We start from the raw sequence: 57,671 nt of genomic DNA, 5'->3' as shown, positions 1-57,671 counted from the left end.
CTCCTTGCCTATCGGCGAGCGATGGCGATCCTTGACCGGACTGAAGGCGCCAATCTCGTAGCCTTGCATGCGGCAGCTTATGAAGAGATCAGGGTCAAGACCAGCCTTCCTTCCCGCATGGTGACGCTGGCTCTGCGCGACCATAGCCAGCGCGATCCGCAAGAGCCGGTGCGGGACATTCCGCTCGACAGCAAGCTCTTTTCGGTCAAGGGGCCGGACACGGTAAGCATCGCCACCCTCTCGGGCCGCGTCGTGGTGCCCTATACCGTCCGTGGCTATCACGACGGCTGGAATGACTTTTCAGAAGCGCGCCTCGTGTTCGAGGGCGAAACCATCAGCATCCATGCCGGAATAAAAACCGGCTTTCAACCGAACAAGGAGGCTTCGATGAACAATGAAGGTATTCTTGGGCGACTCGGGCGTGTCATCGCCGGCGTCATGAACAACGCTGTCGATGCGGCGGAGGCGTCCAATCCGGTTGCGGTAGCGCAGCAGGCAGTGCGGGAAATCGCTCAGATCGCCGATGAGGCCCGATCCGCGCTTGGCGTGGCGGTCGCAGCCGGCCATCGCCTGAAAGCAAAGGCCGCCGATCTCGACGAAGAAATTCGTGACCTCGACGACAAGATCAGGATCGGACTTGAAAACGGCCGCGAGGATTTGGCCCGTGCGGCAACCGGGCTGCAGATTGATCTGGAAGCGCAGCGGGAAGCGCTGAACAAGGCGATTCTCGAGAACGCTGCCGAAATTGCCGAGGCGGAAACCACATTGCGCAGCATCGCCTCCGCAAAGGCGGATGCGCAAAAGCGGCTTGAGGACGCCAAGCGCGCCGAACGCATCGCACCGGCAACCGATACGACCCCATCCCAGCGCAACGACCGCCGTCTGGCTGACGCGCTCGACGCCATCGAAAGAGTAACCGGCACCCCCACCAAGCCCAATAACGGAGCGGCGGAGGTTGAAGAACTCGGCCGGATGCAGCGCCAGAGCGCCATCGAAGCACGGCTCAAGGCATTTCGTGAGGGGCAGCGCTGATGGAGAGCATTGTCCAGCCAGGCACTGCTCCCTTCTGGATCGCCTTGCTGACGGTCTTCGGCCTCGGCATCGTCGAACTCGTCTCGGTTCTTCTTGGTGTATCGGCTTCGGGACTGCTTGACGACAACTTCAGTTACCACGCACCCGGCGATACCGAGGCGGGGTTACTCGGCAGCTGGATGTCCTGGCTTAATGCGGGCGGCGTGCCGCTTCTTGTTCTGGCAGTCATCCTGCTCTCGGCTTTTTCCGTCGCCGGGTTCTTCATTCAGGGGATCGCGTCCGCAACGCCGCTCGGGCCATTGCCGCCCTATCTGGCCATGACCGGCGCCATTGCCGCCGCCCTGCCGGCCACGCGGTCACTCAGCCGCGCCGTTGCGAAGGTCATTCCACGCGATGAGACAAACGCGCTCGAGCAGACCGATTTTCTGGGACTTGTGGGCACTGTCACCATCGGGCCTCTCGATCAGGGCAAGCCCGGCACCGTGCGGGTCAAGGACCGGCACGAGAATATTCACTTCCTGCGCGCACAGGCAGCATCCGGTCACACGATCGATACGGGTGCGCAGGTATTGATCGTCGACGGTGCGGATGGGCTTTTTCAGGCCATTCCCGCGCCGCCGGATCTGGAAATTCACCATAGCGGGCATCATAGGGGCTAACTCACCATGGATTTCTTTTCTCTGGGCCTGATTGCGGGGGCCATCGTCACGGCCATCGTCGTCATCGGCATCATCATGACATCGCTCTACACGCGGTCGACACGCGACAAAGCCTATGTAAGGACCGGCCTCGGCGGTAAGAAAGTCGTTCTCGATGGCGGCGCCATCATCCTGCCGATCTTCCATTCCTATTCCTGGGTCTCTCTCAGCACATTGCGACTGGAAGTGAAAAGATCCGAACATGAATCCCTGATCACCAAGGATCGCATGCGGGCCGACATCACCGCCGAATTTTACGTGCGGGTTAAACCCGATGCAGAAAACATCGCACTTGCCGCACAGACACTCGGCGACCGGACAAATGATGCCGATGCGCTGAAGTCACTGGTCGAAGCGAAATTTGTCGACGGTTTGCGCTCGGTTGCTGCCACCATGTCGCTGCGCGATCTTCAGGAGCAGCGTGCCGAATTCGTCAAGTCCGTGCAGGCGGCTGTCGCGCACGATCTGCAGTCCAACGGTCTGGAACTGGAATCGGTCTCGCTGACACGCCTCGATCAAACCGACATCAAGCACTTCAACCCCAACAACTCGTTCGACGCGGAAGGCCTGACGGCACTCACCCGGATCACCGAAGAGCGTAAACGCGAACGCAACCAGATCGTCCGCGACAACGAAGTCGAAATTGCCACGAAGGACCGCGAAGCGGTGCTGCGGCGCTTGACCATCGAACGCGAACAGCGCGATGCGGAGCTGACGCAGGAGCGCGATATCGCCAACAAGACGGCGGAAACGCGGGCGGAAGCGGCGAGGGCCGAGCAGGCGGCCCGCCTCAACGAGGAAACGGCAAAGCTCGATACGGAGCGCGGCATCGCCGAACGGGACGCCCAAGCCCGCCAGGCGCGTGAAACTGCCCGCATCGAAGCCGAGCGCGGTATTGCCGAACGCGAGGCGGAAGCGCGCAAAATCACCGAAACGGCGCGAATCGAAGCCGCTATCGCCGTGGCGCAGAAGGTGGAGCAGGAACAGGCTGCCCGCGCCAAGGCGGACGAAGCCAAGGCTTCCGCCATCACTGCGGAAGAACAGGTGGCAACAGCCCGCGAAGTGGAAATCGCCGAACGCGCCAAGCGCATCGCCGTGATCGACGCCCGCAAGGCGGCAGAGCAGGAAGCGACGGCCATCACGGTAAAGGCAGAAGCCGAACGGCAAGCCGCCGAAAACCTGGCTGCTGCCACCAAGATCGGTGCCGAAGCCGAGGCACAGGCCGCGAAAATCCGTGCCGAAGGCGTCATCGCGCTCGGCGATGCAGAGGCGCAGGCGGAACGCGCAAAGAACGATGCACGCAATGCCCTATCGGGCGACATCATCGCATTCGAACTCGCCCGTGCTAGGATCGCCATCATTCCCGAAGCACTTTCCGAGGCGATGAAGCCCATCGAGAAAATCTCCGATATCCGCATCTTCAGCGCGGGTAATCTGGCGGGCGCCCTCGGTGGCGGCGGCGACGCCAAAAACGGCAATGGCCTCGGCGATCTTTCGAGCCAGCTTCTCAGCTTCACTGCGCAAAAGCCGGTTCTTGACGAAATCCTTGCACAGGCCGGCTTCAAGGGTACGGACCCGACACAGGCTCTGTTGGCTGCATCAATCGCGAACGCCACGGATCAGCCGACGCAGGGAAAACAGCAACCTAAAGAGACGTAAAAGTCCTATTCTCTCCGACAACACGCGCGGTCAGCCTGAAAGCGGCCGCGCTTTTCATTTGCTCCGCAGCATGCGGCACCACAAGCACCGATGGCTCCGATCAGGCCTCTGCGTGAAAACGCACCGGCATACGCCTAGGCAGACTGAAGCAGGCTGCTCTCCAGCGTCTTAAACGACGTGACATCCTGACGGGCCAGCGAAACAACCCACGCGCCCTGCAGCCCGATCACCAGTCTTTCGGCATCGGTCTGCGGATCGTGACTGCCCAGGCGCCTTGCCTGAGCTGCGATCCTTGCGGTCCAGTCATTGAGCACATCCGCACCGATCTGGCGCAAATCGGGCTTTTCATCGCCGGCCTGAATGATGCTGAGCACCGGGCAACCCATGATACGGCCATTTTCCTGCGAGAGGCGGGCTATCGCACTGGATAACGTCACCGAGCCCGAAGCGAAGCTCTCCGCGTCCTCGAAACTCGCGTCGATCAGCTCTGCCACCTTCCGGCCCGCCCATCGCGTCGCCTCGGCGGCAAGCTGCTCCTTGCCGCCGGGAAAATGATAATAGAGAGAGCCTTTCGGCAGGCCTGTCTCCGCAAGAATTTCAGCCAGCCCCACACCCGCATAACCACGCCGCCGAAACAGCGCGGAGGTGGCCCGTATCAGAGCGTGGCGGTTCTTGCTTTCATCCATTCGCCTGTTTTAGGCGCCGTAGACCGTTTGGTCCAGAGATGTTATTAGACCAAACGGTCTAGGAGGAGGAAGGGATGGATGACTGATATTGCAGAGAGCCGGGAGATCGACATTGTTTCGGAAGGGCACAGGCTCGCCGGCCGGTTCTTTCCGCCCAGGGGGCCAGCCCGCGCGCATCTTGTCCTTCATGGCGCAACGGGTGTTCCGGCGCGCTATTATCGCGCCTTCGCCATATGGGCGGCCGGTCAGGGCATCGGTGTCCTGACTTATGATTATCGCGATTTTGGCGCATCCCGACAGCGCCCCGTCCGCGAAAGCCGGGCCACGATGGCCGACTGGGGAATTGCCGACCAGACGGCAGCCGAGGCCGCACTTTGCCAGATAGCACCGCAAGGCCCCCTCTGGCTGCTCGGCCATTCCCTCGGCGGGCTGACATTTCCTTTTCGACGCCATGACGAGCGGCTCGAGCGTGTCATCACCATCGGCTCGGGCTTTGCCCATGTCAGCGACCATCCATGGACCTATCGGCCCACGGTCATCGCCTTCTGGTATCTGCTCGGGCCTGTCAGCACGACACTCGCGGGTTACCTTCCCGGCCGAAGGCTGCTGCTGGGTGCGGATCTGCCCGCTGGAATCTACTGGCAATGGCGGCGCTGGTGCACGAGCCGGGATTTCTTCCGGCGCGATATCGGCAAATCACTGCCAGAACCGGATTTTTCCGCGACCCGCTTCGATCTGCGCATGATGACGATGGCAGACGATGTGGTGGTGCCGCCCGCCGCCGTCTGGCGTTATGCCGACGTTTTCCCGCAGGGAAGCGTCAACTGCAGAACCTTGCGCCCGGAAGAATTCGGCCTCACCTCGCTGCGCCATATCGAGGTCATGTCAGAGCGTGCAGCACCGGCATGGCCGGCGATATTGGGGCTGGAAGAGCCGGCATAAACCGGGCGCGGCTCCGCCTCGACCGCAAATTTCCCTCTCTGCTTGTCGACAATTCCGGACGGAAAAATTAGCATCACGCGAAACGCCGCAGCGGAGCAATCATGTCACTTCCCCAGAAAATCGGTTTTATCGGAACAGGAGCCATCACCGATGCAATGGTAAGGGGCCTGCTCGCCAGGCCTGCCGCCGTGCCGCATGTCATGGTGTCCCAGCGCAGTGCCGATATCTCGGCGAGACTTGCCGCCGATTTCCCGCAGGTGATCGTCTCCAGCGACAATCAGGCAATCGTCGATGGCTGCGATACCGTCATGCTGGCTATCCGGCCGCAGATCGCTGAAGAAGTCATCCGGCCGCTCCGGTTCCGGGACGGGCAGAAGATCGTCAGCGTCGTTGCCGCAACCGGCCGCGAGGCGCTTCTGGACTGGATCGGCGCGGATGTGCGTCTCAGCCAGGCGATCCCGCTGCCCTTCGTCGCCCGGCGCAAGGGCGTCACCGCCATTTATCCTGCCGATACGGATACGGCTGCTATCTTCAACGTGCTCGGCAATGCGGTGGAATGCGAAACCAAGGCGGAATACGATCTTCTGGCCGCCGCAAGCGCTTTGATGGCCACCTATTTCGGCATCATGCAAACGACGACGGAATGGCTTGCCGAAAACGGTCTGCCGGAAGAAAAGGGGCGCGCCTATCTCGCGCCCCTCTTTGCCGGCCTTTCCGAGGTAGCCCTGCTCGCCGGCAGCAGGACGGATTTCATCGATCTCAGCCGTGAATTCGCCACCAAGGGCGGGCTCAACGAGCAGGTGCTGCTGGATTTCGACGGCAAGGGCGGGTCAGGGGCGCTGAAAGATGCACTGAGCCGTGTGCTGGCGCGGATCACGCAATAATCGGACGATCGCATGGCAACAAACGAAAAAGGGGCCTTTTCGGCCCCTTTCCGTTTTACGCCTTTCCCGGACGGTTGATTGTGAGGAAGTGCCGCACCACCGGCTTTTCCAGCCCGGAATGATAAGCCAGCACCTTGCCCTGCAAATCCGCATCCGCGTGGGAAACCCGCTTGTGCTGGCGCAGATGCTCCGCCCAGGATTCCACCATGAACCATTCGACGATCTTCTGCGGATCGGCGGAGTCCTCCGTCACGCCCCAGCCATAGGCGCCATCGCGGCGACGTTCCTGGGAAAGCTCGTCCAGTGCATGCAGGAAAGCGGAGCGGTGATGCTTTTCGACATTATATTCGATGAGGATCAGAACCGGGCCGCGATCATGGGCCACCGGCTCGGCAACGAGCGGTTCGGGCCAATGGTTGGACGGCACCATATCCGCATCGCCGGCCGGCAGTTTCAGGCGGTGCATGACGAGACCGGCAATGAAAAGGCCGGCCGCACCGATGAGCAGCGTGCCCGGCACGCCCGCCGCTTCACCCACCGCGCCCCAGCCGATGCTGCCCGCTGTCATCGCGCCGTTGAAGACGGTGAGATAGACGGCGAGACCGCGGCCGCGCACCCAGTTCGGCAAGATCGCCTGAGCCGCGCCATTCAGCGTCGTCAACGCCGTGATCCAGGCACCGCCGAGAAACAGCAGGATGACGATGGCAAGCCACTTTGGCGGCGCGAAGGACAGCCCGGCCATGACGAGCGCGGTGGTGAGAGCCGCACCCAGCAGCAGGGCATCGGCATCGAAACGGTCGCGCAGCTTCGGCATGAGCAGCGCACCGCCGATGGCGCCGGCCCCGACAGCACCGAGCAGGATACCGTAGAAGCTCGCATCTCCGCCGAGCAATTGCCGGGCGACCAGAGGCAACAGCGCCCAGACGGCACTGGCGAATGCAAAGAAGATCGCAGCCCGCAACAGGACGACATGCAGCGGCCGGCTGGCGCGGGTGTAACGAAGGCCCGCCCGGAATGCGCCGAAGAAACCTTCCGCCAAAGCATCATTGGCGTTCTTTGCCCGCGGCCACCATAAAAGGGCGGCGATGACCACGAAATAGCTTGCAACATCGGCGCCATAGGTAAAGGCCGCCCCGAAGGCCGCAAGCAGGATGCCGCCGGCGGCCGGGCCGATAGAACGGGCGATGTTGATGCCGAGCGAGTTCAGCGCCACGGCGCTCTTGATATCCTCACGCTTCACCAGTTCCGGCACGATGGCCTGCCAGGTCGGCCCCATCAGCGCAGCGCCGATGCCGCCGAGGAAAGTAAGCCCGATCAGCGCGCTGACGGACAACAGGCCGGTATGGGAAAGAACCATGAGGGTGACGCTGACGGAGGCCAGCAGAAGCTGCACGGCGATCAGGAACTTGCGGCGGTCGAGAATATCGGTCAGCACGCCGGCCGGGATCGCCAGAAGAAAGATCGGCAGGGTTCCGGCCGCCTGAACCATGGCGACGGCCGCCGGCGAGGCCGAAAGATCGGTCATCAGCCATGAACTGGCGACATCGCGCATGAAACTGCCGGTATTGCCAAGCACCGTCGCCGCCCAGAGGACCGCGAAAACCGGTTGCGCAAGGGGAGCAAAGCTGCTCGCGGAGGATTTTGCGGCACTCATTTGCCTGTTCCTTTCGTGAGATCGATTGCGGCGACGATGATGAAAGCACCGGCAAGGCCAAGATGCTCGAAGAAGGCGTTGGTGGCCATCATGCGGTCCATGCCGGGCGCCATTTCCCAGAAGCGCAGAGCGATGAAGGTGGCCAGAAGCGTGAAGCCTGCAAGTGCCAGCGCACCGGCCCAGCGCAGGAAGCCCGACACCACCAGAGCGGAGGCGGTAAGCTCGAACAGGATGACGACAACAGCGAATGCGACCGCCGGCTGAAGGCCAAAATGGTTCATCTCGGCAATCGCGCCAGGGAAGTCGAAGATCTTGGTCAGCGGCCCCTGAATATAGGCCGAGCAGAGCGCCAGAAGCGCCAGGGTTTTTGTGGCGGGTGCGGCAACGATATCCGCGAGAAGCCCGCGAAGGCGAAGGGTTGAAGATGGCTCGGTCATTTTTTGCTCCTGCGATCTGGCCGGTCGGTTCGAGCGGCGCTGCATTCATCTGATGGAGCGATATTGGCGCAAAGGATTATCGCCAACAATTGCATCAATAGTTTCGATATAATTGCGTAATTTGCAATATACCTATTCCCGGGCCCACCGGGCAGCGGCGATCCGCTGCCCGGTGGATTTTCTGCTGGCCGGGCTCAGACTGCCCAGCAGGAGCAGCCCAGCGCTCCGAAGAAGCCCTTCAGATCGGCAATCGGCAATTTCGACGTCCATGCGCCGGCATGGTCGTGGCCGTGCACACCGCAATCATTGGCGCAGCCGCAGGAGGAGATCGCAGCCCGTCTGAGCGAATTCTTTCCAGCGCCCTGCGGCTCACCCCAGGCGGCATAACCGCCGAAGGTGCGCACAGGCGACCAGCCGGGCATCGCCGGCGGAATATTGCTTTCATCCAGTGCCTTGAAGTCACCGGCGCCATAGACGACCTTGCCGCCCACCATCGTCAGTTCCGAGGTAAGGAAGGAGATTTCATCCTCCGCGCAGGAGAAATAATCCTTGTCCGGCACCACGAGATCGGCGAACTGGCCTTTTTCGATGCGGCCCTTCTTGCCTTCCTCATTCGAGAACCAGGTGACTTTTTCGGTCCACATGCGCAGCGCCGTCTCGCGGTCGAGGCAATTGGCGCGCGGATAAAGCTGCATGCCGCCGACCGTCTTGCCTGTCACCATCCAGAACAGCGACACCCACGGATTATAGGAGGCGACGCGCGTCGCATCCGTTCCGGCCGAAACGTTCACACCCTTTTCCAGCATCCGCGCAATCGGCGGTGTGGCTTCCGCCACGCCCTGGCCGTAACGCTCGACGAAATACTCGCCCTGATAGGCCATGCGGTGCTGGGTGGCGATGCCGCCGCCAAGGGCGGCAATGCGGTCGATGGAGCGGTCGGAGATGGTTTCGGCATGGTCGAAGAACCAGTTCAAGCCTTCCAGCGGAATGTCCCGGTTGACCTTTTCGAAGACATCCAGCGCCCGCGAAATCGTCTCATCATAGGTGGCGTGCAGACGCCAGGGCCAGCGGTTTTCCGCCAGAATCCGGACGACATCTTCGAGCTCGCCTTCCATTTCCGGCGGCATGTCCGGTCGCGGCTGGCGGAAATCTTCGAAATCGGCGGCGGAAAAGACCAGCATTTCGCCTGCGCCATTGTGCCGGAAATAGTCGTTGCCCTGCTTGTATTTGACCGATGACGTCCAGTTGAGGAAATCCTCCTTCTCCTGTTTCGGCTTCTGCGTGAAGAGGTTGTAGGCCAGCCGAACCGTCATCTGATTCTCATCCGACAGCTTCTGGATCACCTCGTAATCGTCAGGATAATTCTGGAAGCCGCCGCCCGCATCGATCACGCCGGTCACGCCCAGCCGGTTCAGCTCACGCATGAAATGGCGGGTGGAATTGACCTGATAATCGAGCGGCAGCTTCGGCCCCTTGGCAAGCGTCGAATAAAGGATGCCGGCATTCGGCTTGGCGAGCAGCAGGCCGGTCGGATTGCCGTTCGCATCGCGGGTGATTTCGCCGCCGGGCGGGTTCGGCGTATCCTTGGTGTAGCCGACGGCGCGCAGCGCCGCGCCGTTCAGCAGCGCCCGGTCGTAAAGATGCAGCAGGAAGACCGGCGTATCCGGCGCCACCGCATTGATCTCCTCGATGGTCGGCAGGCGCTTTTCGACGAATTGATGCTCGGTGAAGCCGCCAACGACCCGCACCCATTGCGGGGCGGGCGTGATCGCCACCTGACGCTTCAGCATGTCCATGGCGTCTGCCAGCGAGCGCACGCCGTCCCAGCGCAGTTCCATGTTGAAGTTCAGGCCGCCGCGCACGACGTGGGTGTGGTTGTCGATCAGGCCAGGCAGAACCCGCTTGCCCTTGAGGTCGATGATCTTCGTGTCCGGCCCTGCAAGGGCCACGACCTCGGCGTCGCTTCCCACCTCCAGGAACAGGCCGTCCTTGATGGCGACTGCCGTTGCGTTCGGATTGCCGCGATCGAGCGTCGTGACGCGGCCGTTGTGAAGGATCGTATCTGGATGCATGGAAGAACCTCCGGTCTTGATGGGATCAGCGGCCTTAGCCGGTGAAAACAGATTCGGAAAGGCAAGGCTCGAGGCCGCGCCAAGAAAGGTGCGTCGTGTGGGCATCAGCTTCTCTCCCGCTCGGTCGGCTGTTTAACTTCGGCGAGACCCGTGGTTTCAGCGCCACCCTTCGGCATATGACCGAACATGTGCGGCTTGATCTGGTTGATCCACGAAACGACGGCCGGTTCCTTGCCGGCAATCGTCTTCGCGAAAGGAATGATCTGCTCTCCAACCAGGATGCCGAGCAGGCCGACGAGAGCGATGACGGGCGGTGCGGGAGAACGCACATTGAGCAGGCTGTAGACAATACCGACCAGCAGGCCGGTGCCGAGGGACAGAAGATAGACTTTCATGGGAACCTCCTCGATGGGTGAAAGCCGCACCGGGCTGGATGGCGATCCTGCCGGTGCGGCGCGGTTGAAAGCTTATTTCTTGGCCGGGTTGGGGCCGATGCGCTTGCCATGCCTGACGCGCTCTTCGCCGCCATGGACGTGGGTGACGGCATAGTCGATGCCCATGCCGTAGGCGCCGGAATGTTCCTTCACCAGCGAGGTGACGGCGTCATAGGTTTCCTTGCGCGCCCAGTCGCGCTGCCATTCGAGCAGCACCTGCTGCCAGGTGACGGGAATGATGCCGGCCTGCACCATGCGGTCCATGGCATATTTGTGCGCATCGACGGAGGTACCGCCGGAGGCGTCCGCCACCATGTAGATCTCGTAATCTGCGACATCGTGGAGCGCGGAGAGCGCAAAGGTGGTGTTGCACACTTCCGTCCACAGGCCGGAGACGACGATCTTCTTGCGGCCGGCCGCCGCATTCTTCGCCAGCGCATCGCGGACATTCTGGTCATCCCAGGAATTCATAGAGGTGCGCTCGAGAATGTCGTTTTCCGGGAAGACCGCGAGCAGTTCCGGAAAGGTGTTGCCGGAGAAGCTTTCCGTTTCGACCGTGGTGATGGTCGTCGGGATATTGAAGATCTTTGCCGCCTTGGCGAGGCCGACGACATTGTTCTTAAGGGTCTGGCGGTCGATCGACTGCACACCGAAAGCCATCTGCGGCTGCTGGTCGATGAAGATGAGCTGGCTGTTAGCGGGGGTAAGGACTTCGAGCTTGGACATTTTCAGTTCTCCGTTCAGGTGGTGGTTGCCGATCTGCGGCGGTGGAAATTGAGAAGGCTTCGCCGGCCGGCCGCCCGGCAGGGGCAGCCGTCTTGAAAAGCGAGGATCTATCTTGGTCAGTGGATGCGGATCAGGGACCCGCTTTATGCCGCAAGCGGAGCGAGATTCGCCTCGATCTGATTGCGGAAAGGCTCGTAGCGGTTCGGCAGCTTGAGCGCTTCGCCGAGATGCGCGGTATCCTCGTCGCGGTCGAAACCGGGTTCATTGGTGGCGATCTCGAACAGGATGCCGCCCGGCGTGCGGAAATAGATCGCCCAGAAATAATCGCGGTCGATGACGGGGGTGACCTGATAACCCGTATCCATCAGCGCCTTGCGCACTTCCAGCTGCTTTTCGCGGTTTTCGACAGCGAAGGCGATATGGTGGACCGAGCCTGCTCCCGACCGGGCAAAGGGTGTCTTGGGCAGGGCCGCAAGATCGATCGTATCTGCCCCGTTGCCGCCGGGGATGACGAAGCGCGTCACGTTGCCTTCAACGTCGGTCCGCTCATAACCCATGAAACGCAACAGTTCTTCGGTTGCGGCAGTGTCATGCAAATTGAACCGTGCGCCGGTGAAACCGCGTATGGCGTTGTCTTCGGAAATTCCCTCGGCCAGCCAGGCGGCACGGGCGTCATCGCCTGTTTCGATCAGAGCAAGACCATCGCCATCGGGACCGGTGAAGCGCAGGCGATTGGCGCCGAAGACCGTGTCGGCCTGAATGCCGGCGGCGCCTTTGGCAAGGAGACGCTCTTTCCAGAAACCCAGCGAACCCTTCGGGATGGAAAACTGCGTCTCGCCCACTTCGCCGACGCCGGGACGGCCGGCCATCATGTTGGCGAAGGGAAAATAGGTCATGACCGTGCCGGGCGTTCCCTTTTCGTCACCGTAATAAAGGTGATAGACGCTGGGTTCGTCGAAGTTGACGGTCTTCTTCACCCGGCGCAGGCCGAGCGTATCGGTGAAGAAGCTGTTGTTCTGCCGCGCATCCGACGCCATGGAGGTGACGTGGTGCAGGCCCTTGATATCCTTGATCATCGTCGGCGCCTTTCGTTGTTGGTGTGCCCGTTTCGATGGACAAAGATGTAACCCGCTTGATTGCATCGCGGAATTGCAATATTTCTCTCGAGTGAATTGCGATTTTTGAAATAATAAAGATGAACGACCATAAAGCTCTCAAAACCTTTCTGATGGCGGCCGAAAAGCGCAACTTCGCGCAGGTGGCCCGCGAACTGGGCATGACCGCAGCTGCCGTCACCCGGGCCATTGCCGCACTTGAATGCGATCTCGGTGTGCAATTATTTGTCCGCACCACCCGACAGGTGTCGTTGACGACGGACGGAGCCATCTTTGCCGCGCAGATCCAGCCGGCGGTCGAGGCGCTGGAGAATGCCCGGCGCGATGTCCGCAACGCCCACAAGGCAGATGAAGGGCGTCTGAGGATCAGCGCGCCGACATGGCTCGGCAAGACGGTGCTGCCGCCGATCCTGTCGGGTTTCCGGGAACTCTATCCGAAAATGTGCTTCGAGATCTCGCTGTCGGATGGCCTCGTCAATATCGTGGATGACGATTACGATCTGGCGATCCGTATCTCGTCGGCCCCATCGGACAAATTCACCATCTGGCGCAAGATCAGGGCCGTGCCGAGAATATTGGTGGCGGCCCCGGGCAGCCGGTTTACGCAGATGGAACATCCCGGCGAACTGACCCCTGACGATTGCCTTGCCTATAGCGGCGAAAGCCGGAGGGAGAACTGGGTCCTGTCGGATGGGGGATCGAGCATCGCCATCTCGGCGGGACGCGCCTTCAGCGCCAATAATGGCGAGGTTCTGGCCGATATGGCGGCGGGGGGTGCAGGTGTGGCCATGTTGCCGGGATTCCACATCGCTGAACACATCCGCAGCGGCCGGCTCGTTCATGTCCTGCCCGGCTGGGCGCCGCAGGAACTCTGGTTGACGCTCTATTATCCGCCCTATCAGAAACTGCCGCCCCGCATTGCGACCTTCTCGAAATTCTTCGAAGAGCAGCTACCGGCGCATATGGTAATGCTGGACTAGATCCTACAAACCGCAACGCCGCCGACGCGCACAAGCGCGCCGGCATGCTGCGTGATGTAAATGTAGCGGCAGCAAGAGCTGGCAATGGCCCGGCCTGCCGTGACATTTTTATGGTCGGCTTCTACGCCAGATGCTGGTTGAAGAAGGCGGCGATCCGGTCGAACGGGATCTTGTCGGCGCGGTCATACAGGTCCGTATGGTTGGCATCGGGAATGATCACGAGTTCTTTCGGTTCGGCAGCCGCCGCGAAAGCGGTCTCGCTGAAATAGCGGGAATGCGCTTTCCCCCCATGGACGAACATCACCGGGCGCGGCGATATTTCGGCGATATAGGTCAGGATCGGCATATTCATGAACGACAGGGGTGTCGTCTGCGTCCAGGCATTGCCGGAGTTGACGGCACGCGCATGGTAACCGCGCGGCGTCCGGTAATAGTCGTGATAGTCAATCAGGAACTGCGCTTCGCCACCCTTGAGATCGTTATAAGGCGGTTGGTAGGCGGGGCTTCCCTTTTCCGCATCCTGCCAGCGCTGCCGGCTCATCTGCTCCAGCGCCTGCGTGCGCTGTTCGAGGGTAACGCTGTCGTTGTAACCTTTGGACATCACCCGCGTCATGTCATACATGGTACTGGCCACGACTGCCTTCACGCGCTTGTCCACCGCGACCGCATTCAGCGCCATGCCGCCCCAGCCGCAGATGCCGATGACACCGATGCGTTCGCGATCCACATAGGATTGCAGCCCGATATAGTCGACCGCGGCACTGAAGTCCTCGGTGTTGATATCCGGGGAGGCGACGTTTCGGGGCTCACCGCCGCTTTCTCCGGTATAGGACGGATCGAACGCCAGCGCGGCAAATCCGCGCTCCGCCATGGTCTGTGCATAAAGGCCGGACGACTGTTCCTTCACGGCGCCAAAGGGGCCGCTGATGACAAGAGCGGCCAAAGGCGCAGTTCCGCGGTTCTTTGGCAGATAGAGGTCACCTGCGAGAGTGATGCCGTAGCGGTTCCTGAACGAGACCTTCTGGTGGTCGACGTTGTCACTCTTCGGGAAGACCTTGTCCCACGTGGAGGTTTGGGCGAAGGCCTGTGTCGTACCCGCCATCGGCGCCATGCCCATTGCGGCGACGGCGAGGCCGGTTGCCTTCATCAGGTTGCGCCTGCCGGTATTGCAGGTTTCATCAGTTTCGATTGGCTTGCTCATGCTGGGAACTCCTGTGGTTCGGTTCATTGGACGCGTTCGATACGCAGCGGAAATTCCCCGGGGATATGGAGCGCTTCATAACCTTCATCGAAGCGTCCCAGCCGGATGAGGCCGGGATGCCTGTAGTCGGCATAGAACATCGCGAGATTGCCCCAGGGCATGTAATAACAAAGGTCGTAAGGCCGCTCGTTGTTGAACGGACCATGGCCTTCGACTGTCAGCTTTCGAGGGAGATAGGCGATCTTCTCGTTGGAGCCGAAGTCGGCGATCTTGAGATCGAGCGGCAGCATGGATGCAAAATCGCGCGCCGACGGATTGTCGTAGAGCGTCGCCATCATCGTGTTTTCTCCGAAAGTCAGCTTGATCTTCAAGTCGCTCCGCTCCTGATTGTTACGGCTGCTTTTGCTGAAAGCCCGCCGGGGCAAGATGATCGCGGCGGCCAGCGCCAGCAGGGCGCGTCTGGAGGAACAGGTGAGGCGAACATTCATGATGGCCTCCGCGCCAGCCACCAGGCGGCAAAAGAGGCAAGCGAGGAACCGCAGAGCAGCAATGCGCTCAAGGTGAAGGCGGACCACCAGCCGAAACTGTCGAATAAAATGCCGCCAACAGAGGCCCCCGCCGTGATCGCCAGTTGAATGACCGCAACCTGCAGCCCGCCGCCGGCCTCTGCATCGTCGGGCAGAATGCGGCTCAGCCAGGTGCCCCAGCCAACCGGCGCGGCGGTTCCAAGAAAACCCCAGCCGACAAGCGCGGCGACAACAGGAAGTTTCGTATCACCAAAGACGACCATGAAGAGCGCGATACCGGCCATCATCAACGGAATGATCACAAGAATGCTGAAAAGACGGCGCTGCAGCAGCCGGCCGATGACCCATGTGCCAACCGCTCCGGCCAATCCCATGATCAGTAGAAGCAGTGACAGCACCGTGATTTCGACGCGCGTGACCTGTTCCAGAAAGGGCCGCAGATAGGTGAAAAGTGCGAACTGACCCATGAATAACAGCAGGATCGCGATCATGCCCGCTGCCACGGCTGGGCGTCCAAGCAGCCTGAAAACCTTCGAGGAGGCACGGTCGCGCTGAGGCGGGAGTTCCGGCAGGACGATCCATTGCCACAGGAGCGCAAGCAGGCCGATCGGCACAACCAGAAAGAAGGCGCCGCGCCAGCCGATATAGGCGCCCAGCAGGCTGCCGAGCGGGGCGGAAACCGTTGCCGCAACCGCATTGCCGGCATTCAGCAGGGCAAGCGCCTTCGGCACCTGGGCATGGGAGACAAGACGCATGACGATGGCGGTGGACATCGACCAGAAGCCGCCGATAGAAATGCCGAGCAAGGCGCGGCCAAGCATCAGAACCGGGAAAGACGGTGCAAGGGTGACCACTATGCCGGACAGCATCAGCAGCGCCGTCAGGCCGAGCACGACAACGCGCCGGTCGAACCGCCGGGTCAGGCCGGCAATGAACAGGCTGGTGATGACCGCAAAGATGCCGGAGACGGAGATCGCCTGCCCCGTATTGCCTTCCGAAACCCCGAGATCGGCGGCGATCGGCGTCAGCAGGCTGACGGGCATGAATTCCGAAGCGATCAATACGAAAGCGCAGAGCGTCATGCAAAGCACGGCGCTCCATGCCGCGCGTCTGCCGCCCATCTCTTCGTCATAGGTAAGAGCCATTCGCACTAAAATCCCGGTTTCTTTCGATGGCGGGAAGATATTGCCGGACGACTTTACGGACAATCCGTGCTAATCCGCATGGACTTATCGAAATTCAATATTAATCAGGGGATTCTGATGCAGCGAGAGGACATGAAGGATCTCCTCTGGTTCATGGAGGTTGCCAAGGAGCGGAGCTTCACAAAGGCTGCGGCGACGCTTGGAACATCGCAATCGACATTAAGCTACACCATCAAGCAGCTGGAAGCCCGGCTGGGCGTGCGCCTGCTGACGCGGACGACCCGCAGCGTGGCCACGACGGAAGCCGGCGAGCGCCTGTTTCTGTCCATCGCTCCGCGATTTCAGGGCATCGAGGCGGACCTGGCGGACCTCGTCGCCTTTCGCGAAAAACCCTCAGGCACCGTGCGCCTGACGCTGTCCGATCACGCCCTGCAAACGACCGTCTGGCCAAAGCTGAGCCGCGTGCTCACCAACTATCCTGATATCCATGTCGAACTCTATAGCGACAACGGCATGCGCAATATTGTCGAGGAACGTTTCGATGCCGGCGTGCGACTGGGCGAGAGCGTCGACAGGGACATGATTGCCGTCAGGATCGGTCCGGACTGGCGTCTCCGGGCCGTGGCTTCGCCGGACTACTTCGCCAGACACGGCATCCCTGCCATACCCCAGGATCTGGTCGGCCATGTCTGCATCAATACGCGTCAGGCCACCTGGGGCGGATTTTACAGCTGGGAGTTTGAAAAGGACGGGCGAGAACTGCGGGTCAGAGTTGACGGGCAACTCAGCTTCAATTCCTCGATCTCCCAGATCGACGCGGCGATGAAAGGCTACGGGATTGCATATGTTCCGGAAGACCTTGTCGAGGCGCACATAACCGAAGGGAAATTGCAGGCGGTTCTGGACAATTGGAGCGCGCCCTTCACCGGTTATCACCTCTATTACCCCAGCAGGCGTCAGATGTCTCCGGCGATGAAGGTGATCATCGACGCCCTGCGCCATCATGCCTGATAAAGGGGATTGAAGTCTGACGAGGACAACCGCGTCAGACCAAAACAGCCCGTCATTCGTGGCGGGTCAGCGCGCTTTGGACACCCATTTTCTGGAATCCCCCCAATCGGCACATCGCTAATTCGTCGCGTGACCCGTGCCTGTCCGTCCAAAGCATTGCCGTGGCCCGGAAACCGGAAATAACAGCTTCCGCTTCAAAAAAACCAACTACACGGCACCCGAAATAAAGGCGACAAAGCAAAGCATTGTTCGATTCTGGCAGCCGTTACATAGACGGATCAGCTGCCGCCAAGAATCTCGGGACAGTTTTAGACGAAAATAACGGTCAAACCCTTGCGCTCTCGCCCCTCCAAACGGATACTACTTATCCGGGAGCAGCCATGTCTGATTGCCTGCAGTGGAAGATGATCGAATCGATAGTTAGCTTTGTAATTTTATACTCCATAAGACTCTAAGATACGCAAACATCAAGAATAAAATGCACCGCCTCCAAATATTAACTAGGCTTTAAATGTTGGCCTGATATGACACGCACGTCGCGAAAATCTTAAGCGACGGAAATTATTAAGCGGCATTCGCACAAGCTAGCGTGGAAAATCCGGGCCCCCTTCTCCGGCTCGAATTGCATGATGCGTTTCCAGCGCAGGTTCACATGAGCCATGTTCTCCACAATTTCGCTTTATTTGCGGATGTCGGACCGCTGTCATCACGGGCAGTGTCTGGCAGCAGATAGGCGTGACCAGTCGCCATCCGGTAAAGGACACGTTCATGACGTCTATTCTCTCCTCACTGTCTGCTGTGCAGATTTCCAAGCTTTCCACCTCCACGATCGCCAGCCTAACCTCGGAAGACGTGAATGCGCTGGACAGCACCAAGATCAAGGCCCTCTCATCGTCTCAGATCGCTTCTTTGAGCACAGATAACCTTGCTCTTTTCAGCTCTGAAGATCTCCGGGCCATTTCGGTAAGCGCCTTCAAGGGCTTGACTCTGACCCAGATCGCAAAGCTGAGCTCGGCTCAGATCAGCGGCCTGTCGGCGTCTCAGGTTACGGCGCTTTATACCAGCCAGATCGACGCCCTCTCGACCGACCAGATCAAGGCTCTCAACTCGGCTCAGGTCGCCGGTCTCAGCTCCGCACAGGTTGCAACCCTGAACAGCAGCGAACTGGCGCTGTTCTCGACCGACGAAATCAAGGCGATCAGCGCCAACGCCATCGCCGGCCTGTCCGCAGCCGCGCTTGCTGCTCTCAGCACCGAAAACGCCGCCGCCCTGACAAAGTCTCAGATCGCCGCCCTGTCTTCGACGCAGCTTAACGCCCTGTCTTCCGACAGCCTTGCCACCTTCTCCGCCGACGAGATCAAGGCCATCAGCACCAAGCTCCTCGCCGGCCTCGATGTCACCAAGCTGAGCACCGGTAACGTCGCCGCCCTGAGCAGAACGCAGATTTCGGCGCTTTCCTCGGCACAGTTCGCAGCCCTGTCGACGGACCAGATCAAGGCCCTCAACTCCGATCAGGTCGCCGGCCTCAGCTCCGCGCAGGTCGCAACCCTCAGCAGCAGCGAGCTGGCTCTGTTCTCGACCGACGAAATCAAGGCCATCAGCGCCAATGCTGTCGCAGGCCTTTCCCTGGCTGGTCTCGGCACTGAAAACGCCGCTGCACTGACCAAGACGCAGATCGCCGGCCTGTCTTCGACACAGCTGAACGCCCTGTCCTCCGAGAGCCTTGCCACTTTCTCGACCGACGAGATCAAGGCCATCAGCACCAAGGCGCTTGCCGGCCTCGACGTCACCAAGCTGAGCACCGGAAACATTGCCGCCCTGAGCAGAGCGCAGGCGGCAGCGCTGTCCTCGGCACAGTTCGCAGCCCTGTCGACGGACCAGATCAAGGCCCTCAACTCCGATCAGGTCGCCGGCCTCAGCTCCGCTCAGGTTGCGACCCTCAGCAGCAGCGAGCTGGCGCTGTTCTCGACCGACGAAATCAAGGCCATCAGCGCTAACGGCATTGCCGGCCTTTCCGCCGCTGCACTCGCTGCTCTCAGCACCGAAAACGCTGCGGCGCTGACAAAAACGCAGATCGCCGGTCTGTCTTCGACGCAGCTCAACGCCCTGACTTCCGATAGCCTTGCCACCTTCTCGACCGACGAGATCAAGGCCATCAGCGCCAGAGCCCTTGCCGGCCTCGACGCCAGCAAGCTGAGCACCGGCAACGTCGCCGCCCTGAGCAGAACACAGGCAGCGGCACTGTCCTCGGCACAGTTCGCAGCCCTGTCGACCGACCAGATCAAGGCCCTCAACTCCGATCAGGTCGCCGGCCTCAGCTCCGCGCAGGTCGCAACCCTCAGCAGCAGCGAACTGGCTCTGTTCTCGACCGATGAAATCAAGGCGATCAGCGCTAACGCCGTTGCCGGCCTTTCCGCGGCAGCGCTCGCTGCTCTCAGCACCGACAATGCCGCTGCACTGACCAAGACGCAGATTGCCGGCCTGTCTTCGGCACAGCTCAACGCCCTGACTTCCGATAGCCTTGCCACCTTCTCGACCGATGAAATCAAGGCGATCAGCACCAAGGCCCTTGCCGGCCTCGATGTCACCAAGCTGAGCACCGGCAACGTCGCCGCCCTGAGCAAAACGCAGATCACGGCACTGTCCTCGGCACAGTTCGCAGCACTGTCGACCGACCAGATCAAGGCCCTCGGCTCGGAGCAGGTCTCCGGTCTCAGCTCCGCTCAGGTCGCGACCCTGAGCAGCGCCGAACTGGCTCTGTTCTCGACCGACGAAATCAAGGCCATCAGCGCCAATGCTGTCGCCGGCCTTTCCCTGGCTGGTCTCGGCACTGAAAATGCTGCCGCGCTGACCAAGACGCAGATCGCCGGCCTGTCTTCGACGCAGCTTAACGCTCTGTCTTCCGACAGCCTTGCCACCTTCTCGACCGACGAGATCAAGGCCATCAGCACCAAGGCGCTTGCCGGCCTCGACGTCACCAAGCTGAGCACCGGCAACGTCGCCGCCCTCAGCAAAGCACAGGCGGCAGCGCTCTCCTCTGCACAGTTCGCAGCCCTGTCGACCGATCAGATCAAGGCCCTCGGTTCGGAGCAGGTCTCCGGTCTCAGCTCCGCTCAGATTGCGACCCTGAGCAGCGCCGAACTGGCTCTGTTCTCGACCGATGAGATCAAGGCCATCAGCGCCAACGCCATCTCCGGTCTTACCCTGGCCGGTCTCGGCACTGAAAACGCCGCCGCTCTGACCAAGACGCAGATCGCCGGCCTGTCTTCGACGCAGCTTAACGCTCTGTCCTCCGACAGCCTTGCCACCTTCTCGACCGACGAGATCAAGGCGATCAGCACCAAGGCTCTCGCCGGCATCGACGCCACCAAGCTGAGCACCGGCAACGTCGCCGCCCTCAGCAAAGCACAGGCGGCAGCGCTCTCCTCGGCGCAGTTCGCGGCCCTGTCGACCGACCAGATCAAGGCGCTCAACTCCGATCAGGTCTCCGGCCTCAGCTCCGCGCAGGTCGCGACCCTGAACAGCACTGAACTGGGCCTCTTCTCGACCGACGAGATCAAGGCCATCAGCGCCAATGCCATCGCAGGCCTTTCCACCGCTGCCATCGCTGGTCTCAGCAGCAGCCAGGCCGGTGCGCTCTCGGCCCAGCAGCTGAAGGTCATGAACGATGCACAGGTCGAGGCGGTCATCAAAGCCTACAAGGCAGTATAAGCCTTAAACGACCCGACAAAACCTACGACGCGGCTCAGGCCGCGTCGTAACATTTTAATTGCAGAATGCCCCAGAGGACATTCAGTATCTGTCATGGCAAAAATATCCGTCATCATCCCGGCCTACAACATGGCCAGTCTTATCGGCGAGACACTCGACAGTGTTCTGCGCAATGAAACCGAGATGGATATCGTCGTCGTCGACGATGCCTCCACCGACAATACCTGCGACATCGTCGAGCAATACATCGCGCGGCACGCCAATATAAGGCTGATGCGCAGCGAGACGAACACCGGGCCGGGCGTTGCCCGCAACAGGGCGCTGGCGACCATCGACAGCGAATATTGCCTGTTTCACGACGCTGACGACCTCCTGCACGACGGAGCTGTCGATACCGTTCTGCCCTTGATGGATGAGACGAATATCGATGTCGCCGCATTCAGATATAGCGTGCTGAGAACGGCAGATGGCCCTGCCGGCGAAATGGCGCCTATCGACAAGAATATCTGGGATAGCGTCCTCGGCAGCCGCGACAGCGCAATGATCGATCTCGACTCGACCGCGCAATTCCTGGTGACGATCAATTACCCGTGGAACAAGATACTGCGGACATCTTTCATTCGCCGGACGAACTGGCGCTTCTCCACCGCGCGGATCAACGAAGATATCCTGCCGCACTGGGCGGCCTATATGAATGCCGGACGGTTTCTGGCCATTAACAGCAGCCTGACAACACACCGTCTCGTCCCCGGGCGGGAGCAACATACGAGCACGTTCGACGAGCGCCGGCTTGAGATGTTCGCGGCGCTGAAAGACATCGAGAAGCTTTTCCTGGACAATCCGATCTTCAGGGCAAAATATTACCCGATCTTCATCGTCTTCAAGGCGGGTTTGCTGGAATGGGCGGCCAAGCAGATGCGGCAGGACCTGCACGGTCTTTTCCGCGAATATGTCGCACATTCATATCAATACTTCACGGATGAAGACTTCGACAGTGTCTATCGGATCAACCCGTCAATCGCGCTGGCGAGCTACAGGATGAAATACTCTCATCGCTAGACATGAGAGCGATCCTTACTGCGGCGTGACAGCATCAATCTCCCGGAAGCCGGCGCCTGACCGGGAGGAAACTTCGTCCGGCCACACCACAGGCTGATCCGGGTAAGCAACCCCGCCTCAAACACATCCAGCCACAGGCAAGTTACCTGCTATAGCTAAGGACGGCCCATCAACAGGCTGTTCTTATCTTCGACCCTTTGTCGCTTGCCGCAGGATGTCATGACCGCCAATCCCGTCTCACCTTCAAACGACGCCGCCGCTCCCAGCGCCCTTGATCTTGCGCGGAACCAGCGGATGAGTCTCATGGATCTGCTGAGCGTAACCGAGGCGCTCAGTGCCGCCGGTCAGCGAGCCGCGGCTGCGGAACTCTACAAGACCTGGGTTGCGTTCAACGACAACAATCCCGTCATTCATCTCGCCTATTTCAACTATGCCGTTGCGCTCAGCCAGCTTGGCGACCGTGCAGGCGCCGTCCAGGCTTTCCGCGCCTGTTTGAAGGCCAATCCGCAATTCGCTCCCGGTTACATCAATCTCGGTCGTGTCCTCGAAGATAGCGGGTTGATCGGCCAGGCCGTGGAACAATGGTCGCAGTATGCCGAAACGACGAAGTACCTCGACGCCGAAGCGATTGGCCATCGGCACATGGCCCTGCAGAACATCGGCCGCGTTCTCGAAGGTGCCGGAAAGCTCGAGGACGCTGAAACCGCCTTGCTGCAGGCGTTCGAGCTGCGGCCGGAATTGCCGGAGGCAGGTCAGCACTGGGTGTCGTTGCGGCAGCGCCAGTGCAAGTGGCCGGTGCTTGTTCCTTCAAACCATGTCCCTGCGCGCAAGATGCTCGATGCGATGTCCTCGCTGACGCTGAGCTGCTACGCCGACGATCCGATGTTCCAGCTGGCCAAGGCATATCGCTACAGCAAAACGGTGGTCGGCACGCGGCCGGACCTCAGCCGTTTTCCGCGCAGATCGCCGAAGCTGAAGTCCGGAACCGGTGAGCGACTGCGCGTCGGTTACCTCTCGTCGGATCTTCGCGATCATGCCGTGGGCTTCGCTCTCTGCGAGGTTCTGGAGTTGCATGACAGTGACAGCCTTGAGGTCTTCGCCTATTATTGCGGTAACGTCCGCAACACCGACAGCACGCAGGAGCGGATCAAGGCAGCAGTCCATTGCTGGCGGGATATCCACGGCCTGGACGATGCCGCTGCGGCCTCGCAGATCATCTCCGACGAAATCGATATTCTGATCGACGTGAACGGCTACACCAAGGACGCGCGCACGAAGATTTTCGCCTATCGCCCCGCGCCGGTCATCGTCAGTTTCTGCGGTTACCCTGGATCGATGGGAAGCCCGTTCCATCAGTACCTGATTTCGGACGGTTACATGATCCCGCCGGAGAACGACATCTATTACTCCGAGAAGGTCCTGCGCATCGCCTGCGACCAGCCGCTCGACCGCAAGCGGCCCATCGCCGCCCGGCCAAGCCGGGCCGAGGTGGGGCTGCCGGAGGATGCGTTCGTCTATGCCAGCTTCAACGGCATGCAGAAGATTACCGAAAGCTGCTTTGCGCGATGGATGACGATCCTGTCGCAGACGCCGGGCAGCCTGTTGTGGCTGCTGGCGGGCGATGAAGACGTCAATCAGCACCTGCAGGCCATCGCGGAAAAAAGCGGCGTCTCACCTGACCGGCTCGTCTTTGCGCCGAAGGTTCCGAACCCGCAGCACATCGCCCGTATCGGCGTTGCCGATCTGTTTCTGGATACATTCCCCTATGGCGCACACTCCACGGCCGCGGACGCCATAACATCCGGCCTGCCCGTCCTTACCATGCCCGGCAAGACATTTGCGGCGCGCTTCTGCGGCAGCATCGTCACCGCAGCGGGTGTCCCGGAAATGATCTGCTCTTCGCCGGAAGACTATGTCGCCCGCGCCATCGGTTTCGAACGCGACCGGAAGAAGCTTCTGGAGGTCAGAGAATCAATCGCCCGGCAGCGGGACACCAGCGTATTGCGGGATATTCCCGCTCTGGCGCGCCGTCTGGAAGAGCTGTTCTGGCAAATGCAGGGCGAATGCGAACGCGGCGAGACGCCGGTGCCGGATCTCAGCAATCTCGATCTTTATTATGAGCTGGGCGCGGAAGCCGTGTTCGAGAACGTAGAGTTCGAAGACGAGCAGAGCTATCGCAATCGCTATCTCAAGAAACTCGCTCAATGGCACGACTATTCGCCAATTCCCTATGACAATCGCCTCTGGCGGAAACCGGATAACTGAGCACGGGATAGCCTCGACCGGCCGGGGCATGCGCTGCACGGCGCCTCTTCGATGCAAATCTCGACCGCCCACTGGGCGACATATGAACGGGACTGATCACCAATGTTCGCGGACGAAAGAATTGTGATTGTGGGCGCCGGGCTTTCCGGCGCGGTCATTGGCCGGGAGCTGGCGCTGGCAGGCCACAGGGTCGATATCGTCGATGCCCGCGATCACATTGCCGGCAATTGCCACACCGAACGCGACGGTGAGACCGGCGTTATGGTGCATGTTTACGGGCCGCATATTTTCCATACCGACGACCGGGAAGTCTGGGACTACGTGAACGGCTTTCAGACATTCATGCCTTACAAGAACCGTGTCAAAACGACGAGCGGCGAGCGCGTCTATTCGCTGCCGGTCAATCTGCACACGATCAACCAGTTCTTCGGCAAGAATTTCCGGCCCGATGAAGCCAGGGCCTTCATCGAGGAAAAGGCCGACAAGTCGATTACCGATCCACAGACCTTCGAGGAGCAGGCACTGCGCTTCGTCGGCCGCGATCTCTATGAGGCCTTCTTCAAGGGATACACCGAGAAACAATGGGGCTGCTCGCCGACGGAACTGCCAGCCTCGATCCTGAAACGCCTGCCCGTGCGCTTCAACTATGACGACAACTATTTCTTCCACAAATATCAGGGCATGCCGGAAACCGGCTATACGGACATGATCGAACGCATTCTCGATCATCCGAACATCAGCGTCAAACTTGGCACACATTTCCAGCGCGCCGAAGCGCCGGCCTCTGCACACGTCTTCTATTCCGGTCCGCTCGACGGCTATTTCGACTTCGAATTCGGCCGCCTTGCGTACCGGACGCTCAATTTCGAACGCTTCACCTATGACGGCGACTACCAGGGTTGCGCGGTGATGAACTATGGCGACGTTTCGGTGCCCTTTACCCGCATCACCGAACACAAGCACTTTTCTCCGTGGGAAGACCATGCCGGCTCCGTCTGCTACAGGGAGTTCTCCCATGAATGCGGCCCGCAGGACATTCCCTATTATCCCATCCGGCTGGTCGAGGACAAAGAACAGCTCGCCGAATATGTGGCGCGCGCCGAACGGGAAGCGTCGGTAACCTTTGTCGGGCGGCTCGGGACCTATCGCTATCTCGACATGGATGCGACCATTCGCGAGGCGCTCGACACCGCCCGCCTCTATCTCGCCCGGCGAGCGGAGGGCGCTCCCATGCCGGCATTCCTGCATTCGCCCGTCTGAGACGGGCCTGTCCGTTCTCTTCCATCAAAGCAGGCAATTAACGCTCCAGCGGCTGAAGCGTAACAACTTCAGGTTCAGGCAAGCCCGATTGCGTACTCAACATTTGAAAAATGGTGGACCTGCGTAACCGACCCCATTCCGGGGCTTTAGCAGAAAATCCACCTGTTGGGCCTGGACTTTAGGATTTTTCAGACATGACGTCGATCATTTCTTCCCTGAACGTCAATCAGATCAGATATCTTTCGACAGAGGCGGTCGCAGCCTGGACAACCGACGACGTGGCGTCGCTTTCCACAACGCAGATCAAAGCGCTCTCATCGGCCCAGATCGCGGCACTGGATGTGGAGGATGTCAAAGTCCTCAACTCACAACAGTTGAGCGCCATTTCGCAGGGCGCCATCGTTGGCCTGACGCTGGATCAGCTTAACATTCTCGATCAATACGCCATCAAAAGCCTGAATTCGAGCCAGATTTCTGCGCTTACCACCACCCAGCTCCACGCCCTGACGACGGAACAGGCGGAGGCTTTGACCTCATCTCAGGTACGCGCCCTCAATGCGACGCAGATTGCCGCGCTGAGCGCTGAAGATATAGCGACGTTCTCAACCGCCGATATCGCAGCGCTCACGAGCAAAGCCATGCCGGGCCTGAGCACGGAGGTGATCGCAGGGCTTACCCCCGAGCAGATCGCGGCCCTGAGCACGAGCGCCGTTGCGAGCCTGACGACCGACCAGGTCGCGGTCCTGAGCCCGGAACAGGCCGAAGCCCTGTCGCCGGCGCAGGTCAAAGCGCTGAGCTCGATGCAACTCGCTGCCCTCGGCACGGACGATATAGCGACATTCTCGACCGCCGACATCGCGGCGATTACCGTCAAGGCCATGCCGGGCCTCAGCACCGAGGCAATCGCAGCGTTTAGCCCGGATCGGATCGCCGCCCTCAGCGCAAGCACGATTGCCGGTCTGACGATCGACCAGATCGAAACCCTGAGCACCGCCCAGATCGCCGCATTGACGACGGCCCAGATTGCCGCACTCAAGACGACGCACATCGCCGCCTTAAGCACCAGCCAGGTCGAAGCCCTGTCGCCGGAACAGGTGAGGTCGCTGAGCGCGGCACAATTCGTGGCTCTCAGCGCGGAGGACATCGCGACATTCTCAACCGCCGATATAGCGGAGATCACCGGCAAAGCCATGCCCCGTCTGGGTACGGAGACGATCAGCACGCTTACCAAAGAGCAGATCGCCGCATTGACCACGGCCCAGATGAACGCCCTTGGCGTAGCGCAATTTCAGGCCTTGAGCGCCGGTCAGATCGAGGCCCTGTCAACCGCTCAGATTGCCGCCCTCAGCACCGGCGTGGTCGCAAACCTGATAGCCGACCAGATCGAAGCCTTCAGCACCCAGCAGGTAGAGGCCCTATCCTCGGCACAGGTGAAGTTGCTGAGCTCGATCCAGCTTGCGGCCCTGAGCGCGGAGGACATAGCAACATTCTCGACCGCCGATATCGCAGCGATCACGAGCAAAGCCGTGTCCGGCCTGAGTGCTGACGCAATCGCCGCGCTTTCCACCGCCCAGATCGCCGCCATGACCACCAGCGCCATTGCCGGCCTTACGGCCGATCAGATCGAGGCTTTGAGCACCGAGCAGGTCGAGGCCCTGTCTCCGGCGCAGGTGAAGTCCCTCAGTTCAGCGCAGCTCGCAGCCCTGAGCATCGAGGATCTGGCGACATTCTCGACCGCCGATATCGCAGCGATCACGAATAAAGCCATGTCGGGCTTGAACACCGATGTTATCGCGGCCTTCACCACCGCTCAGATCGGCGCCCTCACCACCAGCGCCATCGCCGGCCTCACTTCCGATCAGATCGAAGCCCTGAGCGGCAATCAGGTCAGCCTTCTATCCACCGCGCAGATCAAGGCGTTGAGCTCGGTTCAGGTCGCCGCCCTGGGCAACGACGTGGCCGCCCTGTCCACCAGCCAAACGGCCATGTTGAGCACATCGGGCATCAAGGGCCTGACCAGCGATCAGGTTGCGGCCCTCAGCATCGATCAGTTCGCGGCCCTGACCACGGCCCAGATCGCGGCTTTCGGCTCGGGACAGATTGCGGCGTTAAGCACGGACAATATCGCATCGCTTTCCGTGGCCCAGCTCGCGGCAATGAGCACCTCCGGCATCCTGGGGCTTTCGACCGGCCAGATCGCCGCCCTCAGTACCGATCAGGTTTCCAGGCTGTCGACCAAGCAGATGGCGCGGTTGAGCTCGGCACAAATTGCCACCCTCGGCACGGACGACATAGCCGCTCTTTCCACCGCCCAGATCGCCTCCCTGAGCGCTGCGGGCATTACGGGACTAAGCGCGCAGCAGCTGGCGACCCTCACCACCAGCCAGGCCGAAGCCTTAACGAGCGCGCAGATCGTCAATCTCGGCTCCACACAGATTTCGCAGCTGGGGACGGACGATCTGGCGAAATTCACGACCAAGGACATCGCCGCGATCACTTCCAGCGCAATCGCAGGACTGTCGGCGGAAACCCTGGCGTCCCTGACGACAGCCCAGATTGCCGCCCTGAATGTACAAAGCATCGGTGCGTTGAGCACCGCGCAGATCGCAGCCTTGAGTATCGCCCAGGTCGAGGCCTTGACCACCGCCCAGGTTGGCGCGCTCAGCTCGAAACAGATCGCCGCCTTGAGCGCGGACGACATTGCGACATTCTCGACCAAGGATATCGCCGCGATCAGTTCCAGTGCAATCGCCGGATTGTCGGCAGAGACCATCGCCTCCCTGACGACAGCCCAGATTGCCGCCCTGAACGTGCAAAGCATCGGTGCGTTGAACACCGCGCAGATCGCCGCCCTGAGCACCGCTCAGGTCGAGGCCTTCACCAGCGCCCAGGTCGGCGCGCTCAGCTCGACGCAGGTAGCGGTCCTTAGCGCGGAGGATATGGCGACGTTCTCGACCAAGGACATTGCTGCCCTCAGTTCGAATGCGATCCCGGGCTTGTCCACGCAAACCATAGCGTCGCTGACAACAGCGCAGATCGCAGCGCTGAGTACGGCTGGCGTTAGTGGGCTGAGCACCGGGCAGGTCGCAGCGCTCACTGGCGATCAGGTGGACGCCCTGACCAGTACCCAAATCGCGGCACTCACCTCCAAACAGGTTGCGGCCCTGAGCGTGGCTGACATCGCCTCGCTTTCAGCAGCCCAGATTGCCGCCCTCAGCACGGCGGGCATAACGGGCCTGACCACTGACCAGATCGCGGCCCTCGACACCGCGCAGGTCGAGGCTTTGACCGATACCCAGGTCGGTGCTCTCAGCTCGAAACAGATTGCAGTCTTGGGTACGGACGACATGGCAACGTTCTCGACCAAGGACATTGCCGCGATCAGTTCAAATGCCATCCCGGGCTTGTCAACGGAGACCATCGCGTCGCTGACAACAGCACAGGTCGCAGCCTTGAGTGCGGCTGGCGTTGGAGGGCTGAACACCGGACAGGTCGCCGTCCTGACGAGCGATCAAGTCGACGCCCTGATCAGTATCCAGGTCGGCGCTCTCACCTCCAGACAGGTTGCCGCCCTCAGCGTGGCCAGCATCGCCTCGCTTTCGGCAACCCAGATAGCCGCCCTCAGCACGGCGGGCATAGCAGGCCTGACCACCGATCAGATCGCCGCTCTCAACACCGCTCAGGTCGAGGCCTTCACCAGTGCTCAGATCGGTGTCCTCAGCGCAAAACAGATTGCGGCCCTCAGCGCCGGTGGCCTTGATACATTCACTGCCGCCGAGCTGGCTGTCATCAGCTCGAGTGCGATCTCGGGCCTGTCGACAGCGGCAATCGCTTCGCTGACGACAGCGCAGATCGCCGCCCTGGGCGCGGCCGCAGTACCCGGCCTGACCACCGCCCAGATCGCGGCCCTCGGCACCGGTCAGGTGGATGCCCTCACCAGCGCCCAGATAACCGCCCTCACCTCCAGGCAGGTTGCGGCTCTGAGCGTCGCGAGTATCGCCTCGCTCTCGGCAGCCCAGATCGCCGCCCTTAGCACGGCGGGCACGGCGGGCCTGACCACCGATCAGATCACGGCCCTCGACACCGTTCAGGTCGAGGCCCTGACCGGCAGTCAGATCGGCACTCTCAGTTCGAAACAGATCGCGGCCCTCAGCGCCGGCGATCTCGATACATTCACTGCCGCCGAGCTGGCCGCCATCAGTTCGAATGCGGTCTCGGGCCTGTCGACAGCGACCATCGCTTCGTTGACGACCGCTCAGATCGCCGCGCTCGGCGCGGCGGCAATACCGGGCCTGACGACCGATCAGATCGCGGCTCTCGGCACCGGTCAGGTGAGCGCGCTGACCAATGCGCAGATCAGCGCCCTCACTTCCAAACAGGTTGCGGCCCTGAATACGGCCGACATCGCCTCCCTTTCCGTCAGCCAGATAGCGGCTCTGGACGCCAAGGCGATTGCAGGCCTTGGCAGCGCACAGACCGGTGCGTTGAGCATTGAACAGGTCCAGACATTATCCACCCGGCAGATAGCATCGCTGAACTCGGATGCGCTCAAGGGCCTGTCCGCGGAGATGCTGGAAACCTTCTCGACGGAGGAACTCGCGGCTATCGGTTCAAGCGCGATAAAGGGACTGTCCACGGACTTTATCGCCGCTCTTTCCACCGCCGAGGTTGCGGCCCTGAGCACGGCTGGCGTCGCCGGATTGACCGGCGATCAGATCAATGCCCTCGGCAAGGACCAGATCGAAGCACTCTCCACCAGCCAGATCGCCGCATTGAGTTCGGCCGGACTTGCGGGATTGACGGCGGACGATCTGGATACATTCTCGACCGGTGAACTCGCCGCCATCAGTTCGACGGCGATCAAGGGACTGTCCGCCACCGTCGTGGCCTCCCTGTCTTCTCAGGAGATCGCCGCTTTGACGACGGGCCAGGTGGCTGCGCTGAGCTACGGTCAGGTCGCGGCGATGGGGTCCGCGCAAATCGGAGCGCTGTCACTGTCACAGGTCAGCGTCCTCAACGCGCTGCAGGCAGCCGCGCTTGGCGGCGACGACCTGACGGCATTTTCCACCGAGCAGATCATCAGCCTGAGTTCGAGCGCGATCTCGGGATTGGGCACCGGTACGCTCGCTGCCCTGACGGCCTCCCAGGCGGCAGCCTTCACGCCAGGCCAGGTCGCCGCCATGACATCGGCGCAGGTTACGGCCTTGAACAGCGCCAAGACCACCAACAGCTCTGTCCAGGATATCGCCTCCCTGATCTCAACCACCGATGAGACGACTTCGACCCAGGACAGCGCGACCAGCACATCAGTGGCGGCTTCGAGTGAAACGCAGGAGACGTCTGACGTCGCTGCAACCATTTTGTCCTACCTGGACGTCTGACGTTAACCCTGCGAATAGAGGGACGTAACCGGGCCGGGATAGCTGCCATCGCCTGATGGCAGCCGCTATTTCGCCGGCTCATCAACCATGCATCGGTTTGCGTTCAGACCGGCGCCGGGCTGCTCGTCGCTGACGCAAGGCTCCGTGCGATCTCTCCGGCAACGAAGATCGCGTGCTCGGTAACCTGGGGCAGGCCCATCAGCTCACCAAAGGTTCCGCGCGCCAGCGGACCGCCGATCAGCAGCGTTTCAATGGCCTGGCCGCGGCTGTCGAGGGCGCGGGATCGCTCGTCGCAGTGAATGCCCAGCCCCGTCGGGCAAAAGGTCAAAAGCCCCGCCTGCTCCAGACCGGAAAGAAAAGCCTGCGATTTCAGAATTCCACCATGGGCGGGACCGGTCGTCACGACGATAGCATCGACGTCGAGCCGCGCGACGTCCCTTTTGCCACGAAACCGCAGATCGACATGCAACGAACCGTCTTCGCCAGCCTTTGCGGACACAAGCGACCCGGCGACGATCTGTAACCGGCCCGAAATTATGGCCTCATCCAGAAGTCTCTCCACCTGCGGCGCGATCCTGAACCGGTGCGCGTCCCAGAATGGCCGCAGCCACCGCACCACCTTGCGCTTTTCGATCAGCGGAAGGTTCCGCCATATGTCGCGTCCCTGCAGGCGAACGGCGTCCAGAACGCCATGCCAGCTCGCACCGCCCGCCTGCGACACTCGCACAGCCTCTCGAATCCGCCGCAATAGTTCCGACGCGCGTCTGGAGGGCGGATCGATAAAATCGCCGTAGGGTTCCTGCGGCAAGGCCGGATGGCCACGCGACCGCAAGCCGCGGCGCGACAGCGAAACGACCCGCGCATGATGGCCGCGCCGGTGGAGCGCGGCAAAGGCATCAGCCGCGGTCAAGCCATTGCCGACGATCAGAATGCGGTCACCCGCGGCGATATTTTCCAGCGCGGCGTCCGCATTCAAGTCCGCCACCAGTTTCGGATGACCGGCAAGCGGCTTCAACACCTGCGGAAGCGCCGGCGGCGGATGGCTTGTGGCAACCACCACGATGTCCGCGAAGTGGCTATCGCCGTCTGCGGTTTGCAGCTGCCAGCCTTCATCATGGCGGGCCACATGTTCCACCGTGCTGCGCCTGTGCTCAACGATGCCCGCATCCAGCAAAGGCGCGATCTCGGCCGCGACATAGGCGCCGAAGACCCTGCGTTGCGGATAGGCCTGCCCGTCGGGCAACACCGCTGCTGCATCGCCCGCCAGGGCGTTCGACCTGTCGAGATAATGGAGGAAATTATCCGGATCATCAGGATAAAGCGTCATGCGCCCGGCCGGCACGTTGATCCGGTTGGCCGGCTCCAGCGTGGAATAGGCAAGCCCCGCACCCAACGCCGCTCTCGGTTCGAACACGACGATCCGCACATTTTCGAACGGCCCAGCGGCCCGATGGAGATGAAGGGCAATCGCTGCCCCGCTAAATCCACCGCCTATGATGGCGACAATGGCATTCTTCCGGCTCACTGACATTTCAACTCACGCGATCTCGGCGGCTCACGGACCGAATAACGTCCGATTTTAGCAGCCGGGATGAAAAATTCACAGCGATGCGTGTCAGGCCGCGCAAGTTCGAGTGCATGCGTCCCGTCCGGTTCGGCTGCGGCACTTTCGGCGGATGAGCGGCGACGGCCGCTCCACCTGTTCTGCCTGCGTTATTCGGCTGCAATCGCCGTGCTTTCCTCGGCCTCTTCGAGTGCGCGCACCAGCGGAATGACGTGCTTGCCGAAATACTCGACCTCCTCCTGGAAATGCAGGAAACCGAGCAAGATAAGATCGGCGCCGGCGCGCTTCAGGCGCACGATGCGCTCCGCCACCTGTTGAGGGGTGCCGATGAGGTTTGAGCGAAAACCGTCATTATACTGAACGAGATCCTCGAAGCTGGATTTCGCCCAGTTGCCCTCTCCTTCCGGGGAGGCCTTACCGGCATTCTTCACTTCATGGCCAAAAGCGTTGACCGCTTCCGGATTGGCCTTCTCGATGATTTCGGCAAGCACGGCCTTTGCCTCTTCCTCCGTCTCACGCACGATGGCGAAGGCATTTACACCGACCTTGACCGAATGATTGTTCTCAGCCGCCTTGGCACGAATGTCATCGACCTGCCTTGCGATCTCTTCCGGCGTGTTGCCGTTGGTGAAGTACCAGTCGGAAACGCGAGCCGCCATATCGCGGGCTGCGCGCGAAGAACCGCCCTGAAAGATTTCAGGCTGCGGATCGATCGGCTTCGGCTTCAGGGAATAATTGTTGAAGCGATAGAAATCGCCGCGGAAGGTGAAGCTTTCTTCCGTCCAGATGCCGCGCAATGCACGGATGAACTCCTCCGAGCGGCGATAACGCTCGTCGTGGTCGAGCCACGGTTCGCCAATGGCATGGAACTCGCCGCGAAACCAGCCGCTGACAATGTTGACCGCAACGCGGCCATTGGTGAGGTGGTTAATCGTGGCGATCTGTTTTGCAGCGAGCGCCGGGTTCCACGGCCCTGGCAGAATGGCGGCGATGACCTTCAGCGTCTTTGTCGACTCCAGCAGGGAATGGCTGAAAGACACGGATTCATGCTGGAACTCGGCGCCGTAACCGGCCGTGAATCGAATCTGGCTCAGCGCATAATCGAAGCCGCTCGCTTCCGCGATCTGCGCGAGCTTGCGGTTATAGTCGATGGTCCAGCTGGTGCGTTGTTCAATGTTGGAGATGACGAGGCCACCGGAAACATTCGGAACCCAATAGGCGAATTTAACGGGCTCGGCGGTGCGTGCGGTCATGATAAATTCCTCTCTTGCAATCTCAGTTAGCAGCCGCTTCGCGTGAAACGACGGAAAGCGTCGGATGGTGATCGCCGCCGCCAAGTGCTTTGGCGGGTAAAAGCTCGAACAGATCGGTGACGGCGCGCTCAATGCGCGCTTCGACGGCCGGGTTTGAAAGCGTGTATCCGGTAAAATCCGCCTCGACGGCATAAACCGTGGTCGGCACGGTAAGAGCGCCGAAGAAGCCAAACAGCGGACGGAACTGGTGTTCCAGCATCAGGCCATGCAGCGGCGAGCCGCCGGTCGCGGCAAGGATCACGCGTCGACCCTGCAGGGCACGGAAATCGACAAGATCGAATAAATGCTTGAGCGCGCCCGTATAGGAGGCGCGATAGACCGGCGAACCGACGACGAGCATATCGGCAGCCTCGACAGCATCGACAATCGCTCGCCCGGCCTCGTCGAGCTGATCTGCGCGCAATGCCCGAAATAGGACCGGCGCGGCATCGGCAAGATCGATGAGGTCGGTTTCAACCTTCGCCGTTCGCCCGATCGCGGCAACAATTCGTTCAACGACATGCGCCGTGCGGGATGGCCGCTTCACACTACCGGAAATGCCAAGGATCTTCATATCCATTCGCCCTTCTTTTGTGTGTATTTTCTATGTTTTTAATAGGCTATCAAAGACGCTCATTCCAAAAGCCGTATATTTTGAGAAATGCTTTCGCGTATTTGGGCCAAAGCGCCGACTGTTTCACACGGGGTAAGGCGGTCGCTGCAAAGCAGCTCTTGCCCAAAAGCAGGACACCGGGAATCTCCGATCCCCGGTGTCGATATTTAAAGCGATGCTTTCAGCGCCTCAACCGAGCGTGCCGTAAAGGCAGGGCAAGGATCAAAACTCCTCCCAGTTGTCGGGGGCGGTATTCAACGCGGCATTACCTGAAAACGCCGCCCTTATCCTGCCGCCAAGCGCACGCGCGGGAGACGCTGCAGGCCTGTCGGCAACCGATGCCGTGCGCACGGGCGCGGAGGCCTCGCCATAACCGCCTTCGGACAGTTTGAACTGCGCGATCAGCCCGTTGAGCGAAGACGCCTCGCGCGCAAGCCCGTGGCTGGCGGCGGTGCTTTCCTCCACCATGGCGGCGTTCTTCTGGGTGTCCTGATCCATCTGGTTCACGGCCGTGTTGATCTGCTGAAGACCGGAGGACTGCTCCTGTGCCGATTCCGCAATGGCGGCAACGTGCCGGTTGATTTCCTGCACCTCCGTCACGATCAGTTCCAGCGCCTTGCCGGTTTCACCAACCAGCTGCACGCCCTGCTGAACCTGACCGTTGGATGTCGTGATCAGGTTCTTGATCTCCTTGGCCGCACCGGCAGAGCGCTGCGCCAGTTCGCGAACCTCCTGCGCGACAACGGCAAAGCCCTTGCCCGCCTCACCCGCACGGGCAGCTTCCACGCCGGCATTCAGCGCCAGAAGGTTCGTCTGGAACGCGATCTCGTCGATCACGCCGATGATGTTGGAAATCTCATTGGCGGATGTCGCGATCTGCTCCATTGCAGCGACGGCCTGCTGCACCACCTCTCCGGATTTTTCAGCGCCGACTTTTGCACGGCCGACGAGGTGACCCGCTTCCTGCGCCCGCTTCGTGGCGTCCTTCACCGTCGTGGTGATCTCTTCCAGCGCAGCCGCAGTCTCCTCAACGGCGGCCGCCTGCTGCTCCGTGCGTCTCGCCAGATCATCCGCTGCAGACCTTATCTCGTTGGCGCCGGCGTCGATGCCGCGCGCGTTCTGCGCCACCTGGCTCAAGGTCGACTGCAACTGTTCCGCAGCCCGGTTGAAATCGCCGCGGATACCGTCAAGACCGGAAACGAACGGCTGAACGATCCGGTAAGTAACGTCGCCCTGGGCGATCTTCGAAAGGGCCGTGGCAAGATTGTCGACGGCAAACTGTACGTCGGCAGCTTCCCTGGCCTTCTGCTTCTCGCGCTCGATCCGGTCCTTTTCGGAAGTCGACCGGTTGGCCTCCGTTTCATTCTCAAGCCGGAGGCGTTCGATTGCGCTTTCGCGAAACGCCTGAACCGCAGCAGCCATCTGGCCGACTTCATCCCTGCGATCCATTCCGGAAATTTCGCTGGCCGTATCACCGGCCGCCAGCGATTCCATGCGCGCACGAAGCCGCGCAATCGGAGTGGTGATACCCCGGGAGGAAATGAGCAGGCCAAGTGCGATCACGGCCAGCGAAACGAGCGCGAGCGTAATCAGACCCGTCCAGATCGTCGTATTGGTGCTGGCTGTAAGGCGTTCTCTCCCCTCATTCATCACCTGGATGAGCTGTTCATTGCCGGCGCTGATCTTTGGCGAGACTTCGGCAATTTTCCGAAGCACGTTGAGCGCCATCTGCTGCGCTTCGGCGCGTTGCCCTGCCTGCATGAGGGCGATGACCTGATTGCCGATCTCCTCGACTTCGACAACACCCTTGAGGATATCGCGGGCGGCATCCGTGCGCGCCGGCACCAGCTCCATGATCTTGTTCTGGCGTTCCTCGAGCTGCTTACGGTCGGCTCTGAAGGTTTTGACGGCAGCTTCGAAATCAGCGCTGGCCGGCTCGTTAAGGCTGGCGCGAAGCATCTGCATGCCGAGTGCATTGAGGTTCCCGCTGGTTCTGGCGTTCAGAACCGCAGCAAGGGCCTCATGGCCGATGAAATCGCTATAGACGCTGTCGGTACCTTTATATTGCAGGCTGACGTAGCTTATTCCGGAAAGCGACATCAGGCTCATCAGAGAGATGACAAAAACGACCTTCGTTTTTATCTTGGTATTGTTCAGGAAAGACATGAATGGCCTCAAGGCAAGCACTCCTCCAGCCGCCCTCTCGGGAGGCCGGGGAATATATAATGAAACATCGCGGGTAGCTGTTGCCCCTCCTCATAGGGCGACAAGCGGATGCCTTTTTCGAGCCGCCGCCGGGCGGGTCGTCATGGGTCCGCTTGTTCTACCGGCTCCGCCGATGAAACCTTGGAACCTGCGTATTTTAGATTTCACAAAATCACTAAATGAAGTGTTACCCGGGATAGGCAAGTGCTGACAATTCGCCGCGCCGCAGACCGGTTCGAGCATCGTTTTCAAGCCTGTAAGCTACGCGACAGCGGCCGTGCCCACTCGGGCAATCAGGCTATCGTGCCTGCAATGGGCCGGGACTGGATCGTTCGGCCCGATAAAACGAAGCTGCAGATGAAGATGCAACCGCGCCTGCAAACGCTCAAACAGCCGCTTGCAGGCGGAAGCGTTCCTGTCTTCCTCGCCGGTCAGTTTGCCGACGAGGCGCATGAACCAGCCGTCATAGGCCTGCACATAAAGGAACCATCGTGTCGGGTCCGGCGCACCGGGCGGCGTGTCGCGGCAGAGCCAGATGGCGTGCGCATGCTGAAACAGCGGATGAAGCGTGCCTTGCAGCAAGGTGAGTTCGGATGCTTCCAACCCGTGAGGATGGAGACCGGCATCGTTGGAGGCGGATCGGACGGCATCTTCGCTCGTCCACAGGCGGTCGGCGATCTGCCGATGCTGCTCCGCCGCCGGCCTGTCTCCCACCCGCAGGCAGAGTTCGCAGAGGTGGCGATGGAGCCGATACCTGGAGAAAGAGGGGTTCCGGCCGATACGGTGCCACAAGGACATCGCTCCGTGTATGTCTCCGGCTTTCTCCATATCCTCTGCCCGTAGCTGTAGAAGCGTCGTCTCTTCAGGCGAATACCGCAATCCTTCCGCAATCGCCTCGGCGCGCAGCATGCCTGACGGATCGAATTCCTCTGAAAGCAGCGCCAGTTGCAGCCAGTCCTGCTCGTCGAACGTCTGTTGTTCGCGACGTTGCAAGAGCCTTGAGAAGTCGCTGCGCTGACGGATATGCCAGTCTTTTGCGTCCTGCCAGCCTCGTGCGGCATTGTCGCGCCAGTCTGCATCAAGCCGTGCCGCGATCCCGGGAGCTTCTTCCCCCAGCCATTCGGCGGCGGCGGAAGTCTCTTCGAAACGCCAGGGCAGATGATCGGGAAGCGGGCCTGCCGGATCAAACCCCGTTGCGGCAATGCGCTCCGACAAAACGGGATGGGTGCTATGACTATCCGGTTTCTGGCAGAGGTCTTCATGCAGCCAGACGGCCGCCTGCGCGCCATCTCGCGGGCGGCTGTTCTCCGGCTCCGCCAACATCAGGGCAAAGGGTCGCGCCTTGGCGATGTCATCCTTGCCTGCCCCAGCAAACATATCCGGCCAGAATTGGCTGGACAGGGCTCTTTGCCGCAATGTGAGAGCGATTTCCGTCTCAAAGGCGATGTCGGCGCCGCAGACCGTGATCGCACGCGCATCGGCAACCGCCTCGCAGCGACGGGAAAACTCCAGCGTCTCGCGCATCATGCGCGGTACATACCAGGCAAGAAACAATCTGAGCGGCGCGGTGACCAGCCGATGATTGCGCTCATGCAATTTACCGAGTGCTGCCCAGCGCTGGCGAGCCACATGGGCCCAGCGCGCAAAATGACCGTGCAACCGGGAAATATGGGCGTATTCATGCGCGATGACGGTCGCGGCCTGCCGTCCCGTCAACAGGGCGAGAAGCGGCAGACCGAGAACCAGAACATGCCTCGGCTGGCCGCCACGGGAGCCTGTCTGATAGATGGACGCGTTAAGCTCGGCATTGATATAGACGGCCGTGAAGGCTGGCGCATCGCAGGCAAGGCGCAGCCGTTCAAGCTCTTCGGCAAGGGCGGGAACCCTGTCGGCCTGCAGCAATATTCCATCCGAAACCGGTGGGGGCGGTACTGCCGCATAGGCTCGCAGGACCATCAGCCCGTAAAAGACCCATGACAGCGCCGGCAAGGCAAGAAGCACCAGCAGAAGCCACGAAGACACCAGCAACACAAGCAAAAGAGGCGACAGGACCAGCGCAAGGCCGCAGGCCAACAAGAATATGTCGCCAAAGGCAAGCCAGGCCAGGGCTCGCCATCTGCCTTCGCGCGGTGACTGGAGGGGGCTTGCCATGCCGACGCTTATTTCGGTGGAAGATGGTCGCTTGAAAGTTTCTTGCCGAGGAAGAAGGCCTTCAACGCCCGCCCGGCCATCTGCAATCCGCTCGATCCATAAACTTGCGTTTCCATCCACTCCAGTGACGAATGATCGGGGAAGAGTTCCTTGTAACGGTCGAACCATTGCATGGCGATAAACTCGCTTTTGGGAACGCCATCGCCGTATTTATAGGCGAGAACGACCTGGCCATATGCCTCTCCGGCAATGTGGTCGTCATGATAGTCGATGAGGGATTTCATATTGGCGACGGCCTGCTGTTTTTCCTCCGCGGTGCCGTGCCGGCGATCAACGCTCGCCAGCCGGATGAGGGACATATCCACGCCGCCTTCCATCGCGCCACGGTAATATTCCTGAACCCGTTCGAAATTTTCCCGGAGCGACAGATCGAGATTGTCGACATTTTCCAGCCGCCAGGCATAGTTATAAAGTGCGACCGGTTCACCCTCCTCGACCGCCTGCTGAAGCCAGCGGCCCGCTTCGTCGCCGTCGAGCAGTTGCGGGTCTGTATCGGGCCGGAATCCCGTTGCGATGTCATACATGCTTGCCGCGGCCGAATAAACGCGCCGTTCAGCGAATGCGCGGGTCAACCAGACCGACTCCTGCTGGAATCCTCCATCCCAGATCATCCGGCAGGCATGCATTGGCGTGAACTCATCGGGCTCGTAGAGCGGTTCGAGTTGCGCGACCCGGTCGACCAGCTGCGTGGCGATGGCCGGGTTCGCCTCTATTCCCCACATGCCGAACTGCCAGGCAAATGCCGCCATGGTCAGCATGGTCGGCTCATCAAAACGGCGGACGGCCGTTTGCAGCACGTTTGCATAGGCGCCGTCGTGATCCTCGAAATGCTGGATCAGCATCAGATTGGTGAAGTCCCGGAACGGGCCGTCAATGGCCGGATAGGTTCCCGGCGCCTTGCAGTAACGGATGGATTCGACATGGCGCTGGTGCGCCAGTTTTTCGTCCTGGAGAGAATAATGGGTGAAATTAGCGTATTTTCCGAGGGAAACGAAACGCAGGCGATCCGTGAGATCCCGCGCCAGCCAATTCTTGAAAATCCTCTCCCGGGCAGCAATTTCGCGGGTATCGCCGGGTTCGGGATAATCGGGAATGGTCAATGCATCCTGCACCCCGGGCCAGCGCACGGAATTGCGCTCCTGTTCGCTCAGTGCGGAACATAAGGGGCCTTTGGCGAATTTTTCGACCTCGCCATCATCGCCACCCCATCGCGGGCTCAAATATTGCGCGTAAGAAACCAGGATTTCCGGCCACCGGGGCCGAAGCGAAAGGCAGTAGCGCAGCCAGTAATAGCCGGGATTTTCGGCGTCCCCCTGCTGCAGGGGCGGAAGCGAGGCAGGAAGCGTCGCCGTTATGATACCGGGCGGCGTCAATCCGTGTCTGGCAAGGCGGGCGCTTGCGGCTTCGTAAAGCTCCGGTTCCAATTCATCGCGCCCTGCCGTCTTTTCAACGGGCGTACCCAGAAACAGCGCATCGACGAAATCGGGCTGCCCGAGATACTGGCTCATCTCCATCATGGTTTCCGCGGCAAGAGCAGGCCGCGCGGAAAGGGCCATCGCCTTCAGCAAATGCTCTGCCGCAATTATGCAGGCCATGTGGGCGGCGGCCCACTGGTCTTCCCCAACATCCGATGCCCAACTCGCCGTTCGGATGTCGCAGGCCCGGCGGAAATAATAGTGACCGGCGACCTGCCTTGCATGGTACGAAGCCGGGTATGCCTGCCTCCAGGCATCGAGCAGTTCCAGTCTGAGGGCCGCCTCGACGCTGGCGCTGTCGAACAGGCCCGTGTCGGTCGAAAGATGGATATAGCGATCGTCCGCCAGATCGTCGGACTGCCACCATGCCGCCTCAAGCGCCGCGAGTATACGCTCCACCTCGTCGAAGCGCCGTTCAAGCATCGCCTTCCGCAACTCATCCCGCTGACGGAATCTCACCCATTGCGGGCCATCCGGTGGCAGGGGAGACGAAATTGTGACTGTTTTCATGAATGGCTCCTCAGCGGATACGTCCTTCCTTGGAGCATCAAAAAGCCCCTTGTGTCGAGATATCTGAGGAGACTTTTCCCGGCACTTTTACAACTCTCACCGCCAGGAACATAACACCGACCCGGCACTCAATCAGCAAAAGCCAAAAGCCCCACGCCTCGCTTTGCAGCTCGCTCCAGGAGATCACGCATCGAATTGAACGCGGCCAGCGCGTGTTCGTTACCTTCAAGAATATATTCGTTTGTCAGGAGGATATTCAGCAATATCCCGACCTGCACCGGTTCAAGCAGCGTATCTTCGAAGTAGCTGAGGTGGGCGCCCGCCTGCCGGCCCTTATCGAATAAAGCCGCAAGCAAACGGTGCGCATCAAGATCGATGGAACCGGCGAGCTCGAGGCCACAGGCGTCCGCAGGCATCAATTTGGTGTCTAACTCGGCGTAGTAGATGTCCAGCATGTGCAATTTGTCCAACGAATGAAGGATTTGGACGTCGCCATTTCGCTTGCAAGGCTCAGCCAGCTAAAAAGGGGCGATCACGGACCGCCCCGATGGAAATAGTCTTGTTTCAGTCCGCTTACGCGGGACGCTCCTCGCCTGCATTGGGTCGCCAGGTAATCAACCTCTTCTCTGCAAAATCCAGAATGAGGTCAATAACAAGAACGAAGACCGCCAGGATGATGATGCCTGCGAAAACACCGACCGCATCGAAGTTGCCTTCCGAGCGGGCGATCAGGTAACCGAGACCGGCGGAAGCTCCCAGATACTCGCCGATGATTGCGCCGACCACTGCAAATCCGACGGACGTGCGCAGCGACGACAGAATCCAGCTCGCCGCAGCCGGGAAATAGACGTGACGCAGCAGGTCCGAGCGCTTGGCGCCCAGAATGCGGGTATTGGAAAGCACGACCGGGTTCACTTCGCGCACGCCCTGCATGGCATTGAAGAAAGTGACGAAGAAGACGAGCGTAACCGCAAGCGCAACCTTCGACCACAGGCCAAGACCGAGCCAGAGCACGAAGATCGGGGCCAGAACGACACGCGGAATGGCGTTCACGGCCTTGATGAACGGATCGAGCACCCGCGCGACGAAGGGGCTGAGGCCCAGCCAGACGCCGGCGCCGACGCCGAGACCTGTACCGATGAGATAGCCCAGCACCGTTTCGCTCAGCGTGATGCCGACATGCTTGTAAAAACTGGCATCGGCAACCCAGTCAATCACCTGTTTGACGATGTCATAGGGTGCCGGAAAGAAGAAGCGGTCAATGGCGCCCGAGGTGACACCGAGCTGCCACCCGCCCAAAAGCACGACCAGAAGAGCGACCTGGATGATACGAACATTAACGGCTTGCATAGCTTTTCTCCACTTCGCCACGCAGGGACGCCCATATATCGCGATAGAGCGTCATGAATTTTGGATCGAGTTTGATTTCCGCGACGTTGCGGGGCCGCTCGAGATCGACGGGAAAGCTCTCGATGACGCGGCTCTTCGGGCCGGCAGCGAGAACGACGACGCGGTCTCCGAGCGCAATCGCCTCTTCCAGATCATGGGTGATCATGACCACCGCACGGCGGTCCTCCTGCCACAGGCGCAGCAACTCGTTCTGCATGAGGTGGCGGGTGTGGATATCCAATGCGGAGAAGGGTTCGTCCATCAGGATGACCTTCGGCTCGGTGATGAGCGCCTGCGCCATCTGCACGCGTTTGCGCTGTCCGCCGGAGAGCTGGTGCGGAAAGCGGTCTCCGAAGCCCTTCAGGCCAACCTTTTCAAGCCAGGCCTGAACCTTGGCGCGCCGCTCATTTTCGGGAACGCCGCGGAACATCAAACCAAGCTCGACATTCTGAAACGCTGTCTTCCAGGGAAGAAGCGCGTCCTGCTGGAACAGATATCCGATGTTGTTCTGTACGCCCTTGACGAGCGAACCGTCGATGGAAACCCTGCCCTGCGCTGGCTTCAACAGGCCCGCAATCGCGTTGAGAATGGTGGACTTTCCGCATCCCGTCGGCCCGACGATGGAGAGGAACTCGCCATCGCCGACCTTGAGATTTACGTTTTGCACGGCAACGAACGAACCGAACGCCATGGTCACGTCGTCGATTGCCACCATCGGCTGGGGCTTGAGTTCCGTCACGGGTTCTAGCTTTCTGGCTGGCGAAGACATGGCGGCCTCTCAGTTTGCGGCCTTCGAGGCCGCAGCCTCGACGAACTTGTTGGTGTAGGTGGTGTTGAGATCGATCGTCGCCTTGGCGACCGCATCATTGAAGCTTTTCAGAACGGCCAGCGGCGTTTCGAGATCGGCAGGCTCGAACTTGCCGTCTTCGGAGAAGATCGCCTTGGCTGCTTCAACGGCCTTGATGTAGGTCTGCTTGTCGCCGGACACGAAATCATCGGGAAGCTTTGCGACGATTTCTTCCGCAGAATGCTGCTTCATCCAGTGCAGCGCCCGAACCGTCGCATTGGTGACCTTCTGGATCACTTCGGGATTGGCATCGATATAGTCCTGCGTGGCGTAAAGGACCGAGGTGGGATAGATGCCGCCATAGACATCCCTTGCACCCTGATCGCTGCGGGCATCAATGAGGATCTTGCCCAGCCCGCGCTCCACGACGATGGTTGCGGCAGGATCGTAATTGACGAGCAGATCGATCTTGCCCTGCTGCAGGGCTGCAACGGCCGCAGCGCCCGAACCGACGCCGATGATGGAGATGTCATTGTCGCTGAGATTATGCTGCTTCATGTAGTAGCGAATGAAGAAGTCCGAAGAGGAGCCGGGCGACGTGATGCCGACCTTCTTGCCCTTGATCGTCTCGGGCTTGGCCGGATCGAAATCCGTGTCGTTCTTGCCGGCGAGAACCAGGCCCGAGTTACGGGCAAGCTGCACGAAGCCGACCACGTGCTTGTTCTGCGACTGCATCTGGATCGTATGATCGTAGAACCCGACGGCAACGTCCGTGGAGCCGGCAACAAGCGCCTGCAGAACCTTCGATCCGCCCTGGGCAAAGTTCTCGGTCGTTACATCAAGGCCCTCCTCCTTGTAGAAGCCGAGGCTCGCCGCCACGGGGAAAGGCAGGTTGTTGAGGTTGTACGAGCCAACGCTCATCCTGACGGATTCGGCATTGGCAGATGCCGCCAGCGCACAGAGCGCCGCGGTTGCAAGCAGATATTTACGCATAAGGGTCTCCTCCCGGTTTGACTATATTTTGCGCCACTATGGCCGCGTCTAGGCTGCGTCTTCAATCGCAGCGGTTGGTTTGGCGAAGGCGAAGCCTTCGAAAAGCCTGCGCGCCGTTCTTACGAGGCCGGCCGTTATTGCGCCGTTTCGCATCTCCAGCTGCACGTCGAGGCAGCCGGCGGGATGTTCGATGCGGATCTGGGTCGGCACCGAAAGGCCTCCAGCCGCATCATAAGCGATGGAGCCTTTGGTGACAGCCGCAGTTGCGATACCAACGGCGCCGGTCGTCGCCAGTGCAGGATGACACTCGTTGGGCATGAAATACCGCACCGAAAGAGTGCCGCCTCTGCGGGCCGGTGCAACGAGCACCGGTTTCGGAATGACCATGTCTTTCACATCGCCCATTCCCATCAACTTTCCGGCCTCGATGCGGATGCGGGTCATCCGTGCGATGAGATCCTTGTGAGCGCTCAGGGTTTGCGGATCCTCGTACCCCGTCACGCCGAGATCGGCTGCGCGGATGAGAACCATCGGAATGGCGCAGTCTATGGCCGTTATGTTGACGCCATCGATCAGATCGACCGGCTTTCCGGTGGGCAGCAGCTTGCCGGTCTTCGCACCCGCCGCATCCATGAATGTCAATGCGATGGGCGCCGCCAGACCCGGAACACCGTCGATCGAGGCGTCGCCGAGATAAATAACCTCGCGGCCGCGTGTCGGAACCTTCGCCTCGATCAGCTTGCCGGTATTCACGTTATGGATTCGCACAAGAGTATCGTTGCCCTGGGCTTCGACAAGCCCCGCTTCGATGGCAAAGGGGCCGACGGCGGCCAGCATGTTTCCGCAATTTGGCGAATAGTCGACATACTGCCTGTCGGTCCGAACCTGCGCGAACAGATAATCGATGTCGGCGCCCCTGACGGTGGAAGGGCCGATAATCGCAACTTTGGACGTGACCGGATTGCCCCCGCCAATGCCGTCGATCTGAAGCGGATGACCAGACCCCATGATGGAAAGAAGGGCCGCGTCCCGGTCTGCTCGATCACGGGGAAGATCGGATGCGAGAAAGAACGGTCCACGCGACGTTCCACCGCGCATCAGCACACAGGGTATCTTCAGCAGATCGTTCATGGGTTGCCTCAATATTGCATTTGGCGGATCAATGCGCCGCGTTGTTGCAATATGAGCAAAAGAGTCTAATCTGTTAAATGCAATGTTTTGGAGCTTTATTGCGATATGAGCATCAATTGTGAAATTCTGGATTTGCGAGCGTTTCAAGCGGTGGTTGAACTAGCCAGTTTCCACAGGGCCGCCGAGGCGCTGCATATCTCGCAACCGGCGCTCACCCGCCGTATCCAGAAACTGGAGCAGGCGATTGGCGCGCCACTTCTTGAAAGAACGACGCGCCACGTCGCACCCACTGCCATGGGACAGGAGGTCATGCCGCTCGTCCGGCGCATGCTCGAGGAATTTGACGGATCGCTTTTTGCCATGAAGGACGGTGCGCAACGGCGCGGGCTTATCACCATGGCCTGCGTTCCCACCGCCGCCTTTTACTTTCTTCCCACCGTCATCAAGACCTTCAGCCAGCAATATCCCCATATAAGGCTGCGGATCAGGGATTTGACAGCCAATGAGGGTCTGCAGGCGGTCGCCAGAGGCGAGGTGGAATTCGGCATCAATCTGATGGGCAATTCCGATCCCGAGCTTTCATTCGAGCCACTCATCGATGACCCCTTCGTGCTGGCAATGAGGAAAGACCATCCTCTGGCAGCTTTCGAGACAATCGAGTGGGACCAGCTGGAGGCCCATCCGCTGGTTGTCGTGGACCGTTCAAGCGGTAACAGGACGCTTCTCGACAGCGCGCTTGCGCGACACAATCTAAAATTGAACTGGTTTTATGAGGTGACACATCTCAACACGTCGCTCGGTCTCGTAGAAGCCGGACTTGGGATTTCCGTCCTGCCGCGATTGGCAACGCCGCAGGACGATCACCCATTCCTTATCACCCGACCGATCGTCAACCCGGTGGTCTCCCGTACGATCGGCATCGTGCAAAGGCGAAGCAGCGCTCTTTCCCCAGCCGCTGAAAAGTTTGTGAGGATGCTGCTCGAGACCTGGAAAACACAGTGATCGCTTGAGGAAAATGCTGCTACGGCCGGCAGGTCGCGAGCCGCAGATGCCCGGTAAACAGCTCGGACTTGCAGGTTCGCTCGAATGAAAAAACCTGCACCGGAGCCTACGCACGGGCCTCGATATCCAGCACCAGCTTTTTCAGCAGCGCCGCGAGGTTATCGCGCTCCTCCGGAGTGAGCCCCTGCAGGAAAGTCTGCTCGCTCGCCATATCCTTGCGAAACGCCTTTTCCGCCAGCTCGATGCCCGCCGGCATGAGGCACACAACGACACTGCGCCCATCGAGCGTCGATTTTCTGCGCTCGATGAGGCCGGCCTTTTCCAATCGATCAAGCCGGTGCGTCAGGCCGCCCGAGGAGAGCATCAGCGTCGTGTACATTTCCGTCGGCGTCAGCTGGTAGGGCGGTCCAGACCGGCGCAATGTGGCTATAACATCGAACTCGCCGCGGTCGAGACCGAAGCCGGCAAACGTCTCTTCGATTGACGGCGCCAGAAGGTTGCTGAGCCGTTTGGCGCGCCCGAAGACAGCCATCGGCTCCGTATCGATATCAGGCAGTTCCCGCGCCCACTGGCCACGGAGACGGTCGACATGATCTTCCCTGCCAGCTTCCATCGCCCGATCCGTCGTCGTGTCCGGCATCGCCTGCTTCATCTCATCACCCCTTCACCACTTCGAAAACCATATACGGCTTTGCCCGATCCGTGAATATATCTTTGCGAGAAGATAGATATCTTGACAGGAAGATAAATTGCACATATATCTTCTCGCGAAGATAGTTTTGTCTCAGGGAGGAGACCAGATGTTTTCCATCCGTCGTCATCAGGAACCGAACCCCGGCCAGAGCCGGACGGTGCGTTATGAAGGATGCGAATACGGAAGCGCCGTATCCATCTTTGTCGTCAATGCCGACCCGGGTCGCGGCCCTGATCTGCATGTTCACCCCTATGCCGAAACCTGGGTGGTGCGCAAAGGCGAGGCCGAGTTCACAATCGGCGATCAGCGGGCGCGCGGTTCGTCGGGCGACATCGTCGTCGGGCCTGCCAATATCCCCCACCGCTTCGAAAATATCGGCACCGACCGGCTGGAGATCATCTGCATCCATCCGAGCGAGACCTTTCAGCAGACCTTCCTGTAACCCCGTTCCACCATGAGGAGAAAGACAATGGCCAAAATGATTTTCCTGAACCTGCCGGTGAAAGACCTGACCGTTTCGACCGCCTTCTATGAGGCGATCGGCTGCGTGAAGAACGAAGAGTTTTCCAACGAAGACGCAAGCTCGATGGTGTGGTCGGAGACCATCACCTTCCAGCTTCTGCGGCACGACTACTACAAGACCTTCACCGCCAAACCGATCGCCGATGCCCGTACAACGAACGGCATGCTGATCGCCCTTTCGCGCGACAGCCGCGAAGAGGTCGACGCCATGGTTGGCGCCGCGGCAAAAGCAGGTGGGCAGGCGGATGTCCGTGAACCGCAGGATCTGGGTTTCATGTATCTCCGTACCTTCGCCGATCCCGATGGCCACGAATTTGAACCCGCTTACATGGATTTGAGCAATGCGGGCTGACGTCATCATCCACGCGCGTGAGGGGTTGTTCCCATGAGAACAGCCACACGTCGCACGCTTGTCCTTGGCTTTCTCGCAATCCTGCCGCTTACGGGATATGCAAACGAGAACTCGATGACGGCCCGGCAGATGCGGGAGGATCTGTCGGCGCTTAAACAGCAATGGGCGCCCCTCGATAAAAGCTTCAGCCCGGATCAACGGCAGGCATTCGAGCGCCACGTCAACTTTATCGAAAGCGAGGTTGATCGCTTGAGCCCGGAAGCTTTCGCAATGGAGATCATGCGGTCTGTCGCGATTGCCCGAAACGGCCATACGAACGCCAATATCGGCGCTTTTCTGGGCGGCGACCTGCCCATTCGCCTGTGGTGGTTTGCCGACGGCCTCTATGTTGTAAAGGCCCATCCGGACTATGCGCATCTGCTCGGTGCGCGCATAGAAAAGATCGGCTCGCTCACGGCAGCGGAAACGGAAAACCGGTTCAAGCCTTATCTTGCGGGCACAGATCAGAGAATCCACTTTCTCAGTTCCGGTTATCTGGTGACGCCGAGGGTGCTCCGGCATATAGGCGCCATTGACGACACCGCGAAAACACCGCTGACGCTGAATCTGGCGTCCGGAACGCTGGAGACGGTGTATTTGCCTGTTGTAACGAAAGACCCGGGCGATGAGCGCAGCACCGGGCTGAACAGGGGCTATTCGGTTCTCACTCCGGATGCGGAAAGGACGCCGGGACGCTGGCCGCATGTGCTCGACCAGCTAAAAGAAAGTCCTCGCTTATACAGCAAACGGAGCGATGTAACCGCGTCTTTTCTCGATGACGGAAGAACCGCGCTCTACATTCGAAACGATACGGCGCGGAGTGTCGACGATAAGCCGCTCGTCGAAAAATTCGGCGGCATCATTCACAAAGACATCCTGCCTTTCCAGCCGAGGCACATCGTCGTCGATCTGCGTTTCAACAACGGCGGCGATTTCTTCAACAGCATTCTCTTCGCACAGGCACTGCCCCGCCTTCTCCCTGATCAGGGGCGGATTTCTGTCCTTGTGGGACGCGCGACGTTCTCCGCAGGCATCGTCACCGCAGCCTTGATAAAGGGAAGCGGAGGCGAACGGGTATCTCTGATCGGCGAAAAAATGGGGGATGGCGGCAGGTTCTGGGCGGAAGGCGATAAAATAACGCTGCCAAACTCAGGGATAAGCGTCCGCTACAGCTCCGAATTCGAAGACTACGAGCAAGGCTGCAGCGATGTCCGAACCTGCTACTGGGCGACCGTCGCATTCGGGCCCCGCAATATCTCCCTTTCACCGGACATCTCTGTTGATCTGAGCTTCGACGATTATATGCGCGGTCGGGATCCTGTGCTGGAAAAGGCACTGGAGCTTGCACGATAGGTAGCCGGCGACACATTGATAACGTAACCGTCTCCCGATATGGCAGGCGGCGTTACGCACCCACGAGACGAAGAAAGCGCCGGCTCGCACCTCTGTCGGGCGGGCCACGAACGCCAACATCGCAAGGCGCGCGCCGATAAAAAGTCCGCCCGGGAGAAGGACTGCAGTTGTCCCATTCGGGCGTCAGGCGAAACCGCCCGACGCCAGTCGTCCAGAGACATCTGCTATGCCTGCATCAAATCCGCGCACCGCCCGTCGCATCAATCATCTGTCCGGTCGTCCAGCGGGCGTCGTTCGAGGCAAGGAATGTGATGACGTCCGCAATATCGTCGGCGCGTCCGACACGCGAGAAGACTGACAGGGCTTCGGCGCCTGCGCGGGCCTCCGGCGCTGCCAGCCATCCGGCGTTCATGTCGGTTTCAGTGACGCCCGGCAGCACCGAATTGACCGTAATTCCGCGCCGGCCGAATTCCGGGGCAAGCGCCAGCGTCAATGTCTCAAGCGCCCCCTTGGACGCCGCATAGGCGGGATGCGTCGGCGCCGCGATGCGCGTGAAGCCGGTCGAGACATTGATGATGCGGCCATTGTCGCGGAGATGATCGGCAACGGCCTGAATGAGAAAGAACGGCGCCTTGAAGTTGATCGTCATCAACTCGTCGAACGCGGCTGCCGTTGTTTCTTTCAACGATGTCGCCGGGGCAATGCCCGCATTATTGACGAGAATATCAAGGGATGGCGAGCCGGTGAAAGCGACCGTGGCTTCCCTGAACTGCTCCCACAAGCTGTCTGTCGCCGCTTTCCCAGACCGCAGATCGGCGTTGAGAGCGACCGCCTTCGAACCGAGAGCCTCGATCTCGCGGATCGTTGCCTTTGCCGCATCGGGGTTCGCACCATAATGAACGCCGATAAGACCTGCACCCTCTTTCGCAAACGCCAGGGCCGCGGCACGGCCGATGCCGCGTGAACTGCCCGTTATGAGGGCGACTTTGTTCGATAGTTTCTGAGACATGGATCACTCCGTTGCGATTTAACTAGCGATCGTTATAATAAAATCCGGCCATGATCTGTCAATGTTTTTATAGTGATCGATATAAAAATGTCTGAAATGACGCGAAAACAACGCGGTAGACCGCGCCTGCTTGATCGGAATGCCGGGCTCAACGTCGCAGCCCGGCTGTTCTGGGAACACGGCTATGAGGGAACCTCGATAGCGGACCTCACCCATGCGATGGGCATCACCCCGCCGTCCCTCTACGCGACCTTCGGTTCGAAGGAAGAATTATTCCGGCTGGCGCTTGATCATAGCATTGCGCAGCAAAGCGAACGCCGCGCCGAAGTGCTGCAGGCGCAAATACCCGCTTACGAGGCGCTCGCCTCTTACCTTTACGATATTGCTGAAGGACATACCCAGCCCGACAAGCCGCGAGGATGCATCGTTTCCACGGCCGTTCTCCAGCATTCGGAAGCAAACGCCTCTGTCGCCCGCACAACGGCACAATTGCGCGAGGCGGCAATACAGATTCTCAAGACGCGGTTCGACCGCGCCGTCAGCGAGGGCGAACTACCCACGCAAACCGACACGGATACGCTCGCCCGCTTTTACGGCGCCGTCATTCAGGGCATGTCCGCGCAGGCTTGCGATGGCGCGTGCAGGGCTAGGTTAAAGGCTTTGGTCGACGTCGCGCTGACAGCCTGGCCCGGAAAGCGTGGGGCCGCTGGCCATCCAGGTTGAATCGCAACCTCTTGAACGGGTCGTCCGAGGACCGGAGACGGCAAAACGGCATTCGACCAGGAAAGCGGGCTGATGGCGAGGCGGACCCCTGCCGGCAAAATCTTGGCGAGATTCATTTTCTTCTCCACCTTGCAGAACCTGCGACTTTCACTTTCACGGGGTAAAACCTATAGAAAATCCATTATGTTACGCCCCTTCCCTTCCGACAGTACGTGCGTGCGAAAAACCCGCCTGAATTGGCTGAACCTATCAAAGCCCAGCGAGTTGGCGACACGGACGACGGTGGATGGAGACACGGCGCATTCGCTGGCGAGGGAACCGATCGTACCAAAGGCGACGATATGCGGACGAGCCAGAATGGTTCGCGCGACATGGTCCTGCTGCTCCGACAATCGCAGGCTCCCCGTTACGATCAGACCCTTCATGTCCTGAATGCTGGTCGGCGTTTTAAAGGTCTGCCGCGTAGGCATGGAGCCTGCTCCTTGTCGATCTGAAGGCACGCCGGCAAGCCACCGCGCCTTAGGGTTCAATTCAGGGCGACCGGTTGCTTCCGGGATACCGATTGAATAGCGGCAAGGGCGACCGCCAGTGCGTTGCGTGCATCCTGGCCCGTCGGCCCTTCACTCATTCCCCCCTGACGGACGGCGGTCATGAAAGAGGCAAGTTGCGCCGTGTAGCCATGGACAAAGTGATCGGTATCGCGACGCCAGGTCTCATTCGAGACACCGCGCCCATCGAACAGCGTCATGCTTGAACGACGGACATCGCCCATCGTCACCATGCCGGCCGATCCAAAAACCTCGCCGCGAATGTCATAGCCGTAGAGCGCTGAAAAATTGGCCTCTGCAACGGCTATGGAGCCGTTGTCGAAACGGATATTGACCACCGCCGTATCCAGAAAGCCTTCACCTTTCGCGTCAGGGCGAACGAGCGCATCCGCCATGGCGAAGACTTCGACCGGTCTGGCGCCGGGGTTCAGCCATAACAGCGTGTCGAAATCGTGGATGAGGGTCTCGTAGAAAATCGTCCAGAGCGGAATACGGCCGGGGTCTGCGGCGAATGGGCCGGGATCACGCGTCAGCGAGCGGATGAGCTGCGGCGCACCGACCTTGCCGACATCGATCGCGGCCCGGCCTTCCGCAAAGGCCTGATCCCACCGGCGGTTGAAGCCCACCTGAAGGGGAACGCCGGCCGAGCGTGCCGCGGCAATCGCCCGATCGGCATCTTCCAGCGTCAGCGCCATCGGCTTTTCGCAGAAAATCGCTTTTCCCGCCTCGGCAGCCTGAACAAGAACATTGGTATGGAAACGGGCCGGCGTTGCGATGATGACGGCGTCGAGACCGGGATGTGCAAGCAATGCGGCAATGTCGGTATAGGCGGCGTCGACGCCGAGTTTTTCCGCAAGACCTGCTGCCGCACCCGGTGCGGGATCGGCAATGGCGACGAGTTCGGCATCCACCAGTCGCCGGGCGACGGTTTCACCGTGGAAAGAGCCGATGCGGCCGGCGCCGATGAGGCCGATATTGACGGGTTTTGTCTTGGGCATGGGGATCGTCCTGTGGGTTTATGGTGTCAGATTGTGAATGCAGCGCGGAAAGCCGAGAGCGCTGCGTCGGCATCGCCGGATGCCCAGGCCTCCATGCCGACCGGCCCGGAATAGCCCATCGCTTTCAGCGCCCGGGCAATGCCGTTCCAGTTGACTTCGCCCGTACCGGGCTCGCAGCGACCGGGCACGTCGGCAACCTGAATCTCTCCTATCCACGGCAGGGCCCTGCGGCAAAGCTCGATCAGGTTTCCTTCACCGATCTGGGCGTGGTAAAGATCGAGATTGAGGCGCAGACGCGGGTGGTCGATGCTGGAAACCAGCGCCAGCGTATCTTCCGCGCGCGCAAACGGAACGCCGGGATGGTCGACGGGAAGGTTGAGGTTCTCCAGGGTGAAAACCACATCCTCTTCTTCCGCGAGGTCAACGATACGGCAAAGCGTGTCACGCGCCTTGAGCCACATGACGCCCGTGACCACCTCGACAGGCTGCACCGGCAGCCCGCGATCTCCAAGGCCCGTACCATGCAGGTTCAGTCGCTGAACGCCAAGGCGTTTGCCCACCTGGGCGGTCTGGCGGGCCGTGCTGAGCAGCTCTGCCGCGCCTTCGTCATCCGTGAGCCGGCCGGTGAGATAACCATTCATGATGGTGAAGGTCGCACCGGTCGCTTCAAGTCTGCTGATGTCATGTTCCGGCCAGTTCCACAGGCCGACACCGAAGCCCAGATCCTTGAGCCGGGAAGCGCGCCATTCGATCGGCTTGTCACGCCACAACATCTCGGCGCAGGCCGCCAGTGGGAAGGAAGTCGCAGAAGCGCTCATGGGTAATACCTTGCTGATGAGTATGAGGGATCGTGGCGCGGCGCGATCGCGCCGAACCGGATCTTCGTTCGGGAATGTCTAGTCAGATGGTTCCGCCCAGCTCCTCGGAGATGGACTGCAACTCCTTGCCGCCTGCCATCAGGTTCTGCAGATCGTCGATGCCAATTTCACTCTTCGAATATGTTCCGAGGGTCTTGCCGCGATTCAGCGCCGTGAACCGGTTGCCGACGGCATAGGCGTGGCGGACATTATGCGTGATGAAAATGACGCCGAGCCCGTTATTGCGGACCTGGTTGATATATTTGAGAACCATCGAGGTCTGCGCGACGCCGAGCGCCGACGTGGGCTCATCGAGGATGAGCACCTTCGCCCCGAAATAAACAGCGCGCGCGATGGCGACACATTGCCGTTCACCGCCCGACAAGGTGCCCACCGCCTGATCCGGCTCGCGCACATCGATACCGATCTTGCGCATCTCCTCACGCGTGACCCTGTCGGCGAAATCCATGTCCATGCTCTTGAAGGGGCCGAATCCCTTCAGAGGTTCGCGGCCCATGAAAAAGTTCCGCGTCACCGACATCAGGGGGATCATCGCAAGATCCTGATAGACGGTCGCGATGCCGGCATCGAGCGCATTCCGCGGACCGTCGAATATGCGTGGCTGGCCTTCGACGAGGAATTCTCCCGATGTCGGCTTGAACACGCCGGACAGGGTGTTGATGAGAGTGGATTTGCCGGCGCCATTGTCTCCGAGAAGGCAGAGAACCTCGCCGGCGTTGACACTCAGCGATACGCCGTTGAGCGCGATGATGGAGCCGAAATATTTGACGAGATTCCTTACCTCGACGATTGGCGTCTGAGATGTGCTCATCAGCGTTCTCCCGTGACGCGTTTGCGGATCACATTGTTGAAAATGACGGCCGTCAGCAGCATGCCGCCGAGGAACACGAGGTACCAATCCTGATCTATCGACGTGTAGGTGAGGCCGATCAACACCATGCCGAAGACAATCGAGCCGAAGAACGCGCCGATCGCCGACCCGTAACCGCCTGTCAGAAGGCAGCCGCCGATGACGGCCGCGATGATGGCCTCGAATTCCTTCTGAAACCCACGGCGGGCATCCGTGGAGCCGGCATCCAGCACGGTGAGGATCGCTACGAGTGTGGCGCACATCGCCGTTATGATGAACAGGGTGGTCTTCACGCGCGCCACTGGCACGCCCGACTTGCGCGCCGCACGCGGGTCACCGCCGGCGGCAAATATCCAGTTGCCGAAACGCGTCCGTAAAAGCACCCATGTAGCGAGCAGGGCGATCAGGACGAACCACAGGATCTCCACCGGAATACCGGGAACCTTCGGTGTTCCATTTGGAAATGTCTCAATGATGCCCCGGCTGCCGAGCCAGGAGAACAGGCCGGTAAAGGCGTCGCCGGAAAAAATCGGGGCAAGCGGGCTGTCGGCGGCGGCTTCCTTCATGCCGCGAAGCTGTGTCGCTCCGCCGCTTGCCCATTTGAGGCCAACCAGCGTGAGGCCACGCAGAATGAAGAGGAATGCAAGCGTGACGATGAACGAAGGAAGACCCGTTCGCATCGTAAGCTGGGCATTCGTGACGCCGATGACCACGGCAAATCCGAGCGCAATCAGGATCGCCACACTGAGCGGAAGATTGAGAACCACCAGTGCCGTGCCAAATACGAGACCGGCAAAGGCGACCATCGATCCGATCGACAGATCAAATTCACCGCCGATCATCAATAAAGCGGCGCCGATGGCAAGAATGCCGAGCTGGGCGGCCGGAGCCATGAAATTGACCACGCCGGCCAGCGTGAACATGGCGGGATTGGCGGTGAAGAAAAAGAAGATGGTGACGAGCACCAGCCCGGCGACAGCGCCGAGTTCCGGACGCCGCAGGAGCGCGGTCATCATCGAAACCTTTTTTAGCCGCTCGTCGGATCGGGTCGACGACCCGTTCTGTTCGTTGGCCAGCGTCATGGGTTTGTTCCTCAGATTGGGTGTCATCTTTGCGCGCAACGGCGTTCGGCCGAAAAGGTCGCGCATCGAGGCAAAGGTTGCGTTCGGGGTGGCTCCCGCTTTGGGGGGAGCCACGCTTCCATCCGGCCTAGCGGATGCCCTGGGAGGATTTTTCGATGACTGCGGCCGCCGTGTCCTTCTCGACGAAGCTTGGGCCGGAGGCGACGTTGCCCGCCGGAATGGTGCCGTAACGCGCGTTCAACGCAAGAAATGTCACCGGTAGATAACCTTGCAGGAAGGGTTGCTGATCAACCGCAAACAGTGCCTTCCCGTCCGCGACAGCCTTCAGAAAACCCGCCGACAGATCGTATGATGCAACCTTGACCTTGTCGCCGACACCCAGCTTTTCGACAACCGCAACCGCGCGTTCGCCGACCAGCGGCGCAGAAAGACCGAGAACAACATCCACCGAGGGATCGGAGGTGAGCGCCGCCTGAATCTTGGCCTCGATTTCCGCCGGGTCGGCTGTCGTCGGCAACACCGTTACCTTGCCGCCTTCAAAACCCTTTTCCGTTCCGGCGCAGCGCTGGTCCAGAGCCGCATTGCCCACCTCCTGGTTGACGCAAAGAACGTGCTTCAAACCGAGAGACTTCAGTTTCTCCCCAACTTTGACACCGGCAGGCAGTTCATCCTGACCGACGTGCAGCCTGATGCCGAGCTTTCCCGTGGCCGAGATGCCGGAATTCATCGAGATGACCGGAATGCCCGCGGCAACTGCTTTTTCAATCGCTGGACCTAGGGCATCTGGGTCCGGGTTGGAAATCACTATCCCCGCCGGGGTCTGGTTTGCGGCCGCATCGATGAGTTGACCCATCGCGACCATGTCGAAGGTCTCGGGCGCGCGATAATCGACCCGGACATTACTGTCCTTGCCCGCCTGCATCATGCCATTTTTGACAATAGACCAGAAAGGATCGGACGCCTGACCGTGGGTGACCACGATGATGGTCAACTGATCCTGCGCCCTGGCCGCCGCAGAGCATGACACGGCTATTCCGCCGACGAGTACGCCATGGGCGAGTTTCCTGAGAATAGATTTCATGTGGTTCCTCCTCCTTGTACCGGCCCACTCCTCAGACCGATAAATACGCATGCTACCGGGTGTAAATATCTTGCTACCGGGTGCAAGCAGGTGCATCATAGCTGCGGATGGGTTAAAAGCAAGCATTCATTTCATCGGAATCAGAAATGGAATGTTCGTTCTATTTTGGTCGGAGGCACTATGCGCAAGCGGGAAACTACCAGGAGAGCGACGGCGAAGGAGGTGGCGACCGCAGCCGGCGTCTCTAAATGGACCGTTATCCGGGCCTTCACACCCGGCGCGTCGATCACCGAGGAGAGCAAACGGCGCGTGCTGGAATCGGCGGCCGCCCTGAATTACTCGCCGAACCTTCTTGCCCGGAGCCTTGCCACCAATCTGACCCATCAGGTCGCCGTCTTCGTTGATGACTTCGCCAATCCCCAGAAACTGCCGTTTCTTGAAACACTGACGGAGCGTCTGCAGGCCGCCGGCCTCGTTGCCATGCTCATCAACATCAATAACCACTTCGATCACGTGCACGCCCTGCTACATGCCGACCAGCGTCAGGTTGACGCCATCATTCTTTTTGGCACCGCATTTCGCGATGAAACGTTGACGGACCGCCAGCTTGGCCACGGAATGCCGCCCATGTTCGTTCTGGCACGCGATAGCCAGATCGACGGCGTGCCTGCCGTCGTATGCGACGCCGAGCTGGCGCTGAGAGACATCGTCAACCATTTATACGAACGGGGATATCGAAAGCCCGGCTTCATGAGCGGCGCGACGGCGCTTTCGACAGCGCTCAGGCGCCGGCAGTACTTTACGGATTTCTGGGCGGAAAAAGGCGTTGGTGAGATCGAACTGCTATCTGCCGAAAAATACAGCGCCGCAGCGGGAGCAGCATCCGTCCGCGAATATCTCTCGCATACTGCACCTTCCGAACGCGTCGATGTCCTTATGTGTGAGAACGATATCCTGGCTTTCGGCGCCATGGATGAAATTCGCGGAAACTTCGGGCTGAGAGTGCCTGAGGAGATGGCCATCGTCGGATTCGACAATTATGAACTCGGAGGTTCACCCGCATACGGCCTCACCACATATGAACAACCGCGCCACGAGATGGTCGAGGCCATCATCGGAATGATCACCGGAGCCATTGAAGCCGAAACAGTCACCTTGCCCGGTAAAATGATTGTCCGAAATTCCACGTGACAACAAAAAACCCCGTGGCTAGTGCCACGGGGTTTTGAGATTTGGTTGCGGGGGCAGGATTTGAACCTGCGGCCTTCAGGTTATGAGCCTGACGAGCTACCGGGCTGCTCCACCCCGCGTTGACTGGTTTTATTATAGCATAAAGGCCGCTTGATGCGGCCTTTTGATTTGGGCTTTGTGCCGGTTTTTGTGAATGAGAAGATTTGTGTTGCGTTTTGCAGACCTGGCAGCGACCTACTCTCCCGCGTCTTGAGACGAAGTACCATTGGCGCTGGGGCGTTTCACGGCCGTGTTCGGAAT

The 57,671-nt window shown here is 60.2% G+C and carries 47 protein-coding genes and 1 tRNA gene (1 of these 48 running past the window's edge); 18 read left to right on the top strand and 30 right to left on the bottom strand.

What is annotated here, in order from left to right:
- The 3 genes in view from EM858_RS23450 to EM858_RS23440 are tightly spaced (at most 6 nt apart) and all read left to right on the top strand, a layout consistent with a single transcriptional unit that may run on beyond the window.
- Positions 1 to 1,032: the 3' portion of a PspA/IM30 family protein gene (locus EM858_RS23450; RefSeq protein WP_127758133.1), read on the top strand. The gene continues 63 nt to the left of window position 1, outside the view; 1,032 of the gene's 1,095 nt are visible here — the last part of the coding sequence; its start codon lies off the left edge, out of view; it ends in the stop codon at positions 1,030 to 1,032.
- On the top strand, positions 1,032 to 1,691 hold the full coding sequence (locus EM858_RS23445) for an OB-fold-containig protein (protein ID WP_127758132.1): 660 nt from the start codon (positions 1,032 to 1,034) through the stop codon (positions 1,689 to 1,691). Before EM858_RS23450 ends, EM858_RS23445 begins: the two co-directional genes overlap by 1 nt.
- Before the next feature lie 6 nt (positions 1,692 to 1,697).
- On the top strand, positions 1,698 to 3,389 hold the full coding sequence (locus EM858_RS23440) for a flotillin domain-containing protein (protein ID WP_127758131.1): 1,692 nt from the start codon (positions 1,698 to 1,700) through the stop codon (positions 3,387 to 3,389).
- 134 nt (positions 3,390 to 3,523) lie between these two features.
- Here the strand turns inward: EM858_RS23440 and EM858_RS23435 are convergent, their stop codons facing one another.
- Complete coding sequence (locus EM858_RS23435; protein WP_127758130.1) at positions 3,524 to 4,075, bottom strand: TetR/AcrR family transcriptional regulator; 552 nt, start codon at positions 4,073 to 4,075, stop codon at positions 3,524 to 3,526.
- 78 nt (positions 4,076 to 4,153) lie between these two features.
- On the opposite strand from EM858_RS23435, the gene EM858_RS23430 reads away from it, so the two are divergent.
- Together EM858_RS23430 and EM858_RS23425 are read left to right on the top strand one after the other, a co-directional pair.
- Positions 4,154 to 5,017 (top strand): alpha/beta fold hydrolase, encoded by an 864-nt coding sequence (locus EM858_RS23430; protein WP_127758129.1) that lies wholly within the window; start codon positions 4,154 to 4,156, stop codon positions 5,015 to 5,017.
- 101 nt (positions 5,018 to 5,118) lie between these two features.
- Positions 5,119 to 5,901 (top strand): pyrroline-5-carboxylate reductase, encoded by a 783-nt coding sequence (locus tag EM858_RS23425; RefSeq protein WP_127758128.1) that lies wholly within the window; start codon positions 5,119 to 5,121, stop codon positions 5,899 to 5,901.
- A 55-nt stretch (positions 5,902 to 5,956) separates the two neighbouring features.
- Here EM858_RS23425 and EM858_RS23420 read toward each other — a convergent pair whose 3' ends face one another.
- From EM858_RS23420 to EM858_RS23395, 6 genes are all read right to left on the bottom strand, one after another.
- A complete protein-coding gene (locus EM858_RS23420; RefSeq protein WP_127758127.1) occupies positions 5,957 to 7,555 on the bottom strand; it encodes an MFS transporter in 1,599 nt (532 codons plus the stop codon).
- The gene (locus EM858_RS23415) at positions 7,552 to 7,992 is read right to left on the bottom strand and encodes a DoxX family protein (RefSeq protein WP_127758126.1); all 441 of its coding nucleotides are present in this window, start codon (positions 7,990 to 7,992) and stop codon (positions 7,552 to 7,554) included. Before EM858_RS23415 ends, EM858_RS23420 begins: the two co-directional genes overlap by 4 nt.
- Positions 7,993 to 8,186: 194 nt before the next feature.
- A complete protein-coding gene (locus EM858_RS23410) occupies positions 8,187 to 10,169 on the bottom strand; it encodes an amidohydrolase (protein WP_127758125.1) in 1,983 nt (660 codons plus the stop codon).
- On the bottom strand, positions 10,169 to 10,459 hold the full coding sequence (locus tag EM858_RS23405) for a XapX domain-containing protein (protein ID WP_127758124.1): 291 nt from the start codon (positions 10,457 to 10,459) through the stop codon (positions 10,169 to 10,171). The genes EM858_RS23410 and EM858_RS23405 overlap by 1 nt, the downstream gene beginning before the upstream one ends.
- A 72-nt stretch (positions 10,460 to 10,531) precedes the next feature.
- Complete coding sequence (locus tag EM858_RS23400; RefSeq protein WP_127758123.1) at positions 10,532 to 11,224, bottom strand: hydrolase; 693 nt, start codon at positions 11,222 to 11,224, stop codon at positions 10,532 to 10,534.
- Between the two features lie 143 nt (positions 11,225 to 11,367).
- On the bottom strand, positions 11,368 to 12,300 hold the full coding sequence (locus EM858_RS23395; protein WP_003523923.1) for a VOC family protein: 933 nt from the start codon (positions 12,298 to 12,300) through the stop codon (positions 11,368 to 11,370).
- A 119-nt stretch (positions 12,301 to 12,419) separates the two neighbouring features.
- Here EM858_RS23395 and EM858_RS23390 point away from each other — a divergent pair, with 119 nt between their 5' ends.
- Complete coding sequence (locus tag EM858_RS23390; RefSeq protein WP_127758122.1) at positions 12,420 to 13,319, top strand: LysR family transcriptional regulator; 900 nt, start codon at positions 12,420 to 12,422, stop codon at positions 13,317 to 13,319.
- A gap of 121 nt (positions 13,320 to 13,440) precedes the next feature.
- On the opposite strand, the gene EM858_RS23385 is transcribed toward EM858_RS23390, so the two are convergent.
- From EM858_RS23385 to EM858_RS23375, 3 genes are read right to left on the bottom strand one after another with little or no spacing between them, the layout of a single operon-like run.
- Positions 13,441 to 14,520, bottom strand: a complete 1,080-nt coding sequence (locus tag EM858_RS23385) for an alpha/beta hydrolase (protein ID WP_127758121.1) — start codon at positions 14,518 to 14,520, stop codon at positions 13,441 to 13,443.
- 23 nt (positions 14,521 to 14,543) lie between these two features.
- The gene (locus EM858_RS23380) at positions 14,544 to 15,008 is read right to left on the bottom strand and encodes a cyclophilin-like fold protein (protein WP_127758120.1); all 465 of its coding nucleotides are present in this window, start codon (positions 15,006 to 15,008) and stop codon (positions 14,544 to 14,546) included.
- Positions 15,005 to 16,192 carry an MFS transporter gene (locus tag EM858_RS23375; RefSeq protein ID WP_127758119.1) on the bottom strand — a complete coding sequence of 396 codons (1,188 nt, stop codon included), beginning with the start codon at positions 16,190 to 16,192 and terminating at the stop codon, positions 15,005 to 15,007. The genes EM858_RS23380 and EM858_RS23375 overlap by 4 nt, the downstream gene beginning before the upstream one ends.
- A gap of 117 nt (positions 16,193 to 16,309) precedes the next feature.
- Between EM858_RS23375 and EM858_RS23370 the strand changes: the two genes are divergently transcribed.
- The 6 genes from EM858_RS23370 (at position 16,310) to EM858_RS23345 (ending at position 30,879) form a co-directional block, all read left to right on the top strand.
- On the top strand, positions 16,310 to 17,203 hold the full coding sequence (locus EM858_RS23370) for a LysR family transcriptional regulator (protein ID WP_127758118.1): 894 nt from the start codon (positions 16,310 to 16,312) through the stop codon (positions 17,201 to 17,203).
- A 768-nt stretch (positions 17,204 to 17,971) separates the two neighbouring features.
- Positions 17,972 to 20,914, top strand: coding sequence for an ice nucleation-like protein (locus EM858_RS23365; protein WP_127758117.1), 2,943 nt, complete (start codon positions 17,972 to 17,974; stop codon positions 20,912 to 20,914).
- A gap of 93 nt (positions 20,915 to 21,007) precedes the next feature.
- A complete protein-coding gene (locus EM858_RS23360) occupies positions 21,008 to 21,973 on the top strand; it encodes a glycosyltransferase family 2 protein (protein ID WP_127758116.1) in 966 nt (321 codons plus the stop codon).
- Positions 21,974 to 22,276: 303 nt separating this feature from the next.
- Positions 22,277 to 24,238: a tetratricopeptide repeat protein gene (locus EM858_RS23355; protein ID WP_164865540.1), complete on the top strand. Its 1,962-nt coding sequence runs from the start codon at positions 22,277 to 22,279 to the stop codon at positions 24,236 to 24,238.
- A 102-nt stretch (positions 24,239 to 24,340) separates the two neighbouring features.
- Complete coding sequence (gene glf, locus EM858_RS23350; RefSeq protein WP_080819772.1) at positions 24,341 to 25,498, top strand: UDP-galactopyranose mutase; 1,158 nt, start codon at positions 24,341 to 24,343, stop codon at positions 25,496 to 25,498.
- Between the two features lie 194 nt (positions 25,499 to 25,692).
- Complete coding sequence (locus tag EM858_RS23345) at positions 25,693 to 30,879, top strand: ice nucleation-like protein (protein WP_127758114.1); 5,187 nt, start codon at positions 25,693 to 25,695, stop codon at positions 30,877 to 30,879.
- Positions 30,880 to 30,982: 103 nt separating this feature from the next.
- On the opposite strand, the gene EM858_RS23340 is transcribed toward EM858_RS23345, so the two are convergent.
- The 11 genes from EM858_RS23340 to EM858_RS23290 form a co-directional block, all read right to left on the bottom strand.
- The gene (locus EM858_RS23340; protein ID WP_127758113.1) at positions 30,983 to 32,410 is read right to left on the bottom strand and encodes an FAD/NAD(P)-binding protein; all 1,428 of its coding nucleotides are present in this window, start codon (positions 32,408 to 32,410) and stop codon (positions 30,983 to 30,985) included.
- 182 nt (positions 32,411 to 32,592) lie between these two features.
- Positions 32,593 to 33,696 (bottom strand): dimethylsulfone monooxygenase SfnG, encoded by a 1,104-nt coding sequence (sfnG, locus tag EM858_RS23335; protein WP_127758112.1) that lies wholly within the window; start codon positions 33,694 to 33,696, stop codon positions 32,593 to 32,595.
- A 22-nt stretch (positions 33,697 to 33,718) separates the two neighbouring features.
- A complete protein-coding gene (gene msuE / locus EM858_RS23330) occupies positions 33,719 to 34,309 on the bottom strand; it encodes an FMN reductase (protein ID WP_127758171.1) in 591 nt (196 codons plus the stop codon).
- Positions 34,310 to 34,570: 261 nt separating this feature from the next.
- A complete protein-coding gene (locus EM858_RS23325; RefSeq protein ID WP_080819762.1) occupies positions 34,571 to 36,514 on the bottom strand; it encodes a methyl-accepting chemotaxis protein in 1,944 nt (647 codons plus the stop codon).
- A gap of 300 nt (positions 36,515 to 36,814) precedes the next feature.
- Positions 36,815 to 38,704, bottom strand: coding sequence for a M48 family metallopeptidase (locus tag EM858_RS23320; protein ID WP_127758111.1), 1,890 nt, complete (start codon positions 38,702 to 38,704; stop codon positions 36,815 to 36,817).
- A gap of 8 nt (positions 38,705 to 38,712) precedes the next feature.
- Positions 38,713 to 40,749 (bottom strand): DUF4034 domain-containing protein, encoded by a 2,037-nt coding sequence (locus tag EM858_RS23315; protein WP_127758110.1) that lies wholly within the window; start codon positions 40,747 to 40,749, stop codon positions 38,713 to 38,715.
- A gap of 128 nt (positions 40,750 to 40,877) precedes the next feature.
- The gene (locus EM858_RS23310) at positions 40,878 to 41,204 is read right to left on the bottom strand and encodes a hypothetical protein (protein WP_127758109.1); all 327 of its coding nucleotides are present in this window, start codon (positions 41,202 to 41,204) and stop codon (positions 40,878 to 40,880) included.
- Between the two features lie 118 nt (positions 41,205 to 41,322).
- Positions 41,323 to 42,099, bottom strand: a complete 777-nt coding sequence (locus EM858_RS23305; protein WP_127758108.1) for an ABC transporter permease — start codon at positions 42,097 to 42,099, stop codon at positions 41,323 to 41,325.
- Complete coding sequence (locus EM858_RS23300) at positions 42,086 to 42,907, bottom strand: ABC transporter ATP-binding protein (protein WP_127758107.1); 822 nt, start codon at positions 42,905 to 42,907, stop codon at positions 42,086 to 42,088. Before EM858_RS23300 ends, EM858_RS23305 begins: the two co-directional genes overlap by 14 nt.
- Before the next feature lie 9 nt (positions 42,908 to 42,916).
- Entirely contained in the window at positions 42,917 to 43,918 is a 1,002-nt protein-coding gene (locus EM858_RS23295) for an ABC transporter substrate-binding protein (protein WP_164865539.1), read from the bottom strand.
- Positions 43,919 to 43,966: 48 nt separating this feature from the next.
- A complete protein-coding gene (locus tag EM858_RS23290; protein WP_127758106.1) occupies positions 43,967 to 45,049 on the bottom strand; it encodes a 4-oxalomesaconate tautomerase in 1,083 nt (360 codons plus the stop codon).
- Between the two features lie 105 nt (positions 45,050 to 45,154).
- Here EM858_RS23290 and EM858_RS23285 point away from each other — a divergent pair, with 105 nt between their 5' ends.
- Positions 45,155 to 46,051, top strand: coding sequence for a LysR family transcriptional regulator (locus EM858_RS23285; protein WP_111793759.1), 897 nt, complete (start codon positions 45,155 to 45,157; stop codon positions 46,049 to 46,051).
- Positions 46,052 to 46,157: 106 nt separating this feature from the next.
- On the opposite strand, the gene EM858_RS23280 is transcribed toward EM858_RS23285, so the two are convergent.
- Positions 46,158 to 46,703: a MarR family transcriptional regulator gene (locus EM858_RS23280; protein ID WP_127758105.1), complete on the bottom strand. Its 546-nt coding sequence runs from the start codon at positions 46,701 to 46,703 to the stop codon at positions 46,158 to 46,160.
- Positions 46,704 to 46,851: 148 nt separating this feature from the next.
- On the opposite strand from EM858_RS23280, the gene EM858_RS23275 reads away from it, so the two are divergent.
- The 3 genes from EM858_RS23275 to EM858_RS23265 are packed head-to-tail and all read left to right on the top strand — an operon-like array spanning position 46,852 to position 49,011.
- Entirely contained in the window at positions 46,852 to 47,187 is a 336-nt protein-coding gene (locus EM858_RS23275) for a cupin domain-containing protein (RefSeq protein ID WP_080819752.1), read from the top strand.
- Between the two features lie 27 nt (positions 47,188 to 47,214).
- Positions 47,215 to 47,619, top strand: a complete 405-nt coding sequence (locus EM858_RS23270; protein WP_174022623.1) for a VOC family protein — start codon at positions 47,215 to 47,217, stop codon at positions 47,617 to 47,619.
- A 33-nt stretch (positions 47,620 to 47,652) separates the two neighbouring features.
- The gene (locus EM858_RS23265; RefSeq protein WP_127758104.1) at positions 47,653 to 49,011 is read left to right on the top strand and encodes a peptidase S41; all 1,359 of its coding nucleotides are present in this window, start codon (positions 47,653 to 47,655) and stop codon (positions 49,009 to 49,011) included.
- A gap of 235 nt (positions 49,012 to 49,246) precedes the next feature.
- Here EM858_RS23265 and EM858_RS23260 read toward each other — a convergent pair whose 3' ends face one another.
- Positions 49,247 to 50,020: an SDR family oxidoreductase gene (locus EM858_RS23260; RefSeq protein ID WP_127758103.1), complete on the bottom strand. Its 774-nt coding sequence runs from the start codon at positions 50,018 to 50,020 to the stop codon at positions 49,247 to 49,249.
- 87 nt (positions 50,021 to 50,107) lie between these two features.
- Between EM858_RS23260 and EM858_RS23255 the strand changes: the two genes are divergently transcribed.
- Entirely contained in the window at positions 50,108 to 50,743 is a 636-nt protein-coding gene (locus EM858_RS23255) for a TetR/AcrR family transcriptional regulator (RefSeq protein ID WP_127758102.1), read from the top strand.
- 167 nt (positions 50,744 to 50,910) lie between these two features.
- On the opposite strand, the gene EM858_RS23245 is transcribed toward EM858_RS23255, so the two are convergent.
- The 6 genes from EM858_RS23245 to EM858_RS23220 form a co-directional block, all read right to left on the bottom strand.
- Positions 50,911 to 51,213, bottom strand: coding sequence for a MurR/RpiR family transcriptional regulator (locus EM858_RS23245; RefSeq protein WP_127758101.1), 303 nt, complete (start codon positions 51,211 to 51,213; stop codon positions 50,911 to 50,913).
- Between the two features lie 56 nt (positions 51,214 to 51,269).
- Positions 51,270 to 52,289 carry a Gfo/Idh/MocA family oxidoreductase gene (locus EM858_RS23240; RefSeq protein ID WP_127758100.1) on the bottom strand — a complete coding sequence of 340 codons (1,020 nt, stop codon included), beginning with the start codon at positions 52,287 to 52,289 and terminating at the stop codon, positions 51,270 to 51,272.
- A 26-nt stretch (positions 52,290 to 52,315) separates the two neighbouring features.
- Positions 52,316 to 53,107 carry a TIM barrel protein gene (locus EM858_RS23235; protein ID WP_127758099.1) on the bottom strand — a complete coding sequence of 264 codons (792 nt, stop codon included), beginning with the start codon at positions 53,105 to 53,107 and terminating at the stop codon, positions 52,316 to 52,318.
- Positions 53,108 to 53,189: 82 nt separating this feature from the next.
- Positions 53,190 to 53,978 carry an ATP-binding cassette domain-containing protein gene (locus EM858_RS23230; RefSeq protein ID WP_003523955.1) on the bottom strand — a complete coding sequence of 263 codons (789 nt, stop codon included), beginning with the start codon at positions 53,976 to 53,978 and terminating at the stop codon, positions 53,190 to 53,192.
- Positions 53,978 to 55,099: an ABC transporter permease gene (locus EM858_RS23225; protein ID WP_127758098.1), complete on the bottom strand. Its 1,122-nt coding sequence runs from the start codon at positions 55,097 to 55,099 to the stop codon at positions 53,978 to 53,980. Before EM858_RS23225 ends, EM858_RS23230 begins: the two co-directional genes overlap by 1 nt.
- A 127-nt stretch (positions 55,100 to 55,226) precedes the next feature.
- Positions 55,227 to 56,180, bottom strand: a complete 954-nt coding sequence (locus tag EM858_RS23220; RefSeq protein ID WP_127758168.1) for a sugar ABC transporter substrate-binding protein — start codon at positions 56,178 to 56,180, stop codon at positions 55,227 to 55,229.
- A 180-nt stretch (positions 56,181 to 56,360) separates the two neighbouring features.
- Here EM858_RS23220 and EM858_RS23215 point away from each other — a divergent pair, with 180 nt between their 5' ends.
- Entirely contained in the window at positions 56,361 to 57,371 is a 1,011-nt protein-coding gene (locus EM858_RS23215; RefSeq protein ID WP_175422172.1) for a LacI family DNA-binding transcriptional regulator, read from the top strand.
- Positions 57,372 to 57,413: 42 nt separating this feature from the next.
- On the opposite strand, the gene EM858_RS23210 is transcribed toward EM858_RS23215, so the two are convergent.
- Positions 57,414 to 57,490 (bottom strand) — tRNA-Met (locus EM858_RS23210).
- Between the last annotated feature and the right edge of the window lie 181 nt (positions 57,491 to 57,671).

Origin of the sequence: Agrobacterium sp. CNPSo 2736, from assembly GCF_004005385.1 — a bacterium.
GTDB classification, from domain to species: domain Bacteria; phylum Pseudomonadota; class Alphaproteobacteria; order Rhizobiales; family Rhizobiaceae; genus Agrobacterium; species Agrobacterium leguminum.
Note: the sequence above shows the minus strand (reverse complement) of the source record. Positions and strands in the feature narration are given on the sequence as shown.

Excerpts from the sequence above, each read along its gene's own strand:
- EM858_RS23445 (WP_127758132.1), top strand. The coding sequence starts at position 1,032 with ATGGAGAGCATTGTCCAGCCAGGCACTGCTCCCTTCTGGATCGCCTTG.
- EM858_RS23440 (WP_127758131.1), top strand. The coding sequence starts at position 1,698 with ATGGATTTCTTTTCTCTGGGCCTGATTGCGGGGGCCATCGTCACGGCC.
- EM858_RS23435 (WP_127758130.1), bottom strand. The coding sequence starts at position 4,075 with ATGGATGAAAGCAAGAACCGCCACGCTCTGATACGGGCCACCTCCGCG.
- EM858_RS23430 (WP_127758129.1), top strand. The coding sequence starts at position 4,154 with ATGACTGATATTGCAGAGAGCCGGGAGATCGACATTGTTTCGGAAGGG.
- EM858_RS23425 (WP_127758128.1), top strand. The coding sequence starts at position 5,119 with ATGTCACTTCCCCAGAAAATCGGTTTTATCGGAACAGGAGCCATCACC.
- EM858_RS23420 (WP_127758127.1), bottom strand. The coding sequence starts at position 7,555 with ATGAGTGCCGCAAAATCCTCCGCGAGCAGCTTTGCTCCCCTTGCGCAA.
- EM858_RS23415 (WP_127758126.1), bottom strand. The coding sequence starts at position 7,992 with ATGACCGAGCCATCTTCAACCCTTCGCCTTCGCGGGCTTCTCGCGGAT.
- EM858_RS23410 (WP_127758125.1), bottom strand. The coding sequence starts at position 10,169 with ATGCCCACACGACGCACCTTTCTTGGCGCGGCCTCGAGCCTTGCCTTT.
- EM858_RS23405 (WP_127758124.1), bottom strand. The coding sequence starts at position 10,459 with ATGAAAGTCTATCTTCTGTCCCTCGGCACCGGCCTGCTGGTCGGTATT.
- EM858_RS23400 (WP_127758123.1), bottom strand. The coding sequence starts at position 11,224 with ATGTCCAAGCTCGAAGTCCTTACCCCCGCTAACAGCCAGCTCATCTTC.
- EM858_RS23395 (WP_003523923.1), bottom strand. The coding sequence starts at position 12,300 with ATGATCAAGGATATCAAGGGCCTGCACCACGTCACCTCCATGGCGTCG.
- EM858_RS23390 (WP_127758122.1), top strand. The coding sequence starts at position 12,420 with ATGAACGACCATAAAGCTCTCAAAACCTTTCTGATGGCGGCCGAAAAG.
- EM858_RS23385 (WP_127758121.1), bottom strand. The coding sequence starts at position 14,520 with ATGAGCAAGCCAATCGAAACTGATGAAACCTGCAATACCGGCAGGCGC.
- EM858_RS23380 (WP_127758120.1), bottom strand. The coding sequence starts at position 15,008 with ATGAATGTTCGCCTCACCTGTTCCTCCAGACGCGCCCTGCTGGCGCTG.
- EM858_RS23375 (WP_127758119.1), bottom strand. The coding sequence starts at position 16,192 with ATGGCTCTTACCTATGACGAAGAGATGGGCGGCAGACGCGCGGCATGG.
- EM858_RS23370 (WP_127758118.1), top strand. The coding sequence starts at position 16,310 with ATGCAGCGAGAGGACATGAAGGATCTCCTCTGGTTCATGGAGGTTGCC.
- EM858_RS23365 (WP_127758117.1), top strand. The coding sequence starts at position 17,972 with ATGACGTCTATTCTCTCCTCACTGTCTGCTGTGCAGATTTCCAAGCTT.
- EM858_RS23360 (WP_127758116.1), top strand. The coding sequence starts at position 21,008 with ATGGCAAAAATATCCGTCATCATCCCGGCCTACAACATGGCCAGTCTT.
- EM858_RS23355 (WP_164865540.1), top strand. The coding sequence starts at position 22,277 with ATGGATCTGCTGAGCGTAACCGAGGCGCTCAGTGCCGCCGGTCAGCGA.
- glf (WP_080819772.1), top strand. The coding sequence starts at position 24,341 with ATGTTCGCGGACGAAAGAATTGTGATTGTGGGCGCCGGGCTTTCCGGC.
- EM858_RS23345 (WP_127758114.1), top strand. The coding sequence starts at position 25,693 with ATGACGTCGATCATTTCTTCCCTGAACGTCAATCAGATCAGATATCTT.
- EM858_RS23340 (WP_127758113.1), bottom strand. The coding sequence starts at position 32,410 with ATGTCAGTGAGCCGGAAGAATGCCATTGTCGCCATCATAGGCGGTGGA.
- sfnG (WP_127758112.1), bottom strand. The coding sequence starts at position 33,696 with ATGACCGCACGCACCGCCGAGCCCGTTAAATTCGCCTATTGGGTTCCG.
- msuE (WP_127758171.1), bottom strand. The coding sequence starts at position 34,309 with ATGAAGATCCTTGGCATTTCCGGTAGTGTGAAGCGGCCATCCCGCACG.
- EM858_RS23325 (WP_080819762.1), bottom strand. The coding sequence starts at position 36,514 with ATGTCTTTCCTGAACAATACCAAGATAAAAACGAAGGTCGTTTTTGTC.
- EM858_RS23320 (WP_127758111.1), bottom strand. The coding sequence starts at position 38,704 with ATGGCAAGCCCCCTCCAGTCACCGCGCGAAGGCAGATGGCGAGCCCTG.
- EM858_RS23315 (WP_127758110.1), bottom strand. The coding sequence starts at position 40,749 with ATGAAAACAGTCACAATTTCGTCTCCCCTGCCACCGGATGGCCCGCAA.
- EM858_RS23310 (WP_127758109.1), bottom strand. The coding sequence starts at position 41,204 with ATGCTGGACATCTACTACGCCGAGTTAGACACCAAATTGATGCCTGCG.
- EM858_RS23305 (WP_127758108.1), bottom strand. The coding sequence starts at position 42,099 with ATGCAAGCCGTTAATGTTCGTATCATCCAGGTCGCTCTTCTGGTCGTG.
- EM858_RS23300 (WP_127758107.1), bottom strand. The coding sequence starts at position 42,907 with ATGTCTTCGCCAGCCAGAAAGCTAGAACCCGTGACGGAACTCAAGCCC.
- EM858_RS23295 (WP_164865539.1), bottom strand. The coding sequence starts at position 43,918 with ATGCGTAAATATCTGCTTGCAACCGCGGCGCTCTGTGCGCTGGCGGCA.
- EM858_RS23290 (WP_127758106.1), bottom strand. The coding sequence starts at position 45,049 with ATGAACGATCTGCTGAAGATACCCTGTGTGCTGATGCGCGGTGGAACG.
- EM858_RS23285 (WP_111793759.1), top strand. The coding sequence starts at position 45,155 with ATGAGCATCAATTGTGAAATTCTGGATTTGCGAGCGTTTCAAGCGGTG.
- EM858_RS23280 (WP_127758105.1), bottom strand. The coding sequence starts at position 46,703 with ATGAAGCAGGCGATGCCGGACACGACGACGGATCGGGCGATGGAAGCT.
- EM858_RS23275 (WP_080819752.1), top strand. The coding sequence starts at position 46,852 with ATGTTTTCCATCCGTCGTCATCAGGAACCGAACCCCGGCCAGAGCCGG.
- EM858_RS23270 (WP_174022623.1), top strand. The coding sequence starts at position 47,215 with ATGGCCAAAATGATTTTCCTGAACCTGCCGGTGAAAGACCTGACCGTT.
- EM858_RS23265 (WP_127758104.1), top strand. The coding sequence starts at position 47,653 with ATGAGAACAGCCACACGTCGCACGCTTGTCCTTGGCTTTCTCGCAATC.
- EM858_RS23260 (WP_127758103.1), bottom strand. The coding sequence starts at position 50,020 with ATGTCTCAGAAACTATCGAACAAAGTCGCCCTCATAACGGGCAGTTCA.
- EM858_RS23255 (WP_127758102.1), top strand. The coding sequence starts at position 50,108 with ATGTCTGAAATGACGCGAAAACAACGCGGTAGACCGCGCCTGCTTGAT.
- EM858_RS23245 (WP_127758101.1), bottom strand. The coding sequence starts at position 51,213 with ATGCCTACGCGGCAGACCTTTAAAACGCCGACCAGCATTCAGGACATG.
- EM858_RS23240 (WP_127758100.1), bottom strand. The coding sequence starts at position 52,289 with ATGCCCAAGACAAAACCCGTCAATATCGGCCTCATCGGCGCCGGCCGC.
- EM858_RS23235 (WP_127758099.1), bottom strand. The coding sequence starts at position 53,107 with ATGAGCGCTTCTGCGACTTCCTTCCCACTGGCGGCCTGCGCCGAGATG.
- EM858_RS23230 (WP_003523955.1), bottom strand. The coding sequence starts at position 53,978 with ATGAGCACATCTCAGACGCCAATCGTCGAGGTAAGGAATCTCGTCAAA.
- EM858_RS23225 (WP_127758098.1), bottom strand. The coding sequence starts at position 55,099 with ATGACGCTGGCCAACGAACAGAACGGGTCGTCGACCCGATCCGACGAG.
- EM858_RS23220 (WP_127758168.1), bottom strand. The coding sequence starts at position 56,180 with ATGAAATCTATTCTCAGGAAACTCGCCCATGGCGTACTCGTCGGCGGA.
- EM858_RS23215 (WP_175422172.1), top strand. The coding sequence starts at position 56,361 with ATGCGCAAGCGGGAAACTACCAGGAGAGCGACGGCGAAGGAGGTGGCG.